The organism is Rhodoferax sp. BAB1 (assembly GCF_013334205.1).
Classification (GTDB): domain Bacteria; phylum Pseudomonadota; class Gammaproteobacteria; order Burkholderiales; family Burkholderiaceae_C; genus Hylemonella.
This window is the reverse complement of the sequence record NZ_CP054424.1, coordinates 3,318,790-3,374,335: the sequence shown is the minus strand read 5'-3', so window position 1 is coordinate 3,374,335 and position 55,546 is coordinate 3,318,790. Positions and strand designations below refer to the sequence as shown.

The window sequence follows — 55,546 nt, the reverse complement described above, 5'->3', positions numbered from 1 at the left end:
TGAGCGTGGCCCACCAGGCCATCGGTACGGGATTGTTCAGCACGGCTTCCCAGCTGGTGATCACGGCCTGCAGCACGCTGATGCGGCGGTCCAGCAGCAAGGGGATGGCAATGGCGCTGGAGGCGAACATGGGCGCGGCCATCAGGCCGCCCAGGGCCAGCCAGACCTCGAACAGCCAGTTGTCGCGTGCCAGCACCACGTGGCGCAGGAAATCCAGGGGTTGCTGGATGGGGACGGGCGACATCAGCGTGATCAGCGCGGCCGAGGTCAGGACCCAGCCGGTACCGGCCAGGCCCAGCAGCAGGCCGAACTGCACCAGACGCCAGTCCTTGCCGTCGCGGCTGCTTCCATGGCGGCGCCAGCTCAGCCAGGTTCGCAGCACCAGGCGCCAGGACGTCGCTTCGCCGCGCTCCACCGCCCGGCTGAGTGCGTACAGGCCGGTGGCCAGCACCGGCCCCACCACCAGCAGGCCCGAGAAGGCACCGGCCAGCCACCAGAACTGGTGATGCGCCAGCGTCAGCAGGCCCAGGCCGACGACGGTCAGTGCCAGGCCATGTGCCAGGCTGACCCAGCCGCAGCGTCCGATGTCACGCCAGCCCAGCACCAGCCAGCGTAGCGGCTGCTGCAGATCAATCGTGCGGATGACAGGTGCGGCGGTGGGTTTCATCAGGCCCCGATGTTAACCGTGACCTCGATGGTGCCCGTGACGGTGCGAGCGGGCCGTGTTCTCGTCGAAGACCTTCTTCTGTTCGGCGCTGAGGGCACCATAAAAGGTCCGCGTGGCCGCGTCACGTTGTGCGAAGGCGGCATCCCGCTGCTTGCGGATCTCGTTCATCTTGTCCAGGCGCTCGGGGGTGCTGAGCTTGGCCATCTCTTCGCGCTGGGGCTTGGCCGCGTGGGCCGGCGGTTTCATGGCGGTGACAAAGGCGTTCCAGCTGTTTTCCTGTTCGGCATTCAGCTTGAGTTTGGCCTTGAGGTCGGCCGTGCGCTTGGCCATGTGGTCCTGCATGCGCTCCTGCTTGCGGGCGTGGCGCTCGCCATCGGGCTGGTGCATGCCGGGGCCGGCGCCAGGACCAGCTGCGGGGCCCGGGCCGGACTGTGCCAGTGCTGCCAGGGCGGAAGTGGCCAGCACGGCGGCCAGCACGACGGGTTTGAAGTTGACTTTCATATCCTCATCCTTTCAGATCAGACCTGTTGTGAAGTAACAGGGTGCATGCAGTCTGCGCGGCTTGTGTATCGCAGGTATGAGGGTGTGCATCGCGCGTGTAAAGTTGCCGGCGCCTTGCGGTTTTCAGGCCAGGCGCCCGTTCTGGAAATCCTCCACCGCCGCCATCAACTCCTCGCGCGTGTTCATGACGAAGGGGCCGTATTGGGCGATGGGTTCCCTGAGCGGCCGGCCGGCGATCAGCAGGGCACGCGCTGGCGTGCTGCCGGCATCGGCCTGCAGGCGCACGCCGTCGCCGCTGTTGTCCAGGATGGCCATGCGGTGCAGCGGCACCGGCGTGGCCTGTTCAACGCCGTCCAGCACCTGCACGGTGCCGCGGTAGGTGTAGAGGAAAGTGTTGTGCTCCGAGACCAGCGGCTGGCTGAAGACGGCACCACCCGCGGGGAAATGCAGGTCCAGATAGAGCACGTCGGTCGGATAGGCGTCGGCCGGGCGCGCCATGGCACCGGTCACGCCATGGCTGCGGCCGGCGATCACACGCACGGTCACGCCTTCGGGCGTGGTGAATTCAGGAATGTCCGCGCTCTGGATATCGCGGTACCAGGGCGCGCACATCTTGTCACGACCCGGCAGGTTCAGCCACAGCTGGAAGCCTTCCATCACACCGGCTTCCTGCTCGGGCATCTCGCTGTGGACCAGGCCGCGGCCGGCCGTCATCCACTGCACGCCGCCGTTTTGCAGCAGGCCCTCGTTGCCGGCGCTGTCGCGGTGGCGCATGCGTCCGGCGATCATGTAGGTGACGGTCTCGAAGCCGCGGTGCGGGTGGTCGGGAAAACCGGCGCCGTAGTCCTTCGGGTCGTCGCTGGCAAAGTTGTCCAGCATGAGGAAGGGGTCCAGGCGGCGCTGCAGGTCGTGCGTGAGCACGCGTGTGAGCTTGACGCCGGCGCCATCCCGGGTGGGCTGGCCGGTGACCAGGCGTTCGACGCGACGGGGGGAGGTGATGGTGCTTGTTTCCATGAGGAAATTAGACCGCAAAGCTGGTAACCGTGTTGTCATCGAGGTCCAGGCCGCGTCCCGCATTTTTGGCCCGGTACAGGGCACGATCGGCCCGTGTCCACAGGGCCTGCACGGTATCGTCGGGCAGCGCGTGGGCCACGCCGCTGGAGAAGGCCGTGCGCAGCTCGGGCAGGGCCGCTGACGGCGGGTGGGCCGCCAGGCTGGCGCGCAGGCGGTGGAGCACCTGCCGCGCGCCCGCGGGTTCGGTGTTGGGCAGCGCCAGCAGGAACTCCTCGCCGCCGATGCGGCCCACCAGGTCCTGCGGGCGCAAGGCCTGTTCCAGATGGCGGGCGAAGTGCACCAGCACCTGGTCACCCGTGCCATGGCCGTGCGTGTCGTTGATCTGCTTGAACAGGTCCAGGTCGATCACGACCAGGCTCAGGGGATAGCGCAGCTGGCGCGCGCTGAGGAAAAGCGCCTCCAGCTGCTCGAAGACGTGGCGGCGATTGTGCAGCCCGGTCAGGGGGTCGGTGATGGACAGGCGCACGGCCTGGTCGCGCGCCTCCCGCAGGGTGGACTCGTTGACCTTGAGCGCCGTCACGTCGGTGGTCATGGCCAGCAGCCAGCCGTCGGCATGCAGGGTCTCGGTCACACGCATCCAGCGCCCGTCGACCAGGTCGGATTCGAAGCTGCGCACAGCAAGCTGTCGCCGCTTCTGGCTTACCCGGGCCAGCCAGGCTTCGATGTCCCCGGATTCGATCAGCAGGCCCACGCGCTCCCGGTGACAGCGTCGCATCATCTCTTGCCAGCTGGGGGCGTCGCTTTCGCCCAGCGCGTAGGCCAGGCGGAAATAGCGGTTGGCGTAACGCAGGCGATCATCGGCATCGAACAGGCCGATACCGGTGCTGCCTTCTTCAAGGCAGCCCAGGAGTTGCTGTCGGAGGTCGGACTTCAAGCGCATGAGCCCAGGCCGGAACCGGGGCTCATGGAAGCACCGCCGGCATGGGCTGCGGGGTTCAGGTCTGGTTGCTGTCCTTCATGCGGCAGGTGCTGATGCCGAGCATGGCGTAGGGCGGGCACCAGCCCATCAGGCCGGTGGCCATCGGGATGGCGCCCAACCAGCCCCACCAGCCCACGGTGCCGGTGGCCGCCAGGCCGACCAGGATTGCACCCACGAGAATGCGGGCGACGCGTTCCATGCCGCCGATATTGGTTTTCATGCTGTACTCCTGTTGTAGATGCGGACCATTATTGGACGCGGACCCGGGGTCGTCAACCGCCCTGTTGCGCCAGGTCGTCCAGGATGGGGCAGTCGGGCCGTTCGTCGCCATGGCAGTGGTGCAGCAGCTGGCGCAAGGTGCGTTGCATGGCCTGCATGGCTTCAATGCGCGTGGCGAGTTCGTCCACGTGTTTCTGGGCGATGCGCTTGACGCTGGCGCTGGTGCGCCGGCGGTTCTGCCACAGCGTCACCAGCTCGCCGATCTCGGCCATGGAAAAACCGAGGTCGCGCGAGCGCTTGATGAATTGCAGCGTGTGCACGTCGGCCTCGCTGTACTGGCGGTAGCCGCTGTCGGTGCGCGCCACGCGCGGCAGCAGGCCGAGCGACTCGTAGTGGCGCACCATCTTGGCCGAGATGCCGGACAAGTCGGCAGCGCGGCCGATGTTGACGGGCCAGCCGGGGTGCGGCATGGTCTCAGGCGGCAACGGCGTAACCTTCTTCGCTGATGGCCTTCGCCAGGGCCTCGCGTGCCTGCTGCGACTGCACTTCCACCAGGTTCTTGCTGCGGTCGATCCTGACCTCGGCTTGCGGGTCCACCTGCTTGATGGCGCGGGTCACGGCTTTTTCGCAATGGCCGCAGGTCATGCCGCTGACGGTGAAGTTCTGGTTCATGGTGTCGTTCCTTTCAGTTCGGGAAAGCATATCCTGAACCTTGCCATGATGGGAAGGTCAAGGCGAGGCGGAACAACCTTGACTGCAGCAAGGTTGATCTGGAACAGGATTTGACCCTGCCATCATGGCAAGGTTCAGAATTCCCCGCATGAACACAGCCACGACCCCCCCTTCCCCCGCCACGCTGGACCTCGGCATCGGCGGCATGACCTGCGCTTCCTGCGTGTCGCGTGTCGAAAAAGCACTGAGCAAGGTGCCGGGGGTGACGCAAGCCGCCGTCAACCTGGCCACCGAATCGGCGCGCGTGAGCTTCGAGCCTTCGGAGCAGATGGAGGCCCGCCTGCGCCGGGCCGTGCGCGATGCCGGTTACGAGCCGCGTGCGGCCGATGCGCTGGAGCAGCAAGAAGACGCCTCGCCCTGGGCCGGTTTTGCGCCCGTGGGCATCGGCCTGGCCCTCTCGCTGCCGCTGGTCGTGCCCATGTTGGGAGACCTGGCGGGTTTCCACTGGATGCTGCCGGCCTGGCTGCAATTTGTGCTCGCCACTCCAGTGCAGTTCATCCTTGGGGCACGTTTCTACAAGGCAGGCTGGCACGCACTCAAGGCCCTGACCGGCAATATGGACCTGCTGGTGGCCATCGGCACCACGGCGGGCTGGGCGCTGTCGGTCTGGCTCTGGCTGTCGGCGGAGCACGGCGAGATGGCGCACCTGTACTTCGAGGCTTCGGCCGTGGTGGTCACGCTGGTGTTGCTGGGGAAATGGCTCGAAGCCCGTGCCAAGCGCCAGACCACGGCGGCCATTCGCGCCCTGCATGCGCTGCGACCGGATGTCGCACACCTGATCGGGCTGGACGGCGAGGTCGACGTGCCGGTGGCCGAGGTGCTGGTGGGCGACCGGCTGGTGGTGCGTCCCGGCGAGCGCTTCCCGGTGGACGGCACCTTGCTCGAGGGGCATACCCAGGTGGATGAATCCATGCTCACCGGCGAGCCGCTGCCGGTGGCCAAGGACGCCGGGGCCAGACTGACAGGCGGCTCCATCAACGGGGAGGGCCGCGTGGTGCTGCAGGTCGGCGCCGTGGGCAGCGAGACCGTGCTCGCGCACATCATCCGCCTGGTCGAGGACGCGCAGGCCGCCAAGGCGCCCATCCAGCGCCTGGTGGACCAGGTCTCGGCGGTTTTCGTGCCGGTGGTGCTGGTCATCGCCCTCCTGACCCTGCTGGGCTGGTTGTGGGCAGGCGCGTCGGGCGAGTCGGCCATCATCCATGCGGTGGCGGTGCTGGTGATTGCCTGCCCCTGTGCGCTGGGCCTGGCCACACCGGCCGCCATCATGGCCGGCACCGGTGTGGCGGCGAAACATGGCATCCTGATCAAGGATGCACAGGCGCTGGAACTGGCGCACAAGGTGGACACGGTGGCCTTTGACAAGACCGGCACGCTGACCGTGGGCCAGCCGCGCCTGACCGCCTTCGAGCTGGCGCCGGGCGGGGATGAGCCGGCCCTGCTGGCCGCCGCCGCCAGTTTGCAAAGCGGCAGCGAACACCCCTTGGCCCGGGCCGTGGTGCAGGCGGCGCAGGTGCGGGGCCTGGCCGTCGAGGCGCCCGACAATGTGCGTGCCGTGCCCGGCCGCGGCAGCGAGGGTGAGGTCGGCGTGACCAGCTACCTGATCGGAAGCCTGCGCTGGATGGACGAACTCGGCGTGGGCCTGGGCGCGCTGGCGGCGCGTGCCACCGCGCTGCAGGCGCAGGGTGCGACCGTCTCGGCCATGGTCGAACGCACCACGCAGGGCCTGACCCTGCGTGCCCTGCTGGCTTTCGGCGACGAGCCCAAGCCTGGCGCGAAGGAGGCGCTGGCCGCCTTGCGCGCACGCGGCATCCGTACCGTGATGATCTCGGGTGACAACCGCGGCGCGGCCGAGGCCATGGCGCGCCGCCTGGGCCTGCGGCCCGAAGAGGGGGAGGTGCTGGCCGAGGTGTTGCCCGGGGACAAGGCAGCGATGGTGACCCGGCTCAAGGAAGGCGGACATACCGTGGCCATGGTGGGGGATGGCGTCAACGACGCACCGGCGCTGGCCGCAGCCGACGTCGGCTTGGCCATGGGCAACGGCACCGATGTGGCCATGCACGCAGCCGGCATCACCCTGATGCGCGGTGACCCGCAGCTGGTGGCGGCCGCCTTCGAGGTCTCGGACCGCACGGTGGCCAAGATCCGGCAGAACCTGTTCTGGGCCTTCATCTACAACGTGGCCGGCATCCCGCTGGCGGCGCTGGGCTTCCTGAACCCGGTGATCGCCGGTGCGGCCATGGCCATGAGCTCGGTGAGCGTGATGAGCAACGCGCTGCTCCTGCGCCGCTGGCGGCCTTAGGGGCCCTCTTCACACCCGGGGGTATCGAGGCGCGGAATTGCCCGTTTTGTACGTGGTATTACCGCCGTGCCATGTAAAACCCGAGGCCTAGAATGCCCTGATCTATAGCCAGTCCAGGGGAGCTCATGATGAGCGGAGTTTATGTACTCATGCGTCGGTTCACGATCCGTTTTCGCATGCTCGGAGCGATCGGTGTCGTATTGGTCTTGCTGGCCCTGGTCGGTGGCGCCGGCATGCACGGCATGTTCCGTATCCATCAGCTCAGCGGCGAGGTGATCGACGAGTCCATGGCCGTGGTGGACCGTGTGGCCCGCCTGCGTCTGGAGATGTCGCAGGTGCGCCGCCATGAGAAGGACATGATCATCCAGTACGAGAAGCCGGAGCTGATCCGCCAGCTGCGTACCCGCTGGGAAACCGAGATGCAGCAGATCGAGCAGACAGCCGCCGGGCTGGAGAGCAGCCTGTCCGAGGCACGTCGCGCTGAACTGCAGAAGGCACTCGTTTTCCTCAAGAACTACCGGACCTTTTTCAGTGGCACCGCGGGTCAGCTCGAGAGCAGCGCCTACGAGACGGCCACGGTCGCCTTCCGCATGAGTGCACGTTCCGTGGCGGAGTTCGAAGAGGCCGACAAACTGCTCACGCAGATCGACCAGGCCGTGCGCGCTGAAGCGCAGGCATCCAACGCGGGCCGCAATGCCGTGCTGCAGCAGACGCTGCTCATTTTTGCCGCCCTGGTCGTGCTGGGCCTGGCGATCGTGGTGCCCCTGACCCTGCTCAATATGCAGGCCATCTGCCGCCCGGTGGAGCAGGCGCGCCAGCTGGCCCAGGCCATCGCCAGCGGCGACCTGTCGCAGCGCATGCTGGTCGAGGGCCACGACGAGGCGGCCGATCTGCAGCGCGCGCTGGAACAGATGCGGGGCGACCTGGCCGGCATGGTGGCGCAGCTGCGCGAGGCCGGCGAGAGCATCTCCACCGCCAGCAGCGAGATCGCCACCGGCAACCAGGACCTGTCCAACCGCACCGAGCAGACCGCCGGCAATGTGCAGCACACGGTGAGCTCCATCGGCGCGCTCAGCGGCAATGTGCAGCAGACGGCCAGCTCGGCGCAGACCGCCAACCAGCTGGTGGCCACGGCTTCCCAGGCCGCGCAGCGGGGCGGTGACGTGGTGACGCAGGCGGTGCAGAGCATGCACAGCATTTCGCAGTCCAGCCGCAAGATCAACGACATCATCGGCGTGATCGATGGCATCGCCTTCCAGACCAACATCCTGGCGCTGAACGCGGCTGTAGAGGCTGCGCGAGCCGGCGAGCAGGGCCGCGGTTTTGCCGTGGTGGCCAGCGAGGTGCGCTCGCTCGCGGGCCGCAGCGCCGAGGCCGCCAAGGAAATCAAGGCCCTGATCGGGGCCAGCGTGACGGCCGTGGACGGCGGGGTGCGCCAGGTCGAGGAAGCCGGCACCGTGATGCAGGAGATCGTCAGCGGCGTGCAGCGCGTGCGCGACATCATCGGCGAGATCACGGTGGCGGCTGGCAGCCAGTCCAGCGGCATCAACGATGTCAACCAGGCGGTGCAGGAGATCGACCGCATGACCCAGCAGAACGCGGCGCTGGTGGAAGAGTCGGCCGCGGCGGCCCAGTCCATGCGCGAACAGGCCGAGCGCCTGGCCGGCATCGTGCGCCAGTTCCGCCTGGAAACCGGGGGCCAGGGCCAGCGCCTGCTGCGTTGACTGCGCAAAGCTTGACGCTCGTCAAGCCGGCACCGGAGCCGCCGTGCCAAGCTGGGAACCGTTACTGATCCGATCCCAGGAGGTTCATCATGACCCACGCCAGCCTACGCATCATTCACGACGAGCATGCCGCCTTGTCGGCCATGCTGCAATCCCTGCGCATGATGGTTCAGCGGGGTCCGGGCGATGGCCCGGAGCAGTTCTTTGATGTGTTGCGCGCCATGCTGTTCTACATCGACGAATTTCCCGAGCGGCTGCACCACACCAAGGAAACCGAGTTGCTGTTTCCGCCGGTGCGTGCCCGTGCACCGCATCTGAAGGAGACGCTGGACAAGCTCGACCGCGACCATGCCCGCGGCGAGGCCGCTGTGCGCGAACTGCAGCACCTGCTGCTGGCCTGGGAACTGCTGGGAGATTCACGCCGCGAGGCCTTCGAGCAGGCCGTCAGGCGTTACCTGGATTTCTACCTCGAACACATGAAGCTGGAGGAGACCGTCATCCTGCCCGAGGCCGAGAAGGTGCTGAGCGCGCAGGACTGGCTGGCCCTGGACGAGGCCTTTGCCAGCAACTGCGACCCGCTGACCGGCAAGTACCCGCGTGATCCGGTCTACGACCGCCTGTTCACACGCATCGTGATGCGCGCGCCGGCACCCATCGGGGTGGGCGCGGGCTGAAGGCGGGCCCGGCGACTCTGCCCGGGTGTGCACGCAGACGGCGACCAGGCCGGTCGATGCCGTATAACCCTGAGGGGCCGGGTATTTTCTGCAACTTTTCCGCCACAAGGAAGTCCACTCCCCGTGGGCGGCGCGCCTGCGCTTTTGTCATGTCACAACTTTGCCTGAGGAATCATCCATGAAAACGACTTCGCGATTTGTCATCCTGTGCGCGGCCCTGGCCCTTCCCTGGGCGGTCCAGGCGCAGACCGTGCCTGCGCTCAAGAGCGGCGAGCAGGTCTACCGCGACACCTGCATGGTCTGTCACGGCACCGGTGTGGCCAATGCGCCGCGGCTGGGCGACAAGCAGGTCTGGGGCAAGCTGATCGCTGAAGGCCAGCATGTGCTGACGGCACACGCCTGGGTGGGCGTGCGAGGCATGCCGGCCAAGGGCGGCCGCAATGACCTGAGCCTGGAGGAGTTTTCGCGCGCTGTCGCCTGGATGGCGCGCGGCTCGGGCGGCAACTGGCAGGACCCGGACGCCCGCATGCTCAAGCTTATCCGTAGCGAGGAGAGCAAGCGCATCGAGCAGCTGAAGAAAGCGCCCGCCAAGGGCTGAGGTCAGTATGCGGCGCGGGCGCAAGGTCCTGCTCGGGGCGCTGGCCGCAGCGCTGCTGGTGCTGGCCGCTGCCTTGCTGGCGCTGCATCGCTGGCTGTCCACCGACGAATTCCGCCAGCGTGTCGAGCGGGAGGCAGCGACCGTGCTGGGTGTGCCGCTCAAGCTCGAACGGGTGGGGCTCACCCTGTGGCCCTTGCCCGGGGTCGTACTCGACGGCGTGGCCTTGCGCACGCGCCAGCCGCTGAAGGTGGAGCGTATCGAACTGCGGCCCGCCTGGCTGCAGTTGATGATCGGCCGCGTCGCGATCTCCACCCTGGTGGTTCAGCGTGCCGTGCTGCCGCAGCAGGGCATCGACGCCCTGCTGGCTTCCTTGCAGAAGATACGCCAGCGCGACCAGTCGGCACCAGGCGACGCTTCGCTACAGCTGCTGCCGCGGCGCACCGTGCTTGAGGAACTGAGCTGGGTCGATGCCCGGGGCAAGGCCATCGTGATCCAGGCCGAGGCCAGGCTTGACAGTGACGCCCTGCCCGAGCGGCTCGAACTGGAAGTCCTGCGCGGGCGTCTGCAGGGCACGCGCCTGGACCTGCGCCGCAGCGATACGCTGGCCTGGGAGCTGAGGCTCCAGGTGGCCGGCGGCACGGTGCAGGGACGGATGGAGGTGCAGCCCCCGGCCGAGGCGGGGGCCGAGTTCCTGCTCAAGGGTCAACTGGAGACGCGCGAGGTCGAGCTGTCGCTGCTCACCGCGCCCGAGCCGACCGAGGCGGTACGTGCCCGCCAGCCCCTGAGCGGCCGGCTGGAAGCCAGCACCACGCTCAACGCGCGGGCCCGCCAGCCCTCGGCCCTGCTCGATCTTTTGCAGACGCAATCGAAATTCACCGTGCGCGGCGGCATGCTCAAGGGCATCGACCTGGCCAAGGCGGTGCAGACCGTGGGTGTGAGCCGTGGTGGCACGACGCCGCTGGACACGCTGTCCGGTCAGGTCAGCACGCGCGGCAAGGCCATCGAACTGCAGAACCTGGCAGCCAGCTCGGGTGCGCTCAGCGCCACCGGCCAGGTCAGTGTGTCCACCACACAGCAGCTCAAGGGCCGCGTGAACGTGGACCTGGGGGGAGCGGTGGGCATGCCGCTGCAGGTGGGCGGCACGGTGGAGGAGCCCGAGGTGTCCTTGACGGTCGGCGCCAAGATCGGCGCCGCCCTGGGGACCGTGCTCATGCCCGGTGTGGGCACGGGCGCCGGTGCGTCCATGGGCGGCAAGCTGGGCGAGCTGTTCGGTAAGTAGCGGGCGCGCACTGAGCGTTCAGGTCTTGTAGCCGGGGTCCAGGCGCTCGGCCTTGCGCAGCAGCGCCGGCCAGGCCAGGTTGGCGCCCTGGCCGGCGGTGGCGGTTTTCATCACCCCGGCCATGCCTTCGAGGATCTTGGGGTTCACGTGCACCAGTTCACCCCCGGCCTGCGCGTCGAGCTGGATGCGGCAGGTGGCCTCGAAGATGTACATATTGAGAAAGGCCTCGGCGATGGTCTTGCCCACGGTCAGCAGGCCATGGTTGCGCAGCATCAGGTAGTTGGCCGTGCCCAGATCCGCCTGCAGGCGCGGTTTCTCCTCGTCGCGCAGGGCCACGCCCTCGTACGCGTGATAAGCCAGCGACCCCAGCACGAAGGTGGACTGCTGGCTGATCGGCAGCACGCCGCACTTCTGCGCGCTGACCGCCACACCGGCGCGCGAGTGCGTGTGCAGCACGCAACCCGCGTCCTCGCGCACGGCGTGGATGGCGCTGTGGATCACGAAACCGGCCGGGTTGACGGGGAAGGGCGAGTCGCTGAGCTTGTGGCAATCCTGGTCCACCCGCACCAGGCTGGAGGCCGTGATCTCGTCGAACATCAGGCCATAGGGGTTGATCAGGAAGTGGTGCTCGGGCCCCGGGATGCGCGCGCTGATGTGGGTGAACACCAGGTCGCTCCAGCCATAGGCGGCCACCAGGCGGTAGGCGGCGGCGAGGTCGCAGCGCAGCGCCCACTCTTCCGCGCTGACGACTTCTTTCAGGGAGGGGATGTGCATGGCGTCTCCTGTTCCAGATGCGTGTGCTGTTGGTTCCGCACTGTCCACCCTGCCGGCACCGGGATCAAGGCCCCGGGGTCACGTGGGCGACGCGGCGCGGAATTCGCTCGGGCTACGTCCCGTGTGTTCGCGGAACACGCGGCTGAAGTGCGAGGCGCTGTTGAAGCCCCAGGACAGGGCGATGTCGGTGATGGGGCGCGACTGCGCCATCGGGTGCTGCAGCTCGCGGATGCAGGCTTCCAGCCGCAGGGTCTGGATGTAGCTGGCCAGGGTCTGCTCTTCCTCGCTGAAGGCGTTGTAGAGATGGCGCTTGCTGCAGTTCAGGGCCACGGCGATCTGGTCGACGTTGAGCTCGGGGTCACGCAGGTGCAGGGCCACATAGCCGCGGATGCGGTCTTTCAGCGCTTCGCGCTGGGTCAGCTGGGTTTCCTGGCCCGAGAGTTCGATCAGGGACAGGCGCACCAGCTGGGCGATCAGCTCGCCGGCACCGCGGGCGGCGTCGGCGCTCATGTGCGGCAGTTCCTGGAAGGTGCTGCGCATGGTCGAGAGTGCCACGCGCGCGATGCCGCTGGCGCCGCCCACCGGGCGCGCCATCAGGGTTTCCAGGCGCAGGCCGCGCTCCACCATCTGGGCCTTCGGGACCATGACGATCAGGTGCTCGACCCGTTCCGGGTTGGCCACCGAGTAGCTGCCGGTGGTGTCGTAGATGGTCCAGGCGCCCGGGGTCACCCAGGCCTGGCGGCCCATCTGTTCAACGCCGGCACGGCCTTTCATGGGCGCCACGATCTTGAGGTAACCCTCGTCGCTGGCGCGCACCATGTCCTGGGTGCGCACCACGCGGTGGCGGTTGGCCTCCAGCTTGGTGAGGATCAGGTCGCCGGCGCGGGCCGAGGCCATGTGGCCGTCGAAGTGGGTATCGCCGTAGAGATCGGATTCCAGGCCGCCGAAATGCTTCCATACCCACTCACGCCAGACCGGCGCGCGGTCAGCGGGTGCGTAATCGTCCGTGGTGACGGCCGTGGCTTGGGACATGGTGGCCGGATTATCGGCGCATCACTGTGCCGGGACAAACCCGCGGACCCGGGTTAACCCTAATGCCCTTGCATGAACCGTCAACTACTTTGTGCACGTTCAGCAAAGCCACGAGCCGCCAGGTTTTTTACTATTGCTGTGCGATCCCCAAAGACTATCCACTGGAGACAACAATGGTTCAACAGACAAAACGTACCCTGCTCAAAGGCACGGCTGCCGCCGTCGGCGCTGCCACCTTTGCCCCGCACCTGTTTGCTGCCGCGCCGGTGCGCGTGGGTTATGCCATGGCCCGTACCGGCCCCTGGACCGGCGGTGCCCAGGTCAGCCAGGAGCCCAACTACCTGCTGTGGGCCGAGCAGCAGAACGCCGCCGGCGGCCTGAACGTCAAGGGCGAGAAGCGCCCGATCGAGCTGATCAGCTCCGACGACCGCAGCGACATCGAGACCTGCGTGCGCTCCTACGAAAAGCTCATGGGCTCCGACAAGGTCGACCTGGTGCTGCCGCCCTGGGGCAGCAACGCCAACTTCGCGGTGGCCCCGCTGGCCAACCGCTTCGGTTATCCCTTCCTGGCGCCTACGGCCTTGTCCAAGCGCCTGATCGAGATGAAGCTGCCCTACTTCTTCCTCCTGCTGCAGCAGCCCAAGCCCATGTGCGAGGCCCTGGTCGACATGCTCAAGGCCAACGGCGTCAAGACCATCGCCGTCATCTACGTGGACGACCTCTTCGGCCTGGAGAACTACGCCGCGCTCAAGGTGGCGCTGCAGGGCACCGGCATCAGCATGGTGGAAGACAAGAGCTACCCGGGCGGCGTCAAGGACCTGTCGCCCGTGCTGCGTTCCATGAAGGACAAGAACCCCGACGCCTTTGTCGGTTTCACCTACCCGCCGGACACCATCCTGGCCAGCAAGCAGGCCAAGGAGATTGGTTTCAATCCGAAGTACTTCTACGCTTCGGTGGGCACGGCTTTCCAGCTCTACCGCAACGTCATGACACCGGCCGGCGCCGAGGGCGTGCTGGGCATGGGTTCCTGGAACGGCAAGACCAGCCCCGGTGCCAAGGCCTACTTCGATGCGCATACCAAGAAGTTCGGCGGCAAGGAGCCGGATCGCTGGGCCAGCGGCGCCACCTGGGCCGGCCTGGAGATCCTGACCAACGCCGTCAAGGCGCACGGCCTGGACCGCAAGGCCATCCGCGACTACGTGGCCAACACCACCCACAAGACCATCATCGGCGACATCAAGTTCGTCGGCAGCGAAAACGTGGGCACCCCGGGCACCGTGGGCCAGTGGCAGAAGGGCGAGTTCGAGGTGGTGTGGCCGGCCAAGGTTGCCACCGCCAAGCTGGCCCCGAAACCGGCGTGGTGATTTCTTTCCCGTGACGGGTCTCTGACCCGTCCTTGTTCCCTTTTTCCGCCCGCTTCTGCTCAGGCAGGGGTGGGCGGAACCTTCTTAATATGTCATTCACTGCCTGGCTAGAACTGATTGCCTCCGGTCTGATCACCGGTGGCATCTACGCGCTGGTCGCCCTGGGGCTCAACCTCCAGTACGGCCTGATGCGCATCCTCAACATCGCCCACGGGGAGTTCCTCATGGTGGGCGCCTACCTGACCTGGCTGGTCCAGACCCAGTTCGGCATCTCGCCGCTGCTCATGGTACCGGTGGCCTTCCTGGTGCTGATGGTGCTCGGTGTGGTGCTGCACTTCCTGTGCTTCCGTCGCCTGACCGCTACCTCGCCCAATCTCGACGTCTTCGAGGCGCGTGGCCTTATGGTCGCCTTTGGCCTCATGTTCCTGGTGCAGAACGCCGTGTCCTGGCTCTGGGGCGGGGACCTGCGCGGTTACGACTACCTGACCGAACCCGTGAAGTTCGGCGAGGTGCAGTTCGCCGCCAACAAGCTGCTGGTCTTTTTCCTGGCCCAGCTGTTCTCCGGTGCGCTCATCGTGCTCTTGCGCATGACGTTGCTGGGCAAGGGCGTGCGCGCCCTGATGCAGTCGCCCATCGGCGCGCAGCTCATGGGCATCGATACCAAACGCCTGCATCCGTTGATGTTCGGAATCGGCCTGGGCCTCTCGGGCATCGCCGGCGCGCTCCTGTCCATGGCCTACACCATCACCCCCTACATGGGCCAGCCCTATACCGTGACGGCGCTGATCGTCATCACTCTGGGCGGCTTCGGCAGCATGAGCGGCGCGCTGCTCGGCGGCCTCTTCCTGGGTGTGATCGAGGCCCTGGGCATGCACTTCACCAACCCCTCGCTCAAGGCCCTGCTGTCCTACGCAGTGTTCATCGCCGTGCTCCTGCTGCGCCCCGAAGGTCTGTTTGCCCGTAAAGGACGCAAGGCATGAATTCCCGTCAATTCCTCATCCGCGACCTGCTGGTGCTGCTGGCCTTTGCCGGCTGGGCCCTGGCCCTGCCGTCCTACGCCAGCGAGTTCGTCGTTTCCATGGCGCTGACCTGCCTGATGTACGTGGCCTTGTCCTCCAGCTGGGGCCTGTTCTGCGGCAGCACGCGTTACCTGTCCCTGGCCACCTCGGCCTTCTTCGGCATCGGCGCCTACAGCACGGCCATCCTGCTGGGGCAGTTCAGCTGGGTCGAGACCATTGCCATTGGCGCGGGCATTGCCGTCCTTGTGGCCATCGTCATGGGCGCGGCCGTGCTGCACCTGCGCGGCACCTACTTCGCCGTGCTGACCTTCGGCATGACCGAGCTCATCCTGCACGCCGTGACCTACTTCGAGAAGTCGGTCACCGGCACCGTGGGCCGGGTGCTGACCGTGGTGCCCGAGCGCGACACCATCTACCTGACCATGCTGGCCCTGGCCCTGCTCTCGGTGGCGGTGTCCATCGTGGTGCGGCGCACGCGTTTCGGCCTGGCCTTGATGGGCATCGGTGCCGACGAGCAGCGGGCCCAGACCCTGGGGGTCAACACGCGTGTGGTCAAGATCGCCGGTTTTTCCATCACGGCTGCCTTTGCCGGCGCCGTGGGGGCGGCCATGGCGGTGCGCTGGACCTATATCGACCCGCACACGGTCTTCAATCCCTTCATCGGTTTCCAGACCGTGCTGATCACCCTGATCGGTGGCGTGCTCACGCTGTGGGGGCCGCTGATCGCCGCCATCATCTTCAGCGTGCTGGCCGAATCGCTGCGCCTGCAGTTTCCGCAGATCTACCTGATGTCGCTGGGCCTGCTGCTCATCCTGTGCGTGCTCTACCTGCCGGGTGGCCTGGCCTCGCTGCGCTGGGCCACTTTCAAGGGCTGGTGGACCGACAGCCGCGACTGGGCCAAGGATCTCAAGCGCGAACTGTCGGGCGAGAAGGAACGTGAGAAGCAGCGCCTCAAGCGCCGCGAGAAGGAGAGCCATTTTGTCTGAGCAAGTTGTACCCTTGCTGGAGGCGCACAACGTGACCGTGCGCTTCGGCGGCCTGGTGGCCGTGGATGCCGTCAGCGCCAACTTTGCACCCGGCGAACTGGTGGGCATCATCGGCCCCAACGGCGCCGGCAAGACCACCTTCTTCAACGCCATCTCGGGTGTGCTGGTCCCGACCTCGGGCCGGCTCGTCTGCAACGGGCGCAATCTGACCGGCCGCGGGCCGCATCGTTTTGCCGCCAACGGCGTGGCGCGCACCTTCCAGACGCCGCGAGTGTTTCCGGACATGCCGGTGGTCGCCAATATCGAGTTCGGTCTCAAGTTCGCCGGCAAGCGCCGCCGCAAGTACGTCTTCTGGGGCGACGAGGTGGGCGTGCCCTGGGCGTTGCGCGACGCCATCAGCATCCTGCAGCTGATCGGCCTGGCCCCACAGGCTGAGCTGCCGGCCGCCGCCATCACGCCCTCGCAGCAGCGCCTGCTGGAGATCGGCATGGCGCTGGCCACGCGGCCCAGGCTCTTGCTGCTCGACGAAGTGGCCGCCGGCCTGACCGAGGCCGAGATCGAGGAGATGGCCCGCCTGATCCGCCGCCTGCGCGACGAGCTGGACCTGACCGTGATCTGGATCGAGCACGCTGTGACCACATTGCTGCGCCATGTGGAGCGCGTCATCGTGCTGCACCAGGGCCGCAAGATTGCCGACGACACCCCGCGCAACGTGGTGCGCAACCCCGAGGTCATCGAAGCCTATCTGGGCGACGAGATGGCCGAGCCTTCGACCGAAGACGAGGAGGTGGCCGCATGATGTGGTACCGCGATACCCCCTTCGTGCTGGGAGACGAAAAGCACGCCCACCTGCAGGTGCGCGGCCTGAGCGCCGGTTACGGTGCCTTTCTCGTGCTGCGGGACCTGCGCTTTGAAGTGAAGCCCGGCCTGACCGTGATCCTCGGCCCCAACGGCGCTGGCAAGACCACGCTGCTGAAAGCCTTGATGGGCCTGATCCCGCGCAGCGGCATGGTGCTGCTCGACGGCGATGACCTGGCGGAGAAAACGCATGAGATCGTCAAAAGCGGCGTGACCCTGGTGGCCGAGGGCCGCCAGCTGTTTCCGCAGATGAGCGTGCTGGAAAACCTGGAACTGGGCGGCTGGTTGTGCCCGAAGGCCGAGCGCGCGCGCCGCATGGAGCAGGTGCTGGGCGACTTCCCCAAGCTGCGCGAACGCATCCACCAGCTGGCCGGCACCATGAGCGGTGGCGAGCAGCAGATGGTTGCGGTGGCGCGCGCCATGATGAGCGCGCCGCGCCTGCTCATGCTGGACGAACCCTCGCTGGGCCTGGCGCCGCGCATGGTCGACGAGCTGCTGGCCATCGCCCGCCGCATCGCCGACGGCGGTACCACCGTGCTCATGGTGGAGCAGAACGTCAAGAAGGCACTGGCCGTGGCCGACCGCGGTTACGTGCTGGAGCGCGGCACGCTGGTGGCCAGTGGCCCGGCGCGCCTGCTGGAGCGTTCCAACGTCGTGCGCGAAGCCTATCTGGGTGCCGATGCCGCCGATCAGACCAGTGCGGCCGATGCCGTGTCGCGTCGCCGCAAGACCATCACCACCGTTTAACGAACCGATCTAGTCAAGGAGAAAACCATGTCCGACATGTCCATGCTCATCAACGGCCTGAAAGTCACGGCCGAGCGCGGCGCCACTTTCGAGCGCCGCAACCCGCTCGATGGCAGCGTGGCTTCGCGTGCCCCCGCTGCGTCCCCGGCCGATGCCGTGATGGCCGTCGAGGCCGCGGCCGAAGCCTTCAAGACCTGGAGCCAGACCGGCCCCAGCGAGCGCCGCATGCTGCTGCTGAAAGCCGCCGACGCGCTGGAAGCGAAAACGCCGCAGTTCATCGAGGCCGTGGCCGCCGAGACCGGCGCCGCAGGCAGCTGGGCCGGCTTCAACGTTTTCCTGGCCGCCGGCATGATCCGCGAGGCCGCCGCGCTGACCACCCAGGTGGCCGGCGAGGTGATTCCCTCGGATATCCCGGGTTCGCTGGCCATGGCCGTGCGCCAGCCCGCCGGCGTGGTGCTGGGCATCGCCCCGTGGAATGCACCCGTCATCCTGGGCACGCGCGCCATCTGCGTGCCGCTGGCCTGCGGCAACACCGTGGTGATGAAGGGCTCGGAGAACTGCCCGCGCACCCACCAGCTCATCATCGAGGCCTTCCAGGACGCCGGCTTTCCGCCCGGCGTGGTGAACTACATCACCAATGCCCCGGCCGACGCCGGTGCCGTGGTGGAGGCCATGGTGGCCCACCCGGCTGTGCGCCGTGTGAACTTCACCGGCTCCACCAAGGTGGGCAAGATCATCGCCATGACCTGCGCCAAATACCTCAAGCCCGTGGTGCTGGAGCTGGGCGGCAAGGCCCCCATGGTCATCCTCGATGACGCCGACATCGACGACGCCGTCAACGGCGCGGCCTTTGGCTGTTTCGCCAACAGCGGCCAGATCTGCATGAGCACCGAGCGCATCATCGTGGACAACAAGATCGCCGACGCCTTCGTCAAGAAGTTCGTCGAGAAGGCCAAGGCCCTGCCGCTGGGCGACCCGCGCAAGCCCGAGCCGGTGGTGCTGGGCTCGGTGATCGGCATGAACACGGTCGAGCATTGCAATGCCTTGATCGACGACGCGCTGGCCAAGGGCGCCAAGCTCTTGTGCGGCGGCAAGGCCACCAGCACGCTGATGCCGGCCACCGTGCTGGACCACGTCACCCCGGCCATGAAGATCTACCACGAGGAGAGCTTCGGCCCCGTCAAGCCCATCGTGCGCGTCAACGGCGTGGAAGAAGCCGTGGCCTGCGCCAACGACAACGAGTATGGCCTGTCGGCCGCGGTCTTCGGTGGTGACATCGCCCGTGCCTTCAACGTGGCGCGTCGCATCGATTCCGGCATCTGCCACGTCAACGGCCCCACCGTGCACGACGAAGCCCAGATGCCCTTCGGCGGTGTCAAGGGTTCGGGCATCGGCCGTTTCGGCGGCAAGGCCGGCATCAACGAGTTCACCGAGCTGCGCTGGATCACCATGCAGACCACGCCGCGCCACTACCCCTTCTGAGATCCAAGAAGAACAAGACCGAAGAACAACAAGAAGTTTCTTCGCCTCGACCGCGCCCGCCTGTCTCAGGTCGGCGCGGTTTCTTTTTCCAGCTTCTGCAGATAGAGCAGGGCCTGCTCGGCCGAGTCGCCGCACATGCCGGGTGAGGGCGCCAGGCTGGCGCAGACCGCCGGCCGTTCGGGCCGGCCGAAGATCAGGCAGCGGCCCGCCGCATCCAGCTGCACGCAACGCACACCGGCCGGTTTGCCCCGGGGCATGCCGGGGATGGGGCTGGAAATCGAGGGGGCGATGCAGCAGGCAGCGCAGCCGGGGCGGCAATCCATGCGGTAGTGCTATTGAATCTGTAGCTGAAGAGGGCCGCTGGATGCGGACAATAGCCCTTATTGTCGCCAAAATCGGCGGGAGCGGCTAAAATCAGGGCTTCGGTGCCCCGCTGGGGGCTGGCCGCCGGCGCAGGACGCGCTCACTTTCCCGGATTTTCCATGCTTTACCCACAAGAATTCGATGTCATCGTCGTTGGCGGCGGCCATGCAGGCACGGAAGCCGCGCTGGCGTCTGCGCGCATGGGCGCGCGCACCCTGCTGCTGACGCACAACATCGAGACCCTGGGCCAGATGAGCTGCAACCCCTCCATCGGTGGCATCGGCAAGGGCCACCTCGTGAAAGAGGTGGACGCACTGGGCGGCGCCATGGCCATCGCCACCGATGAGGGCGGCATCCAGTTCCGCATCCTCAACAGCTCCAAGGGTCCGGCCGTGCGCGCCACCCGCGCCCAGGCCGACCGCATTCTTTATAAGGCCGCCATCCGCCGCCGCCTGGAAAACCAGCCCAACCTCTGGCTCTTCCAGCAGGCCGTGGACGACCTGATGGTGGAGGGCGACCGGGTGGTCGGCGCCGTCACCCAGGTGGGCATCAAGTTCCGCAGCCGCACCGTGGTACTGACCGCCGGTACTTTCCTGGACGGCAAGATCCATGTCGGCCTGAACAATTACGCCGCCGGCCGCGCCGGCGACCCGCCGGCCGTCAGCCTGTCGGCACGGCTGAAAGAACTCAAGCTGCCGCAGGGTCGCCTGAAGACCGGCACCCCGCCGCGCATCGACGGCCGTAGCATCGACTTTTCGCAATGCACCGAACAACCGGGTGACGGTGTGCCCGGTGGTTTGAACGAAGGGCAGGGCGTGCCGGTGTTCAGCTTCATGGGCAAGGCGTCCATGCATCCGGCGCAGATGCCCTGCTGGATCACCCACACCAACGAGCGCACCCACGAGATCATCCGCTCCGGTTTCGACCGCAGCCCCATGTTCACCGGCAAGATCGAGGGCGTGGGTCCGCGCTACTGCCCCAGCGTCGAAGACAAGATCAACCGCTTTGCCGACAAGGACAGCCACCAGATCTTCCTGGAGCCCGAAGGCCTGACGACCAACGAGTACTACCCCAACGGCATCTCCACCAGCCTGCCCTTCGACATTCAGTACGACCTTGTGCGCAGCATGAAGGGTCTGGAGAACGCCCACATCCTGCGCCCGGGTTACGCCATCGAGTACGACTATTTCGATCCGCGCTCGCTCAAGGGCAGCTTCGAAACCAAACAAATCAACGGCCTGTTCTTCGCCGGCCAGATCAACGGCACCACCGGCTACGAAGAGGCCGCGGCCCAGGGCCTGTTCGCCGGCATCAACGCCGCGCTGCAGTGCCGGGGCACGGAAGCCTGGCAACCGGGCCGCGACGAAGCCTACCTGGGCGTGCTGGTCGACGACCTGACCACCCAGGGCGTGACCGAGCCCTACCGCATGTTCACCAGCCGGGCCGAGTTCCGCCTGCAGCTGCGCGAAGACAACGCAGACCTGCGCCTGACCGAAACCGGTCGCCAGCTGGGCCTGGTGGATGACGCCCGCTGGGACGCTTTCTGCCGCAAGCGCGATGCTGTTTCACGTGAAACAGAGCGCCTGAAAGCCACCTGGGTCAACCCCCGCATCCTGTCCGCGGCCGAAGCCGAGCGGGTGCTGGGCACCACCATCGAGCGCGAGTACCACCTGTTCGACCTGCTGCGCCGGCCCGATGTGAGTTACGCCGGGCTGATGTCCCTGGACGGCGGCAAGTACGCCAACCCCGATGTTTCACGTGAAACCCTGGGTGAGCTGGCCGAGCCCGTGGTCGAGCAGCTGGAAATCGCCGCCAAGTATTCCGGCTACATCGACCGCCAGAAGGACGAAGTGGAGCGCGCCGCCCATTACGAAAACCTCAAACTCCCGGCCGACCTGGACTACATGGCGGTTTCCGCCCTGTCCATCGAGGCCCGACAGAAGCTGCAAAAGCACCGCCCGGAAACCCTGGGCCAGGCCAGTCGCATCTCCGGCATCACGCCCGCCAGCATTTCCCTGCTGATGATCCACCTGAAAAAGGGCGGCTTCCGCGGCTTCGCCAAGACCGAAGTGGCCGAGGCGGCATGAGCCTCGATCTCCTGACAACCCTGAAACAGGGCGTGGCCGAACTCGGCCTCGACCTGTCCGAGACCCAGATCACCCAGCTGCTGGACTACCTGGCCCTGATCCAGAAGTGGACCAAGGTCTACAACCTGACGGCCGTGCGTGACCCGGCCGAGATGCTGACCCACCACCTGCTGGACAGCCTGGCTGTCATCCGCCCGCTGCGGCAGCAACTGGCCGGCCGCCAGCCGGCGGACGGGCAGGGCTTCCGCCTGCTGGACGTGGGTTCCGGCGCCGGCCTGCCTGGCGTGGTCATCGCCATCTGCTGCCCGGACATCGCGGTGAGCTGTGTGGACACCGTGGCCAAAAAAGCCACCTTCATCCAGCAGGCCGCCTTGACCCTGAAACTTTCCAACCTCAAGGGCCTGCACGCCCGGGTGGAAAACCTGGACGACCATTACGACGTGGTGAGTTCCCGGGCGTTTGCTTCCCTGGTGGACTTCACGTCCTGGTCCCGTTCGGCCCTGGCGCCGGCGGGGGTCTGGATGGCGATGAAGGGGAAGGATCCGGTGGAGGAGCTGGCGGCGCTCCCGGCCGGGGTGCAGGTGTTTCACGTGGAACAGCTGGCGGTTCCGGGGCTGGATGCTGAGCGGTGCATTGTTTGGATGCGGCTTTCTGGCTCCTGAGGTTCTGGCTGCGCCAGCGCTTCTTCTTCCCCCCCTATCCCCCCAGCCCCCTTCCCACCCCCGCCGGGGCGGGAAGGGGGAGCCCGATTTTGGAATTGCGCGCCGGCTACGCTTCTACGGGGTGAGGCCGCCGCCGTGGTTTGGGCGCCCACATTTCTCGGAGCTGGTCGTAGTAAACGGTGCTGGGTCAGTGCGGCTCTGGCTGGCGGCTGCGCGCCAGCGACGAGAAAAGAGCGGTGCGCGCGGCCCGCCTTCTGGACTCGAAAACGGCAGGTTGGCGCAGCCAACCACCGTTAGTGGCTAGCTACTTCCGAACCGTTTACTACGACTGCAGCCCAGAAATCCAGGCGAACCAAAGGCAGCGGCGGCGCCCCGCTCCATAGAAGCGTAACCAGAAAACCAACCATCAAATCCAGGCTCCCTTCTCTACCCCGGCGGGGGTAGAGAAGGGCGGGGGGATGAGTGGGGGGCTACAAAAGCGCCGCAGGCAAAGCGCTCCTTGCCAGGAAACGTTTCACGTGAAACAAAAGCAGGGCAAACCAGCACTCCCCCAAGCCAGAACCCCCAAAAAGCTGCCGTACACTCAACCCTTCCCCAAGCCTCCCCATTCAAGACCCCATCCCCCCATGTTTGGCGTAGCCGACTACGGCGCTTTTGTCGTCACCGTCATCATTTTTCTGCTGATCCCGGGCCCCGGCAATCTGGCGCTGATCACCTCTACCAGCAAGGGCGGGGTGCGCGGCGGGCTGGCCGCGACCCTGGGGGTCATCCTCGGTGACCAGGTGTTGATGTGGGCGGCGGTGGCCGGCGTCGCCGCCTTGCTGATCGCCTACCCGACGGCCTTCAATCTGCTGCAGTGGGGCGGGGCGGCCTACCTCGCTTTCCTCGGTGTGCAGATGCTGCTGGCCAAACCCGGCGCGGCGCCGGTGCTCAACATCAAGGCCGGCCATTACCTGCGCCAGGCCATGGTCATCACCCTGCTCAACCCCAAGGCCATCATGTTCTACTTGGCCTTCTTCCCGCTTTTCGTCGACCCGGCCACGCACCAGGGCCTGTTCACCTTTGGCTTCATGGCCGTGACGATCGCCTTTCTCACTTTTCTCTACGGTCTGGGCATGACCCTGCTCACGCACTATCTCGCCGACCGTCTGCGCGCCAACCCGCTGTTCGGCCGCGTGCTGGAGAAAATTGCCGGCCTCTGCCTGATCGGCTTCGGCTTGCGTCTTGCTTTCACCCGCTGATCTCACATATATAAAAGGGACGACCTGATGGCGAAAATTTTCTGCGTGGCCAACCAGAAGGGTGGCGTGGGCAAGACGACAACGACCGTCAACCTCGCGGCAGGTCTGGCCAAGGTGGGGCAGCGTGTGCTCATGGTGGATCTGGACCCCCAGGGCAACGCCACCATGGGTTCGGGGGTGGACAAACGCCAGCTCAAACTCACCCTCTACGACGTGCTGCTCGAATCGGCCACCATCGCCGAAGCTCGCGTGAAAAGCGACAAGCTCATCGAAGGCGGCTGCAGCTACGACATCCTGGGCGCCAACCGCGAACTCGCCGGTGCCGAGGTGGAACTGGTCGATGTGGAGCGCCGCGAACGGCGCCTCAAGGAAGCCCTGGCCAAGGTCAGCGACGAGTACGACTTCGTGCTCATCGACTGCCCGCCCTCGCTCTCCATGCTCACCCTCAACGGCCTGTGCAGCGCGCACGGCGTCATCGTGCCCATGCAGTGTGAGTACTTCGCGCTCGAAGGCCTGACCGATCTGGTCAACACCATCAAGCAGGTGCATGCCAACCTCAATCCCGACCTGCAGATCATCGGCCTGCTGCGTGTCATGTTCGATCCGCGCATCACCCTGCAAGCCCAGGTGAGCGACCAGCTCAAGGCCCACTTCGGCGACAAGGTGTTCGACGCCGTCATCCCGCGCAATGTGCGCCTGGCCGAAGCGCCCAGCTACGGTGTGCCCGGCGTGGTGTTCGACCCGGCCTCCAAGGGCGCGCAGTCCTTCGTGAGCTTCGCGCAGGAGATGGTCGACCGCATCCAGAAGATGTGATCGACCGGCCTCGTCAGCTACAAAAACAATAGCATGCAAGCCTCCAGCGTTCTCATCCTGCCGGGCTGGCACAACTCCGGCCCGGGCCACTGGCAGAGCCGCTGGGAGGCCGCGTACGGCTACACGCGTGTGCAGCAGCACGACTGGGAGCGTCCCATGCGCGGCGACTGGCAGATGCAGCTCGAAGAGGCCGTGCTCTTGTGCCCCGAGCCGGCCGTGCTGGTGGCGCACAGCCTGGGTGTCATCCTGGTCGCGGCCTGGGCTGCGCACTCGCGCAACGTGCACCGCGTCAAGGGCGCGCTGCTGGTGGCGCCCGGCGACGTGGCGCGCGAAGAGACCCGCGCCATGCTGCCCAGCTGGTGGCCCATAGCCCGCAAGGTCCTGCCTTTCAAGAGCATCCTGGTCGCCAGCCGCAACGACGACCGCTGCCCTTTCGACATGGCCCAGGGTCTGGCGCAAGACTGGGGTTCCGAATTCGTGGACGCCGGTGATGCCGGCCACCTCAATGCCGATTCGAAGCTGGGCGACTGGCCCCGGGGCCACGCCCTGCTGGAGCGCCTGATGGCCATCCAGGAATTGAACACAGCGAACTGATAACAGAGAGTAGAACGATATGGTCACCAAGAAACCCAAGGGCCTCGGCCGCGGACTCGAAGCCCTGCTGGGCCCCAAGGTCGATGACACCCGCGCCGAAGTGGCCGCCATGAACGAGGCGCGCGAAGGCCAGAGCACCGGCAGCCTCAAGCTCGACGAGATGGTGGCCGGCATGTACCAGCCGCGCACGCGCATGGACGAAGGCGCCTTGTATGAACTCGCCGAGTCCATCAAGGCCCAGGGCATCATGCAGCCCATCCTGGTGCGCAAGCTCACCGACGGCCCCAACGCCGGCAAGCACGAAATCATTGCCGGCGAGCGCCGCTTCCGCGCCGCCAAACTCGCGGGCCTGGACAGCGTGCCCGTGCTGGTGCGCGACGTGCCCAACGAGTCCGCCGCCGCCATGGCCCTCATCGAGAACATCCAGCGTGAAGACCTCAACCCGTTGGAAGAAGCGCATGGCCTGCAGCGCCTGATCCGCGAATTCGGCCTCACGCACGAACAGGCCGCACAGGCCGTGGGCCGCTCGCGCAGTGCTGCCAGCAACCTGCTGCGCCTCTTGAACCTGGCCGAGCCGGTGCAGACCCTGCTGATGGCCGGCGACATCGACATGGGCCACGCGCGTGCCCTGCTCTCGCTGGACCGCGCCACGCAGATCACCGCCGCCAACCAGATCACCGCGAAGAAGATGTCAGTGCGCGAGGCCGAGAACCTGGTCAAGAAACTCAGCGCCGAGTTCTCGCTCACGCCGCAGAAACCCGGCAAGGAAAAATCACGCGACCTCAAGCGCGTGGAAGAAGAGCTGTCGGACCTGCTCACCGCCGAGGTGGAAGTGCGTGTGAAAAAACGCGTCAAGCGCCACGGCCGCGTGGAAGAGATGGGCGAGCTCAGCATCCAGTTCGGCTCGCTGGATGAGCTCAACGGCCTGATCGACCGGCTGCGCCGCAGCGGTGGCAACGGCAATTAATGCAAAGGCGAGCGAATGACTTTGCTCGCCAAATTACCCTGGCCGCTGCCGGCCCTGTTGAGCTGGGGCCTGTGCTGGTTGGTGCTCTCCCTGCTGCTGCGTGCCGGCCTCGGCACCACGGATGCACTCGCTGCCTCCACGCTGCTCAGTGTGTTCCTCAGCCTGCTGGGGAGCAGCTGGTGGCGCCGCCTCTTCATCGGTTTCGGTTACCCGCTTTCGCTCCTGCTGGCCGGCGGCCTGAGCCTGCCGGCCTGGGGCTGGCTGCTGCCGCTGGCCCTGCTCGCACTGATCTACCCGCTCAACGCCTGGCGTGACGCGCCGCTGTTCCCCACGCCGGTTGATGCCTTGAACGAACTGCCCGGTGTCGCGCCGCTGGAGCCGGGTGCCAAGGTGCTCGACGCCGGTTGCGGCCTGGGCCACGGCCTCGATGCTTTGAGACAGGCCTATCCTTTGGCCGAACTGCACGGTATTGAATGGAGCCGGCCGCTGGCCTGGCTCTGCGCGCGTCGTTGCCCCTGGGCGCAGGTGGAGCGGGGCGATATCTGGCGGGCCGACTGGTCCAGCTACGACTTGGTCTATCTCTTCCAGCGGCCCGAGAGCATGCCGCGGGCCATAGCGAAGGCGAGGGCGGAACTCAAGCCCGGGGCCTGGCTGGTGAGTCTGGAGTTCGAGGCGGTGGGGCAAACGCCGGTGGCCAGGCTGGAGGGGGCGCAGGGGAAGCCGGTATGGGTGTACAAAGTACCTCTTTGAATAGCGCAGGTCAGAACCACAAAATGGATAGGCCTCTCAACCAAGCAAAGCAGCATCATTACGTGCCCCGCTCGTATTTAGAGCGGTTTGCCGATGCCAAGGGTTTTCTCCATGTTTTTGACCGAACCACGAATACTTTTCGCCGGCAGCGCCCAAAGGAGGTAATGAAAATTAATGCCTACTATCGACAGCAGTGGGCACCGGTAGGAATAGATCCCAACATACTGGAGGCAAAGCTCGGCGAATGGTTGGAACCAGAAGCCAAAGGGGTCATTGGAAAACTCATTGAAGCTCCAGAGCTGCTGACAGAAGGCGACCTAGCCAACCTCCTGACGTTCTTGGAGTTGCAGAGGGTCCGCGTGCCAAGACAAGCAGAGGTGGCAAAGACACTGATGCGCGCAGCACTCCTGAACTCGCTACCTGACTCGGCAGTTGAGGCAATCACATCGGGAACGGTGAAATTGACGATCAAAGACGCGGCTCGCTTTGATTACATGCGGATGATGATTGGCAACCTCACTCCCTGGTTTGCACGGATGGAGTGGGAGATTTTTACCGCTGAGGATGGTGCGGCCTTTATTGCAACAGATAGTCCCGTGTCGTTCTATAACGCGTCGATACCTCCGCCAGCAGAGGCTGGGATAGGTTTGATTGGAACAATGGTGTTCTATCCAATCAGTTCTCAACACGTACTTTTAATGCGACATCCGGAACACAGGCAGGCCGCAACTGAATCGCGACTAACGGAGCTACCAGATGCAAAGCACGTAGATGGTCATATACCGATCACACGCGGAGAAGTCTGGAGCCACGAGGTCGTGAACAACTTCAACTGGAAAATGATGCAGCTTTCGTCGCGGCTAATAGTGGCAAACAGCCAAGCTGTCTTAGAACGTTGCATCAACAAATGACCGCTATCTCTGCTCGATACCCGGTCTGGGTTGCCTTAGCCCTGCTCGCCTTCGCCGGCAACTCCCTGCTGTGCCGCGCCGCCCTGCAGCACACCCCCATTGACGCCGCCAGCTTCACCACCATCCGCATGATCTCGGGCGCGTTGACGCTCTGGCTGCTGGTGCAGTTCACCCGCCGTGGCGTCACCGGCCGCGGCAGCTGGCCTTCCGCGTTAGCGCTGTTCGCCTACGCGGCGGCCTTCTCCTTTGCCTACGTCAGCCTGCCCGCCGGCACCGGCGCCTTGCTGCTCTTCGGCGCGGTGCAGACCGGCATGATCGGCTGGGGGCTGGTGAAGGGCGAGCGTTTCAAGCCCGTGCAGTGGATCGGCCTGGCCCTGGCGCTTGCGGGGCTGGGGGGTCTGCTGCTGCCGGGCTTGTCGGCGCCACCGCTCGGCGCGGCTTTGCTGATGATTACTGCCGGCCTGGCCTGGGCCGTCTATTCCTTGCGCGGCAAGGGCGCGGGCGATGCGCTACGCGTGACGGCGGGCAACTTCGTGCGCACGGTGCCGGTGGCATTGCTCATGAGTTTCGCTTTTCTCCAGAGCGCGCAGATGGACACGGCGGGCGCACTCTATGCCGTTGCCTCCGGCGCGCTGACCTCCGGCATCGGCTACGCCATCTGGTACACCGCGCTGCCGCACCTCAAGGCCACGAGTGCGGCCACGCTGCAGCTCAGCGTGCCGGTGATCGCGGCGGTAGGCGGCATCCTCTGGCTGGGCGAGCCGCTCACGCTGCGGCTGCTGCTGGCGTCCCTCGCCATCCTGGGTGGCATTGCGCTGGTGATCCGCCGCCCCAGCTGAAGACACCCGTAGGGGCATAGACAAGGCGGCCGGACAGCCGGGCGCCTTGTCTCTACCATGCGTGCCCATGCAACTGAATACCGATTACACCCAACGCGTGGTGCTGCACAGCGCTGACTTGCCCTGGGTCGACGCGCCCGCGGCCGGCGTGCAACGCAAGCTGCTGGAGCGCCAGGGCGAAGAGGTGGCGCGCGCCACCTCCATCGTGCGTTACGCGCCCGGCTCACAATTCCCCCGCCACACCCACGAGCTGGGCGAAGAGATCCTGGTGCTGGAGGGCGTGTTCAGCGACGAGACCGGCGACTACGGCCCCGGCACCTACCTGAAGAACCCGCCCGGCTCGGCCCATGCCCCGGCCTCGGCCACGGGCTGCACGCTGTTCGTCAAATTGCGTTACCAGCACCCCGCGGACCAGGCGCGGGTGGTGGTGGACGCAACACGCGCGGCCTGGTACCAGGGGCTGGTGGAGGGTCTCACGGTGCTGCCGCTGGCCGAGTTCGGCACCACCCACACGGCGCTGGTGCGCTGGGCGCCGGGCACGCAGTTCAACCCGCACCGGCATTACGGCGGCGAGGAGATCTTTGTCGTTGACGGCGTGTTCGAAGACGAGCACGGGCGCTACCCGGCCGGCAGCTGGCTGCGCAGCCCCCACCTGAGCGCGCACCGGCCCTTCAGCGTCGAGGGCTGCACCATCATGGTCAAGACCGGGCATCTGCTGGAGCCGGTGCCCGAGATGGCGCAGCCGTCGCCGTAAAGCCGGTGCGGTGGTGGCTGTGCGGCCAATGCGCTGATTGACAGGGCGGCGCCGCTCCGCGATAAAGCAGGCTCACGCACCGGGAGCCTTAGTGATGCGCAAGACACCGTACATGTTGGTCGCCCTGGCCGCGCTGCTGGTGGGCTGCGCCGGCCCGGGCACCCGTCTGCCGCCACCGCCGCCGGCCACGGAGGCGCAGATCGAGAAGGAAATGCAGGTTCTGCAGCAGTCCTTTTTCACCGACCCCTGCATGGACCGCCTGCGCCAGCGGGCCTCCGAGTTGAAACCGGGCGACCGGCAGCTGGGCATCCGGGCGCTGTATGCCGTGGAGTACGCGCCGAACACCCAGCGCCGCGACGGCCTGGCGTATCGCCTGCATGTGCAGGAGCGCGGGCGGGTGGCGTATCTTTACGTGAGCGACGGCACGGCGGGTTCCTACCGCATCTATGGCCCCCTGCCGCTCTGGGCCTGCCTGCGCGAGCAACTGCCCTGAGCGCTGTTTCATTCTGAGAATATCTGGGGACAGGCCCCACGAACACTGTTTTGCATCAAGGCGGCGGCGCCTATCCTGACTAGACTGAAAGAGTCGTCGCCTGTCGCGGCCACCATCACCGAAAGGACTCACCATGAACACACGCAAGAAGACCACCCTGATCGTCGCCGCCATCGCCCTGCTGGGGGCCAGCGCTTCCCTGCAGGCGCAGAACGTGCGCGCCAACCCCGGCTACTGGGGGGACAGCAATGGCATCGTCGTGCGCAGCGGTTTCGGCCTGTGCTGGCGCAGCGGCTCCTGGACGCCGGAACTGGCCATCCCCGAGTGCGAAGGCGGCGTGACGGCCAAGGCAGTCGCTCCCGCTCCTGCGCCGGCCCCCGCGCCTGTGGCGGTTGCAGCCGCGCCCGCCCCGGCTCCCGTGGTGGCGCCGGCCCCGGCCCCGGCACCTGTTGCCGCTCCGGCCCCCGTATTCCGCACGCAAATGGTCGACAAGGCCGTGCGCCTGGAAGGCGCCAGCTTTGCCACCGGCTCCAGCCGCCTGCTGCCGGGCGCCGGCCCCAAGCTGGACGAGGTGGTCAACGCCGCCAGGCAGTACCCGGAGGCCGGCCTGACCGTCACCGGTTACACCGACAGCCAGGGCAATGCGCAGTCCAACGTGCGGCTTTCGCAGGCCCGCGCCGATGCCGTCAAGGCCTATCTGGTGGGCAAGGGTGTGGCGGCCAGCCGCATCACCACCGATGGCAAGGGGGCCGCCGATCCGGTGGCCGACAACACCACGGCCGAGGGTCGCGCCAAGAACCGTCGCGTGGAAGTGCGTTACACGGTGAAGGAAGAGACCCGGGTGCGCGTGACGCAGTAAGCGCTGTACGCAAGTCAAAAAAGGCGGGCTGCGGCCCGCCTTTTTTTGTCCGCTTCAGGCCTTGCCCTGCTGGCTCTGGCGCCAGCGCGCCAGCACCTCGTCGGCAGGTGCCGGGCGGCCGTGCAGATAACCCTGCTGGATGACCTGGCCGCGCGCATTGAGGAAGTCGGACTGCTCGACGGTTTCCACCCCTTCGGCCACCACCTTCAGGCGCATGTGGCGTGCCACCGAGAGGATGGCTTCCACCAGGGCGGCGTCGCTGGGGTCGGTGGGGGCGTCCTGCACGAAGCTGCGGTCGATCTTGAGTTCGTGGATGGGCAGGCGCTTGAGGTAGGCCAGCGACGAGTAGCCGGTGCCGAAATCATCCAGCGAGAACTTCACGCCCAGGCTGGTCAGGTGCGACATCTTCTGCACCACGACTTCCATCTGGTCCATCACGATGTTCTCGGTGATCTCGATCACCAGGTCGTCGGGGGAGGCGCCGCTGGCCTGCAGGATGTCCTGCACCACCTGCACGAAACCGGGCTGGTGGAACTGGCGCGGGCTGATGTTGACGGCGATGGGCAGGCGCAGGCCATCGCGGCGCAGTGCGCCCAGGTGGGCGCAGACGGTCTGCAGCACCCAGCGGCCCAGCTCGGTGATGAGTTCGCTTTCCTCGGCGATGGGGATGAAGTTGCCCGGCGCCATCAGGCCCTGCTCGGGGTGCAGCCAGCGCACCAGCGCCTCGGCCCCGATCACGCGGCCCTGGGCGTCGACCTGGGGCTGCAGGTACAGGCGCAGTTCGTTGGCCGCCAGTCCGCGGCGCAGGTCGCGCTCGATCAGGAAACGGCGGCTGATGAGCTGCTCCATGGACACGTCGAAGAAGGCGGTCTGGCCGGTGCCGCCGTCCTTGGCGCGGTGCAGGGCGGTGTCGGCGCGGCGCAGCGCGTCGCCCGGGCTGTCGCCCTCGCCCTGGGGCAGCAGGGTGATGCCCACGCAGCAGCTGATGTTGAGGGCTTCGCCCTGCTCCAGCTCGAAGGGCGCGTCCAGCCGCTCCTGCAGGGCCTGGGCCAGGCGCAGGGCCAGGGCGCTGGCGCCTTCGTTGTCGGCATCGCCGGCGTGCAGCAGGATGGCGAACTCGTCGGCGCTCAGGTGGGCCAGCCGGTCGTCGGCATGCAGCAGGCTGGCCAGGCGCTCGCCCACTTTTTTCAGCAGCTGGTCGCCGGCGGCATGGCCCAGTGCGTCGTTCACGGTCTGGAAGCGGTCCAGGTTGAGCAGCAGCAGGGCGCAGTGCTCGCCGGTGCGCACGTGGGCCTGCAGCACGTCCTGGATGTCCAGCAGCAGGCGGTGGCGGTTGGGCAGGCCGGTGAGGGGGTTGAACCAGGCCAGCTGGTGCGCCTTGTTCTCGGCGTCCTTCTGTGCCGTCACGTCCAGCTGCACGGCCAGGTAGTGGCTGACCTGGCCCTGTGCGTCGCGCACCGGCGCCACGTTCATGCTCTGCACGTAGTCGCGCCCGCTCTTGTGGCGGTTGATCATCTCGCCGTGCCAGGTCTGGCCGGCATTGAGCGTGAACCACATGGAGGCATAGACCTCGGGTGGCGTGTGCCCGGAACGCAGCAGGCGCGGGCTGTGGCCCATCACCTCGTGGCGCTGGTAGCCGCTGGTTGCCACGAAGGCCTGGTTGACGTATTCGATGTTGCCGTCCAGCCCGGTGATGATGACGCTGGCCGGGCTCTGCTCGATGGCCTGCGAGAGCTGCAGCAGCTGGGCCTGGTCTTTCTTGCGCTGCGTGATGTCGCGCGTGACACCCAGCATGCGCGTGGCCTGGCCGTGTTCGTCCGACAGCAGGGTGCTGACGGCCTCCACCTGCACGTGGCGGCCGTCCTTGTGCACGTTGATGTTCTCGCGGGTCACGGTGCGCTGGCTTTCGTCGCCGCCCTCGACGGCCAGGCGCCGCAGGCGCAGGCGCTCGCGGGCCGCCTCGTGCGCCTCGGGCGGGATCAGGTCGTTGAAGCCGAGCCCGATGACTTCGGCCGGGGTGTAGCCGAAGAGTCGTTCGACCGAGGGGCTGGCGTAGAGGAAGCGGTCCTCGTCCATGTCGTAGAGCCAGACCACGTCGCTGCTGTTCTCTGCCAGCAGGCGGTACTGGGCCTCGCTCTCGCTCAGGGTCTGCTCGATGCGCCGCAGCTCCTCCAGGTCGTGCTGGGAGCGCAGGCGGCGCTGGCGTTCGTTGTGCAGGTACAGCGCACCGCCCAGGGCCAGCAGGGCCAGGGCACCGGCCAGCATCATCCAGGCGCTGCGCACCAGGGCGTTTTGCAGCAGTTCGGCGCGGTCCTGCTTGGCCATGAGCCACCAGCCGGTGTCGCCGATGCGCTGCGTCACGGCATAGGCGTGGACGTTGCGGTAATCCACGCCTTCGATCAGCTCGCCCGGGGGCACCTCGCCGCGCAGCACGCGCGCGACCAGTTGCGGCGCGTCCATGGGCAGGGTCTTGCGCAGCGCGGCGTCGCGTTCGTGGCGCAGGTCGCTCAGGAACAGCACCTGGTCGTTGTCCTGGCGGAACAGGAAGGTCTCGGCGCTTTTCTGCGGCAGCGGCCAGTCGGTCAGCGCCGGGTGCAGGTAGTCCGGCGGGTCGATGTGCAGCACCAGCGCGGCTGGATACGGGCTGTCGCCGGCGAGGGGTCCGACGAAGGCCAGCCGCAGACGGCCCTGGGTGTCGCGCCAGGGCCCGGCGCGGCGCTGTTCGCCCACGGTGAGTGCGCGCAGGATCTCCAGGTGCAGGGTCGGATCGGCGAAGGGCGTGTTTTCGACCCGGTCGGGGGTGCGGTCCATGCGCTGGCTGTCGAAGACCCGGTGGCCCTGGGCGTCGACGATTTCCATGCGGGGGAACACCGAGTCGGAAACGAAGTTGTTCAGGAAGTTGAACAGCCGTTGGCCGGCGGCCGAATCACCCTCTCCGCGCCAGGCCAGCCATTGCTGTCGCAAGAAGATGGACTTGTGGGCCCAGGCCGCGTCGCTGAGGCGCTCCGTGTGCCAGGTGGAGATTTCGCGCGCCTTGGATTCCGAGATGGCCAGCAGCTGGGCATAGGCCCGCTCCTTTTCCTCGCGCAGGCTGTTCCATGCGGCCAGTACTACCAGCGCCGTCACGGCCGCGGCCAGCAGGGCGAAGACGGCATAAGGCAGGCGGCGGCGTTCCGGCGGGTTTTGCGGCAGGGCCGTCGTGTCGGGCTGATGACGGCGCAGCATGAGATAGAGCAGGGCCGAGGTCACCGCCACGAAGAACCAGCCTTTGAAGGTGCTGGCCAGCAGGATCAGGCGGGGATCCCTGAACAGCCAGTCTACCGCCTGGTCCGACAGCAGGATCCACAGCGCCGCGAAGCAGGCGTAGACCAGCACCACGGTGACCGCCCGGCGCGAGGAGGCGGGCAGCGGACGGGGTGCGGGGGCTTCGGGGGGGCTCATGCGGGCATGTCAGAGCGCGAAGATCTTGCCCGGGTTCATGATGTTCTTGGGGTCCAGCGCGCGCTTGATGGTGCGCATCATGTCCACCGCGCCGGCGCCGGTCTCGTCGACCAGGAAGCCCATCTTGTGCAGGCCCACGCCGTGCTCGCCGGTGCAGGTGCCGCCCAGGCGCAGGGCGCGCTGCACCAGCTGGTGGTTGAGCTGTTCGGCCGTGGCCCGTTCGCTGGCGCTGTCGGGGTCGATCAGGTAGCCCATGTGGAAGTTGCCGTCGCCCACGTGGCCGACCATGAAGTAGGGGATGCCACTGGCCTCGACCTCGGCCACGCTCTCGAGCACGGCCGTGGCCAGTTGCGAGATCGGCACGCAGGCGTCGGTGGTGATGGCGCGGCAGCCCGGACGCGACTGCAGGCCCGCGAAATAGGCCATGTGGCGTGCGCTCCACAGCCGGGTGCGCTCCTCGGGTGTGCTGGCCCACTCGAAGGCATTGCCGCCGAATTCCCCGGCGATCTCCTGCACGGTCTCGGCCTGCTCCTTGACGCCGGCGGGTGAGCCGTGGAACTCCATGAGCAGCATGGCTTCCTCGCGCAGGCTCAGCTTGGAATGGGCGTTGACGGCGCGCACGGTGTTGGCGTCGATCAGCTCCACACGCGCGATCGGGATGCCCATCTGGATGATCTGGATGGTGCAGCGCACCGCGGCCTCGATGCTGGGGAAGGAGCAGACGGCGGCCGAGATGGCCTCGGGCAGGGGGTAGAGCTTGAGCGTGATTTCGGTGATCACACCCAGCGTGCCTTCGCTGCCCACCATCAGGCGGGTGAGGTCGTAACCGGCGCTGCTTTTTTTGGCGCGGGTGCCGGTGCGGATCACGTCGCCGCTGGCGGTGACCACCTCCAGCGCCAGCACGTTCTCGCGCATGGTGCCGTAGCGCACGGCATTGGTGCCGGAGGCGCGGGTGGCCGACATGCCGCCGATGGTGGCGTCGGCACCCGGGTCGATGGGGAAAAACAGGCCGGTGCTCTTGATCTCGTCATTGAGCTGCTTGCGTGTCACGCCGGGCTGCACGGTGACGGTCAGGTCCTCGGCATTGACGGCCAGGATCCTGTTCATGCGGCCGAGGTCGATGCTGATGCCGCCCTGGATGGCCAGCAGGTGGCCTTCGAGCGAGGAGCCCACGCCAAAGGGGATGACGGGCACCTCGTACTGGCTGGCCAGCTGCACGGCGGCGGCCACATCGGCCGTGTTGTCGGCAAAGACCACGGCCGAGGGAGGGGGAACGCTGGTGTAGGCCGATTCGTCGCGGCCGTGCTGCTCGCGTACCACCAGGGCGGTGGAGCAGGACTCACCGAAGCGGGCCTTGAGGGCGTCGATCAGGGCGGGCGGGACGGCGCGCAGGTGGATGTCGGGCTGGAACTGCTGGGCGTGGGCGGGTGCGTTCATGAGGGTCTCCGCGCGGCGGGGCTGGGGAATAATGTGACGATTGTGATGCCGGGGCAAGCCCGGCCTTACCCTGACATTCTGATGCAAGGTTGCTGCCATGGGAAATCGCCTGACACAAATCGCCACCCGCACCGGCGACAACGGTACGACCGGCCTGGGGGACAACCAGCGCGTCTCCAAGAACAGCCTGCGTGTGCACGCCATGGGCGAGGTGGACGAGCTCAATTCCCACATCGGCGTGCTGCTGTGCGAGGAACTGCCCGCCGAGGTGCGTGCGCTGCTGGTGGAGATCCAGCACCAGCTCTTCAACCTGGGCGGCGAGCTGTCCATCCCCGGCTTCGAACTGCTCAAGGGCGAGGCCGTGCTGGCGTTGGACGAGGCCCTGGCGAAGCACAACGAACAGCTGCCGCGCCTGCAGGAGTTCATCCTGCCGGCCGGCTCGCGTGCCGCCGCGCTGGCGCACGTCTGCCGCACGGTGGCCCGGCGTGCCGAGCGCGCCGTGGTGGCGCTGGGCAACGAGGAAGCCATCAAGGAGGCGCCGCGCCAGTACCTCAACCGCCTGAGCGACCTGATGTTTGTGCTGGCCCGTGTGCTCAACCGCATGAACGGTGGTGACGATGTCTACTGGAAGAGCGAGCGGCTCAAGGACGCGGCCGCGGATTGAGCGGCTCGTCCTGCTGGCCTGCCTGCTGCTGGGGGCGGGCCCGTTGCCGGCTGCCAGCGTGCAATACCGTTGCGAGGCGGTTTACCTGCCGGCGCGCAGCACCTGGGTGCGCAGTGTGGAGATCGAGCATGACGATCGCCGGGTCCGTGGCTTGCGCATCGATGGGGTGGCGGTCTACAGCTTTGCCGTCGACGGCACCGTGATCCGCACTGCGCTGGACAACGAACGCATCACCCTGGACACCGCGAGCATGTCCTGGAACAGCGATTTCCGCGGACTGGCCCAGGGACGAGGCCGTTGCGAGCAGGAATAGAAAAAGCCCGCCGGGCGGCGGGCTTGTCGAGGGTGCGGGCGCTCAGCGCTTGCGATTCAGCAGCGCGTACAGCAGGATGGCGCCGAAGGTGGCGGTGCCGATGCCGCCCAGCGCGAACTGGCCGAACTTGAGCGTGAAGTCGCCCGTGCCCAGCACCAGGGTGACGGCGGCGACGATGAGGTTCTTGTTGTCGCTGAAGTCCACCTTGTTGTCGACCCAGATCTTGGCGCCGGCCACGGCGATCAGGCCGAAGACCACGATGGAGACGCCGCCCATGACCGGCAGCGGGATGGCCTGGATCACCGCGCCGAACTTCGGCGAGAAACCCAGCAGCACGGCGATCAGCGCGGCCACGAAGAAGATGGCGGTGGAGTAGATCTTGGTGGCGGCCATGACGCCGATGTTCTCGGCGTAGGTGGTGACACCGGTGCCGCCGGCACCGCCGCTGACCATGGTGGCCACGCCGTCGCCGATGAAGGCCCGGCCCATATATTGGTCCAGGTTGCGGCCGGTCATGGCGGTGACGGCCTTGATGTGGCCCAGGTTCTCGGCCACCAGGATGATGGCCACCGGGGCGATCAGCAGCATGGCATTGGCTTCGAACACCGGAGCGGCGAAGTTGGGCAGGCCGAACCAGTTGGCGTTCAGCACCCCCGACAGGTCCATGGGCTTGCCCATGCCGAGGCCATTGGTGAGCACCGCGTAGATGATGCTGGCCACGATCAGGCCGACCAGGATCAGCAGGCGCTGCACCATGCCCCGGGTCAGCACGGCCACCAGACCCACGCAAACGAAGGTGACCAGCTGCATCCAGGCGTCGAAGTTGCCGGCGGCCATGTTCTTGACCGGGATGCCGGCCAGGTTCAGGCCGATCACCGCGACCACCGCGCCGGTGACCACCGGCGGCATGAAGCGTTCGATCCAGCCGGTGCCGACAGCCTGCACGATGACACCGATGAGGGTGTAGAGCGCGCCGCAGGCGATGATGCCGCCCAGGGCCAGGCCGATGTTGGCGTTCGGCCCCTTGCCGGCGTAGGCCGTGGCCGCGATCACCACGCCGATGAAGGCGAAGCTGGAGCCCAGGTAGCTGGGCACCTTGCCGCCGGTGATGAAAAAGAAGATCAGCGTGCCGATGCCGCTCATCAGGATGGCGATGTTGGGATCGAAGCCCATGAGGATGGGGGCCAGCACGGTGGCGCCGAACATGGCGATCACGTGCTGCACACCCATCACGGCGGTCTGCGGCCAGGGCAGGCGTTCATCGGGGGCGATCACGCCGCCCTGCTGCAGCACGTCGGCGCTTTTCTCGGTCCATTGAAACAGACTCATCGTGGTGACTCCTGGGGTTGAGGTGCTGCGATGCTAGGCCATTTGCTCAAAAACGCCCAGTGCCCCGCGCCTTCGACGCAAAATGCGGCAATATCCGCGTTGTTTTTCAATCTCTTGCAGGAATGACAGGACCATGATTGCCATCGACCCGGCCGCGCGCGCCAACGTCCACCTCATCGACCACCCCCTGGTGCAGCACAAGCTGACCCTGATGCGCAAGAAGGAGGCCAGTACCAGCAGCTTCCGACGCCTGCTCAATGAGCTGGCCAGCCTGATGATCTACGAGGTCTGCCGCGACATGCCGCTGCAGGACGTGCAGATCGAGACGCCGCTGGAGACCATGACGGGCCGGGTCATCGATGGCAAGAAGCTGGTGTTTGCCAGCATCCTGCGCGCGGGCAACGGCATCCTGGACGGTGTGCTCTCGGTGGTGCCCGGCGCGCGCGTGGGCCATGTGGGTCTGTACCGCGACCCCAAGACCCTGCAGGCCGTGGAGTACTACTTCAAGATGCCCAAGCACATGGAGGAACGCGACGTGGTCGTGGTCGACCCCATGCTGGCCACCGGCAACTCGGCCGCTGCCGCGGTGGCACGCCTCAAGCAGTGCAAGCCGAAGTCCATCAAGTTCCTGTGCCTGCTGACCTGCCCCGAGGGCATCAACACCTTCTACAAGGAACACCCGGACGTGCCGGTCTATACCGCGGCCATCGACCGCGAGCTCAGCGACCACGGCTACATCCTGCCCGGCCTGGGTGACGCGGGCGACCGCATCTTCGGCACGCAGTAAGGGCGACTGGCCTTTTTCACGGAACCCCCGCATTTGCCCCGCCCATGCAGCGAGGCGGCCCGAATTCGGGTAATCTGGCCACAAGCCGAAGGGAGCGGGGTGAAAACGGCGCCACTCGTTGTTGCACCCCTCGCCCAGGCGGTCAGCCTGGGCATCGTCGTGCGCCTGGATTGGCGCTGTTTTCACCCCGTTCGCACTTGAGAAATTGGTGTGAACAGGCTCTAGCGAGGTGTAGTCATGGAAAAGCGCAGGCGATTTCTGGCCTCTGCCGGTTCGCTGGCCGTGACGGGAGGCCTGTTCGGACCGGTCGCCGCCGCGACGCCCAGCCGTGCCGTCGTTTCCGTGCCCGGCCCCGGCAACCTGCTCTACCTGCCGCTCCCGCTGGCCAGCCGGATAGGCGCCGATCTGGCCGAGGGCCTGGAGCTGGACATCCGTTTCACCGGCGGCGGCCCGCAGGCCATCCGCGCCATGCTGGAGCGCAACAGCGATTTTGCGGCAGCCGGCCTGTCGGCCCTGGCCCTGCAGAAGCTCAATGGCAAACCCGTGGTCTGCATCGCCCCCATGACGCGGGTGCCGGCCTACACCCTGCTGGTGCGTGCTGGCCTGCGCGGCAAGGTCCGGCAGATGGCCGACCTCCAGGGCCTGGTGGTGGGTGTGAAGGGCCATGTGCCGGGCGGGCGCTCCACCTCGCAGCTGTTCGCCGAGTACCTGCTGGCCCGGGCGGGGTTGCGGCCCGACCAGGTCAACTACGTATCGGCCGGTCAGTCCTATGACAGCCAGCATGCGGCCCTGGTGTCCGGCGCGGTGGATGCCCTCGTGGGTGACGAGCCCTTCGTCACGCGTCTGGTGCGCCAGAAGGTGGCCTTTGCGCTGGCCGACTTCCATGATCCGGAAACCACCCGCAAGCAGATGGGCGGCCTTTTTCTCAACGGCATGATCGGCACGCGCGAGGACATGGTCGCCGGCAAGCCTGCGCTGGTGGAGAAACTGGTGCGCACCATCAAGCGCACGCTGGTCTGGGTCGACACCCACAGCGCCGACGAGATGGTGGAGGCGCTGAACCCGGGCCAGCCCGAGGAACGCCGTGCCCTGCGTGACGTGCTGCGCCTGCGCAAGAACATCTATTCGCCCGACGGCCGCATCTCCGACGAGCAACTGCGCACGGTGGACCGCTTCCTGCGCGCCACCGAGCCGGCCATCGCGGCCCAGGGCCTGAGCGTGCGCAGCCTGGTGGACGCCCGCTGGGCCGGGAGCGCGCCTTGAGCGCATCGGCCCGTCGCGCTCTGCTGGCGCAGGCGGCCCGCCAGGCGCTGGCCTGGCCACTGCTGTTCCATGGCCTGGGTGCCCGGGCGCAGTCTGCCCGGCTCGAGACGGTCACGCTGTCGGCAGTCGGCCCCGGGCACCTGCTGTTGCTGCCCATCACGCTGGCGGTGAAGATAGGTGCGGACCAGGCCGAAGGCCTGAAGCTCCAGATCAACTATGTGGGCGGCGGCCCCATGGCCTACCGCGACATGCTGATCGGCAACGCCGACTTCGGTGCCGCCGGCATGCCGGCGCTGGCCGTGCAGCGGCTGGCGGGCAAGCCGGTGGTGGCGATCATGCCCATCACCCACGTGCCGGCCTACACCCTGGTGGTGAGCAGCCGGCTGCGCGGCCAGGTGAAAACCGTGGCCGATCTGGCGGGCAAGGTGATTGGCGTCAAGGGTTATGTACCGGGGGGGCGGGCCAGTTCGCAGCTGATGGCCGAATACATCCTGCGCCAGGCGGGCGTGGATCCGGCGCGCGCGAACTTCGTGGCCGTCAACCTGGCCTACGAGAACCAGCGTGCGGCGCTGGCCAGCGGCACCGTGGATGCGCTGATGAGCGACGAGCCCTTTGCCAGCCGCATGGTGCAGGCCCGCGTGGCCTACGTGCTGGAGGACTACCACGACCTGGCCGACACGCGCCGGCGCCTGGGCGGGCTGTTCCTCAACGGAGTGGTGGCTTGCAGCGAGGAACTGATCGCCCGCCGTCCGGATCTCGTGGAGAAGCTGGTGAAATCGCTGCGGCGCACGCTGCAGTGGATCGACACGCACCCGGCACATGACATCGTGGCGCAGATGGCACCGGCTTCGGAGATCGAGCGGGCCTCGCTGCTGCAGGTGCTCAGGATACGCAAGAACATCTACTCGCGCGAGGGCCGTTTTTCGGACGAGCAGCTCGATGCGGTGGACCGTTTCATGCGGGCCACCGAGGACACGCCGCAGGGCCGGGCCTTCCGCGTGCGCGACATGATCAACACCACCTGGGCCGGGCGCATGCCCTGAACCGCGAACCAAGCCACACGCAACCATGCGGTCCAACCCTTTCGAGTCGACCCTGAGCAGCCCATCGACCTGGCAGGAAGCGGCGCGGCACAGCCTGCGGCGCCAGCTGATCCTGCGTTTTGCCCTGGTCTTCCTGCTGGTGACCTTCAGCGGCAGCCTGCTGGCCCTGCTGGGTTACCAGATGCTGGTCCAGCAGAGCCAGCGCCGCAGCGCCGACGAGGCACTGCGGCATCTGGAACGCAGCTTCGAGACGCAGCAGGAAAACTGGCTGCGCAATGCCGACGAGGTGAAGTCGCAGATCGACTTCATGCGCCTGTTTGCGCAGGGTGACCCGGCGAGCGGCTGGCTGCGGCTGCGCGCCTATTTCGCTGCGCTGGAAGGCAAGCTCGACCGCTTTCCTTCGGGTGTGGTGCTGGACGGCAAGGGGCGCGCCGTATTCCAGTACGGCCCCGAGGGCGCGGTGCTGGGCCGGCACTTCTCGATCGGCCAGCTCCAGCCGCGCTGGTTCTACAGCGCGGAGCACCGCACCGCCTTCAAGGTCCTGAGCGTGCCCTTGTGGCTGGGCCAGCAGGGCACCGGGCGGCTGGTGCTGCTGCAGCCGCTGGACCATGGCGTGATGCGCCAGCTCAGCGCCGCCGGCATCAGCCTCTACCTGGTGCACGAGGGCCGGGTGCTGGCCAGCTCCGGTGGGTCGCAGGATTTTGGCCGCCAGCTCCCGGCCGACTACAGCGGCCCGATCGCTGACGGCACGCGCGAGCAGGAACAGCGTGTCCTGCCGATCCTGGCCGATGACGAGGGGGCGCCGCGCCTGGTGCTGCGGCAGGACGTGCAGCAGGTGCTGCCGCCGGCGCTGGTGCTGCTGGGCAGCTTCGTGCTCATGGCCCTGCTGGGGGCGGTGCTGTGGCTGGTGCTGGGCCGCTGGGCCAGTGCCGGGGCCCTGCGCATCGCCAGCCTGTCGCGCGCCACCACCCTGTTCGCCCGTGAGCATGCGCTGAGCGCGACCGTGGAGCAGGCGCTGGAGCAGGCGCGTGCCGAGCCCGACGAGATCGGCGAGATGGCCGAGGCCAGCCGCACGCTGATGCAAAGCGTGTTGCAGCATGACGAGGAGCACTTTGCCCACCTGCAGACGCTGGACATGCTGGAGGAGGGGGTGGTCGAGCTGGCCGCCGATGGCCGTTACCTGCGTGCCAGCCCGGGCTGGGTGCACCTGGCCGGCATCGAGATGCAGCCCGGCGCGCGCATCTTCGACCACATCCACCTGGAGGACGTGGAGAACCTGCAGCTGCAGTTCCAGCAGCTGGGCGAGGGCGAGAAGAGCAGCCTGAGCGGGCGCCTGCGCCTGCGCCGCCCCGACGCCAAGGAACTGTGGATCGAGTACCGCTTCATCAGCGGCACGCGCCGCGGCGGCAGCCTGCGCGGCGTGCTGCGTGACATCACGCAGAGTTACCAGCTGGAAAAGCATGTGACCCACATGGCCCTGCATGATGCGTTGACCGGCCTGCCCAACCGCGTGCTGCTGGAGGACCGCTGCAAGATGGCGCTGCGCAGTGCCGAGCGCAACGGCCTGATGGTGGCGCTGGGTTTCCTGGACCTGGACCATTTCAAGCACGTCAACGACCAGTTCGGCCACAAGACCGGCGACGAGCTGCTGGTGGCCCTGTCGACAGCCATGCGCAAGTGCCTGCGCGCCGGCGACACGCTGGCGCGCTGGGGTGGTGACGAGTTCGTGGTGCTGCTCACCGACCTGGGCAGCCAGCTCGATGCGCAGGAGGCCATCGCCAAGCTGGCCGGGGTCTGCCAGTCGCCGATCCAGCTGGGGGGAGGGGAGTTCAACGCCACTTTCAGCATGGGCGTGGCCCTCTACCCCGGGGATGCCAAGACGGTCGAGACCCTGCTCTCGCAGGGCGACCGGGCCATGTTCGCGGCCAAGCAGCAGGGCCGCAACGCGGTGCGTTTCTTCTCGGAGATCGCGCAGCGCGAGGAGGACCGCAAGGCGCTCTACATCCAGAACCGGCTGGCCACGGCGATCCGCGAAGGAAAGATCCGCACCTGGTTCCAGCCCATCGTGGACGCGCGCACCCGCCGTGTGGTGAGTTGCGAGGCGCTGGCGCGCTGGCAGGACGAAACCTACGGCTGGGTCTCGCCGGCCACCTTCGTGCCCATGGCCGAGAACCTGGGCCTGATCCGCGAGATGGGCCAGCAGGTCTGGAAGCAGGCCATCGACGACCTGCACCGCTGGCGCCAGCGCGGCCTGGACATGCGCATCTCGGTCAACGTCTCGCGCCGCCAGCTCTTCACACCCACCTTCACGGCCGACCTGCTGGAAGACCTGGACCGGCTGGCCATTCCCGTCTCGGTGGTGGATCTGGAGATCACCGAGAGCGTGGCCATGGAAGACGCCGAACACACCGAGCGGCGCCTGGCCGAACTGACCGAGGCGGGTTTCGGCATCGCCATCGACGATTTCGGCACCGGCTTTTCCTCGCTCTCGCAGCTGCACGACATGCCGGCCTCGAAGATCAAGATCGACATCTCCTTCGTGCGCCGCGCCAGGACCGAGCAGGGCAGCCAGCTGATCCAGGCCGTGGTGAAGATCGCCTCGGCCTTCGGCCTGCAGACCGTGGCCGAGGGCGTGGAGACCGAAGACATCGCGGGGGTGCTGACCCTGCAGGGCGTCAACCTGCTGCAGGGTTACCACTTCGGCAAGCCCATGAGCGCCGAGGACTTCGAGCGCTACCTGGCCGACAACTTCAGCGCAAGCTGAGCCCCGTGCCGGCAAAGTCGGCGACACGGGCGAGCACCGCCGGGTCCTTGAGGATCTTCATGTGGCCCAGCCCTTCGGTGGCGTGCAAGGTGGCGCCGCCGATGGCGCGGCCATAGGCCTCCCCGTCGGCAAAACGGTTGATGCGGTCGCCGCGGTCGTGCACCACCAGGGTGGGCACGCGGATGCGCGGGCCGACCGCCGCCGGTTCGAACTGCGGCATCAGGATGCCCTCGCGCGCCTCGATGCGCCGTTGCATGGCGCCGCGCGTGCGCTCGCTGAGCCCGAACATGCGGGCGAACAGCTGCGTGTAGGCGTGCGGCGAAGCCGGTGGCGCCAGCATCACCAGGCCCTGCACGGCCAGGCCGCGGCTGAGGGCGTGGGCCGCCGCGTTGGCGCCCAGGGAATGCGCCACCACCGCGTGCAGTACCAGGCCGCTGGCCTGCAGCCGCGCTGCTGCGTATTCCAGGGCGCGCGCGAACTGCGGCAGGTTGCTGGTGGCGCCGGCGCTGCGCCCGTGCGCCGGCATCTCCAGGATGACGGGCTGCAGGCCCCGCGCGGCCAGGGCCGCCGCCAGCGGCAGCATCTGGCCGGCGTGGCCGCCCCAGCCGTGCACCAGCAGTACGGCGGGCGCATCGCCGGCCACCGTGCTGTCCCGGTACAGCGTGAGGCCGGCACGTTCGAAGGGCCAGCGTTCGATCAGCCAGTGTGCCGGCCAGGCGCGGGACCGGCGCAGCCAGCGCGGCGGCAGCGGCGTGCCGAACAGGCGCTGGGCGGCGCGCACCGCCAGGCCGGGCCAGAGCTGCTGCGAGAGAGACAGGCCCAGGCGGGCCAGGCGGAGGAGGGCGCTGTTGCCGTAGTAGCTGGCGCCGGCGGTCTGGGGGCTGGTCGACATGGCGGGGGTCCTCAGAAAAAGATCCAGTCGCGATTGCTGCGCGGGATGCTGCGCAGCGACTGCAGGGCGGCGATGGTGCCGCGCAGCAGCAGGTACAGGCCCAGGCCGGAGAAGATGATCCACATGGTGATTTCCTTTCTTCGCACAATCGTGCGAAATTGGGGCGGACAAAAAGATGAAAGGGGTCGCTTGCGGCCCTTCAGGCCAGGTAGCTGCGTCGCAGGCGTGCCCAGCTGGCGGCAGCGCGGGCGGGGGCGGCGGGGTCCCGCAGGAAACGCGTGTCGTGCAGCAGGCCGATGGCCAGGGCATAGATCTCGCCGACCAGCTGTTCCGCGTCGGTGTCGGCCTGCAGATGCCCGGCTTCCACGGCCTGCAGGACCGTGCGGCGCAAGGCGGCGCGCCAGCGGGTGACCTCATGCAGCAGCAGCTCGCGCAGTTCGCCATCGCGATCGTCGAGCTCGAAGGCGCCGGGCACGTAGATGCAGCTGTTGTGGGCGCCGGGCCGGCTCATGCGGGCCAGCCAGAGGCGCACGATCTCGTCTAGCCGCGGCAGGCCCTTGGCTTGCTGCATGGCTGGCGCGAAGACGTCGGCCAGGAAGCGCCGGCCGAATTCCTCGACCACGGCCTTCTGCAGGGCCTCGCGCGAGCCGATGCGCGAGAACACCCCGCTCTTGGACAGGCCTGCCCGGTCGGCCACGGCCTGCAGGGTCAGGGCCTCCAGGCCCTCGGCCGCGGCCAGGTCCATGCCGGCGCCGACGATGGCGGCACGGGTCACTTCACTCTTGGCGGTTTTGGCGTCCAGGTTCATGGATGTAAATTTAGCACAAATGTGCGAAATTGCAAATCGGCAGGCTGGGCAGGGACAGGAGCAAGCACCTGGCGGCAGGGCCCGGTTCGGGCCGATGCTAGAGTGCGTCGGCAGAAAAGAACAAGGCAGGAGACCATGCAAGCGCCCTACATTCCCCAAATCCGTCTGTACCAGGACTGGCTGCGTGCGCAGCGCGGCCTGAGCTTCGAAAATTACGACGCGCTCTGGCGCTGGTCCGTCACGGAGCTGGACGCGTACTGGCAAAGCATCTGGGATTGCTACGGCGTCCATTCACCCACGCCCCACACGGCCGCCCTGGCCGAGAACCGCATGCCCGGCGCGCGCTGGTTTCCCGGGGCCCGGGTGAACTACGCCCAGCAGGTGCTGCGCCATGTGCAGCCTGCGCACGCGGCAGGCTTTCCGGCCATCGTCAGCCACGACGAACGGAGCCTGGCCGCGGGCGAGCCGGCGCGCGAGATCAGCTGGCCCGAACTGCAGCGCCAGGTGGCCTCGCTGGCCCTGCACCTGCAGGCCCAGGGGGTGAAAAAAGGCGACCGGGTGGTGGCCTACCTGCCCAACATTCCCGAGGCCATGGTGGCTTTCCTGGCCACCGCCAGCATCGGCGCGGTCTGGAGCATCTGCGCGCCCGACATGGGCGAGGCGGCCGTGCTCGACCGTTTCCGGCAGATCGAGCCCACGGTGCTGATCGCCTGCGACGGCGTGCGCTACGGCGGGCGCGATACCGACCGGCGTGAGGTGGTGACCGGGATTTGCGCCGCGCTGCCCACGGTGCGACAGCTGATCGTCCTGCCCACGCTGGCTCTGCCCGCCTTCAAAGTGCGTGCCGGGGTGAACCTGGTGGCCTGGGCGCAGACGGTGGCGCGCAACGACGCGCAGACGGCGGCCTTCAAGCCCCTGAGCGTGCCCTTCGATCATCCGCTGTGGGTGGTCTATTCCAGCGGCACCACCGGCCTGCCCAAACCCATCGTGCACGGGCATGGCGGCATCCTGATCGTGGCCCTGGCCTTCACGCTGAACACCGACATCGGTTGCAGCTATGCGCCAAACAGCTGGGGCGAACGTTTCCACTGGTACAGCTCGACCGGCTGGGTCATGTGGAACTGCCAGTTGGGCGGCCTGCTGACCGGCACCACGGTCTGCATCTTCGACGGCAGCCCGGGTGGCGCCACGGTGGACGGGGCCGGTAACAAGCAGGCTCCTGACTGGACCACGCTCTGGCGTTTCGTCGCGAACACCGGGGCTACCTTCTTCGGTGCCGGTGCCGCCTTCTTTGCCAATGGCATGAAGGCCGGGGTCGACCTTGCCAGTTGCGGGCCCTTGACGCGTGTGCGCGCACTGGGTTCCACGGGTTCGCCGCTCTCCGAGGACGTGCAGCGCTGGACCAACACGCAGATGCGGCGCGTGAACCCGAAAGCCGGTGGCACGCTGAAACGGGCCGGTGACATCTGGTGGTCCAACATTTCCGGCGGCACCGACTTTGCCGGCGCCTTCATCGCCGGCCACCGAGAACTGCCCCAGGTGCCCGGCGAGATGCAGTGCCGCGTGCTGGGCTGCGCAGTCGAGGCCTGGAACGAGCAGGGCGAGCCGGTGCTGGATGCCGTGGGTGAACTGGTCTGCAGCCAGCCCATCCCCAGCATGCCCTTGTACTTTTGGAATGACAACGGCAATGAGCGTTATCTTTCCAGTTACTTCGACATGTACCCGGCCGGGCACGGACGGCGTCCCGGTGGCGGTGACGCGCCGGCGACGGCCGGCCCGGTCTGGCGCCACGGCGACTGGCTGAAGATCACGACACGTGGCAGCTGCATCATCTACGGCCGCAGCGATGCCACCATCAACCGCCACGGCCTGCGCATGGGCACCAGCGAGCTCTACAGTGCGGTGGAAGCACTGTCCGAGGTGCTGGATTCCATGGTGGTGGATCTGGAGTACCTGGGGCGTGAGAGTTACATGCCGTTGTTTGTGGTGCTGCGGCCGGGGCATGCGCTGGACGGCGCCATGAAGGCCAGGATCAACGAGGCCATCAAGATTGCACTGTCGCCACGCTTCGTGCCCAACGAGATCCTGCAGGTGGCCGAGATCCCGCGCACACTCAGCGGCAAGAAGCAGGAGCTGCCGATCAAGAAGCTGTTGCTGGGGCAGGCGCTGGAGAAGGTCGTCAACAGGGACGCCATGGCCAACCCGGCCTGCCTGGGCTGGTACGTGGACTTTGCCCGGCAACATCTGCGCACCTGATCCGTCGCGCTCGGCCGGGCGAGCGAGGCCGGCCATAGCGCCGAGGAGAGACTTTCGCAATAATGGGGCGATGCAGATGCATACGCCCACCTTGCTGCTGGTCAACATCCTCGTCACGGCGGTCCTGGGCATAGGCATGGGGATCGTGGCGCGTCGCTCGCGCCGCGACGGCATGGTCTGGTGGGCCTGGGCCATGGGGGCGCAGACGCTGACCTACCTGCTGTTCGCCTTGCGCGGCCAGATCAGCGACTGGCTCTCCGTGGTACTGGCCAACACCCTGCTGGTGGCCACCTTTGCCCTGTTTGCCGAGGGTCTGTGCGAGTTCCAGCAGCGGCCTGCGCGGCGCTGGCTGATCTGGGGCCCGGTGCTGGCGATGCCGCTGCTCGTGACGCTGCTGATGAGCCATCCGCAGGCCCGCCCCCAGCTGGCCACCCTGCTGCTGAGTTTCCAGTCCCTGGTGCTGCTGCAGCTGATCATCGCGCGGCGCCATGCGACACCGGGGGGCGGACAGTATTTCGTGGTGGCCGGCCTGGTGATGATCATCCTCGCCTTGTTGCTGCGGTTCGTGGCCGCCCTGTCCGGACAGGTGGATCTGAACCAGGTCACCGCTTCCCATCCGGCCCATGCCTTCAGCGTCCTGATGTCCACCCTGATCATCGTGCTCATTGCCATGGGCCTGGTGCTGATGACCAAGGAGCAGGCGGATGTGCGCAACCACAACCTGGCCATGCAGGACGACCTGACCGGCCTGAGCAACCGGCGGTCCATCCAGCAGGTCCTGACCCAGCAGATCGCGCTGGCGCGGCGCGGCCATCGACCGTTGGCCCTGCTGCTGATCGACATAGACTATTTCAAGCAGATCAACGATACCCACGGCCATCTTTCAGGCGACCAGGCGCTGCGGGACGTGGCCGGGTGCCTGCGGGAACGTCTGCGTGCGCAGGACCTCGTGGGCCGCTGGGGCGGCGAGGAGTTCATTGCCATCCTGCCCGATACCGATGCGGTCGGGGCCCAGGCCCTGGCTGAAGATCTGCGCGCGGCGGTGGCGCAGGCGCGTTTTTCTGGTGTCGACGGGCAGTCCCTCAAGATGACCATCAGCATCGGGCTGCACGCGCTGGAGCTGTCCTCTGGCAATGAGCGCGACGACATGATCGGCGCAGCCGACCGCGCCTTGTACCTGGCCAAGCAGAACGGTCGCAACCGCGTCGAGGAACTCTGAGGGTCTTCAGCTTCTTGCTGCCAGCTGCAGCCAGGCGGCAAAGGCCGCCAGCGCCGGGCGTGGCTCGCCGCGCTCCGGCAGCACCAGCCAGTAGGCGCGACCGCTCTTGAGGGCGCGCGGGCAGGGCACCACCAGCTCGCCGCGCGCCAGCTCCGGCTCGATCAGCAGGCGCGGCACCAGGGCCAGGCCCAGGCCTTGCGCGGCAGCCGCGGCCGTCATCGAATACAGCTCGTAACGCGGGCCAGACAGCGCGGTGGGCGCCTCCACGCCTATGGCTTCGAACCACTGGCGCCAGGCTTCGGGTCGTGTGCTCTGCTGCAGCAGGGGCAGCCTGGCGAGCTCGGCCGGCTGCAGCCGCTTGCGAGCGCCCAGCAGGGATGGTGCGCAGACCGGCACTACCTCTTCCTCGATCAGCATCGTGGCCTGCGTACCCGCCCAGTTGCTCACCTGCTCGCGTGTGCCGGAATAAAGCGCGGCATCGAAACCGGTGTCGGCGAAGAGGAAGGGGCGGGTGCGTGTCTCGATGTGCACGATCAGTTCGGGGTGCGAGCCCATCAGTTGCGGCAGGCGCGGCACGAGCCAGCGTGTGGCGAAGGTCGGCACCGCGGCCAGCGAGATGCTGCCGGCCGTGCCCTGGCGCGACATGGCGTCCAGGGTGTCGCGCTCCAGCGCCTGCAGGCGCGGCGCGATCTGGCGCGCGTAGTCGGCGCCGCCGGGCGTGAGCGCCACGCCGTGGCGGGTGCGGCGAAAGAGCGCGATGCCCAGGTAAGCCTCCAGCGCGCCGATCTGGCGCGAGACCGCGCCCTGGGTCAGGGCCAGCTCCTGCGCGGCGCGTGTGTAGCTCTCGTGGCGGGCCGCGGCGTCAAAACAGGCCAGGGCTTGCAGGGAGGGGATCTTGCGGCGCATGGTGTGAGCAATATACACAACTGATGTCCAGTCTGGGTAGAAACACCTCAGTCGTTTGGACTAATCTATGCGTTTGGCTCATATCTGCGTGCGGTATTTTCGTTTGCCCGGGTGCCGGTCACGGTCGTACCATGGAGGCAGATTTCTGGAGCACACCCATGGCCAATGCCACCTTTCACTGGAACGACCCCTTCCTGCTCGACCAGCAGCTGAGCGACGACGAGCGCATGGTGCGCGATGCCGCCGCCGCCTATTGCCAGGACAAGCTGGCGCCCCGCGTGCTGGAGGCCTTCCGCCACGAGAAGACCGACCCCACCATCTTCCGCGAGATGGGCGAGCTGGGCCTGCTGGGCCCCACCATCCCCGAGCAGTACGGCGGCCCCGGCCTGAACTACGTGGCCTATGGCCTGATCGCGCGCGAAGTCGAGCGCGTCGATTCCGGCTACCGCTCCATGATGAGCGTGCAGTCTTCGCTGGTGATGGTGCCGATCTTCGAATTCGGCAGTGAAGCCCAGAAACAGAAGTACCTGCCGAAATTGGCAAGCGGTGAGTGGATCGGCTGCTTCGGCCTGACCGAACCCGACCATGGTTCCGACCCCAACTCCATGATCACGCGCGCGCAGAAGACGGCCGGCGGCTACAAGCTCAGCGGCGGCAAGATGTGGATCTCCAACAGCCCCATCGCCGATGTCTTCGTGGTCTGGGCCAAGGAGGTGAGCGAGAGCGGCGCCGTCGGCCCGATCCGCGGTTTCATCCTGGAGAAGGGCCTGAAGGGCCTCTCCGCGCCTGCGGTGCACGGCAAGGTGGGCCTGCGCGCCTCCATCACCGGCGAGATCGTGATGGACAACGTCTTCGTGCCCGAAGAGAACGCCTTCCCCGACGTACAGGGCCTCAAGGGCCCTTTCACCTGCCTGAACTCGGCGCGTTACGGCATCGCCTGGGGCGCTTTGGGCGCGGCCGAGGACTGCTGGTTCCGTTCGCGCCAGTACGTGCTGGACCGCAAGCAGTTCGGTCGCCCGCTGGCGGCCAACCAGCTGATCCAGAAGAAGCTGGCCGACATGCAGACCGAAATCTCGCTGGGCCTGCAGGGCTGCCTGCGACTGGGCCGCATGAAGGACGAGGGCACGGCCGCGGTGGAGATCACCTCCATCCTCAAGCGCAATTCCTGCGGCAAGGCGCTGGACATCGCCCGCCTGGCGCGCGACATGATGGGCGGCAACGGCATCTCCGACGAGTTCGGCGTGGCGCGCCACCTGGTGAACCTGGAGGTGGTCAACACCTACGAGGGCACGCACGACATCCATGCCCTGATCCTGGGTCGTGCGCAGACCGGCATTGCAGCGTTTGCGAACTGACACAATTGCCTGCGCAAAATAGGGGGCAACCGCTGCCGCGGAGCCCGACTTCGAGGATGAGACGACGCCATGAGTGACAAGCCCGCTGCCCTGCCGCACCTCAAGGTGCTCGACCTGTCCCGTGTGCTCGCGGGGCCCTGGTGCACGCAGATCCTCGCGGATCTCGGCGCCGACGTGGTCAAGATCGAGCGTCCTGGTGCGGGTGACGACACGCGTCACTGGGGCCCGCCCTTCCTGAAGGACGCGCAGGGCAAGGACACCGGACACGCGGCCTACTACACCTGCGCCAACCGCAACAAGCGCTCGATCACGGTGGACATCGCCAAGCCGGAAGGGCAGGCGTTGATCCGTCAGCTGGCGCTGCAGAGCGACGTGCTGGTGGAGAACTTCAAGGTCGGTGGCCTGGCGCACTATGGCCTGGACTACGCAAGCCTCAAGCAGGTCAACCCCAAACTCATCTACTGCTCGATCACCGGCTTCGGCCAGGACGGGCCCTACGCCGAGCGCGCAGGCTACGACCTGATGGTGCAGGCCATGAGCGGCATGATGAGCATCACCGGCCGGCCCGACGAGGTGCCCGGCGGCGGCCCGCAGCGGGTGGGCGTGGCGCTGACCGATATCTTCACCGGGGTCTACGCCTCGACCGCCATCCTGGCGGCGCTGGAAGTGCGGCACCGCACGGGCGAGGGCCAGCACATCGACATGTCCCTGCTGGACGTGGGCATGGCCATCCTGGCCAACCAGGCCGGCGGTTTTCTCAACACCGGACGGGTGCCGCAGCGCCAGGGCAACAGCCACCCCAGCCTGGTGCCTTACCAGGACATGCCGACGAAAGACGGCGCCATGCTGCTGGCCATCGGCAACGACGGGCAGTTCACGCGCTTCTGCGAGGTGGCGGGCCGGCCAGAACTGGCGCAGGACGCACGTTACGCCAGCAACACGCAGCGCGTGTTGCACCGCGCCGATCTGGTGCCGCAGCTGGAGGCCATCACGCGCACGCGCAGCACGGCCGAGTGGATCAGCGCGCTGGAGCACAAGGCCGTGCCCTGCGGCCCGATCAACGACATCGGCCAGGCCTTTGCGGATGCACAGGTCCAGGCCCGCGGCCTGGCCATCGAGCAGCCCCGCTCGCCGCAGGCCGTGGCCGCCGAAGGCGTGTCGACGATTCGCAGCGTGGCCAGCCCGCTGCGCCTGAGTGCCACGCCGCCGGTGTTGCACCGCGCCCCGCCCACGCTGGGTGAACACACCGACGAGGTGCTGGCCGGGCTGGGACTGGACGCGGCGCGCATAACGGCGCTGCGCCAGGCCGGCATCGTCTAATGGGGTTTGCGTCGTGCGGGCTGGCGCGCCCGCACGGCGGCCGCCAGCGCCAGCTGGCCCCAGTCGAGCATGGCCTGGGTGTCCTCGTAGACCTCGGGCGGGGCTTCGTAGTAGAGCAACTGCACGGTCTTGCCGCGCGCCTGGTACTGGAAACGCGGCAGGCCGCGGGTCTCGAAGCGGGGCTGGCTTTTGGCGTCGGCCTTGAAGTAGAGCTTGTCGCCGGTGACGATGGCGATGAACAGGCCGTTGCAGTACAGGCCGTGACCGCCGAACATGGCGCGCGCCGAGATGGCGCCCAGCGCGGCCATCTGGTCCAGGACCAGTGCCAGAAACTCATGGCGGCGTGACATGCCTTGCACTATAAAGGCGGTGAACTTAGGTGACAGTCCGCCCATGACGGGCGGATCACAATGTCATGGCAGATCTACAACAGGAGACCCTCATGACCGTATCCTCCAAACCTACCCTGAGCCGCCGCCAGCTCATCACGCGCAGCGCCGCGCTGGCCGCCGCACCGGCCCTGGTCAGTCCCTGGGCGCTGGCGCAGGACAAGTTTCCCAATCGCCCCATCACCCTGATCACGCCCTGGCCCACCGGCGGCAGCAGTGACGCCGTGATGCGCGCCTTTGGCGAGAGCGCCGCGCGCGCGCTGGGCGGCACCGTCATCATCGAGAACAAGCCGGGCGCCGGCGGCACCCTGGGTGCGGCCGCCATGGTGAACGCCAAGCCGGATGGTTACACGCTCACGCAGCTGCCGCTGGGCATCTACCGCATTCCGCACATGCAGAAGACCAGCTTCGACCCGGTCAAGGACATCACGCACATCGTCTGCCTCACCGGCTACACCTTCGGTCTGGCCGCGCGCCCCGACGCGCCCTACAAGACGCTCAAGGAGATGGTGGCCTATGCCAAGGCCAATCCCGGCAAGGTCAACTACGGCCACACCGGTACCGGTACCACGCCGCACCTGGCCATCGAGGAGTTCGCGTCCAAGGCCGGCATCGTGCTGCAGGACATCCCCTACAAGGGTTCGGCCGAGATCCTGCAGGCCATCCTGGGGGGCCACATTCCGCTCATGAGCGGCACCACCGAGTTCGCGCCGCACGTCGTGGCCGGCAAACTCAACCTGCTGGCCACGCTGGGCAGCAAGCGCAACAAGGCCTTCCCCGACGTGCCCACGGTCAAGGAAAGCGGCTGGGACACGGTGACCGAGTCGCCCTTCGGCATCGGCGGCCCGAAAAACATGGACCCGGCCCTGGTCAAGGTCCTGCACGATGCTTTCCGCAGAACACTGGAGGACCAGCGCGTGATCGACACGCTGGACAAGTTCTACATGCCGGCGATCTACATGAGCACGGCCGAGTACACGGCCTACGCCGATCGCACCTTCGCGGCCGAGAAGGCCACGATCGACCGCCTCAAGGCGGCCGGCAAGATCTGAGGGGTGTGGCTGGGCGCGAGACCGCTCAGCCGGCGCGCCGGTTCACCAGCACGATGCCCACGGCCACCAGGGCCAGGGCGGCCAGCAGGCTGGGCGTGAGCGGCTCCTGCAGCCAGAGCGCGCCGAAGAGCAGCGCGAACAGGGGTGTGAGAAAAGCGAAGGCCGAGATTTTCGTCGCCGGGTAGCGCCCCAGCATCCACATCCAGACCAGGTAGCTGGCGAAGGCGCCGACCACGGTCTGCAGCAGCAGCGAGCCGAGGGCAAAGGGGCTGAACTGCCAGGTCCAGTTCTCACCGAGCGTCAGCGAGAGCAGCGGCAGCACGGCCGCGCTCACGGCCACTTGGTAGAACAGCAGTTTCTCGGCCGAGGCCCGGGCCAGCCGGCTGGCCCGGATCGTCACGGTGGTCAGGCCCCAGGCCAGGCCGCCCGCCAGTGCCAGCGCATCGCCCAGCAGCTGGTTTTCGGACTGCGGGGCCACAAAGCTTTCGCGCAGGGCAAACACCATGGCCAGGAAAGCCAGCAGCAGCCCGGCCCACTGCAGGGCGCGCAGGCGTTCGGCGTGTACCAGCAGCGGCAGCAGCAGCGCCACCCAGAAGGGGGAGGTGTAGAGGAAGACCGTCAGCCGCGAGGCGCTGGTGTATTGCAGGCCGATGTAGAGGCAGGCGAACTCGGCGGCAAACAGGGCGCCGGCCAGCAGGCCGGGCCACAGCGTCTGGTCATGCGTGAAGAGGGGCACACGGCGCCAGCGACACCAGAGCATGAGCAAGGCCGTGGCCCCGACGAAACGCAGGGCCGCCTGGAAGATGGGGGGCAACTCTGGCAGCGTGGCCTTTACCAGCACCTGCTGGAAGCCCCAGAACATGCAGCAGGCCAGCAGGATGCCGGCGGCCAGGCCGTCGAGATGGTCCTTGCGTTGGCTCATCAGAAATCAGAGGGGATGCTCGGCGTAAAAACGGCCACCGTGGAAGAGCAGGGGCGAGGCATCGGCACGGTGGGTGCAGCGCTCGACTTCGCCGACGAAGATCACATGGTCGCCTTCTTCATAACGGCTGCGGTTGAAGCATTCGAAGCTGGCCGCCGCGCCGGCCAGCAGCGGGGCACCAGCCAGGCCTTCGGCGTGGTCCACGCCCGCCCAGCGGTCCACGCCTTTGGCGGCGAAGCGCTGGGCCAGGGCCTGCTGGTCGGCGGCCAGGACGTTGATGGCGTAATGCGAACCGGTGCTGAACACGGCCATCGATGCGGCTGCACGCGCCAGGCTCCAGAGCACCAGCGGCGGGTTCAGGGAAACCGAGTTGAAGGAGTTGGCGGTCAGTCCCACCAGCTTGCCGTTGGCCGCACGCGCGGTGACGATGGTGACGCCGGTGGCGAACATGCCCAGGGCTGCGCGGAACTCGGCCTGGGTGAAGCTCGGCGGGCGGGCGTGCGGTCCCGGGGAAGAAACGGACATGCGTGCAATTTACCTGAATTTGGGGGCGCCCTAGAATGCCGGCATGGGTTTCTGTAAACGGATGGCGGCAGCCGCAGTGCCGCTGCTGCTGGCCATGGGCGCGCAGGCCAACGAACGTGCCTGTGACGAGTTCTATGCGCGCCTGCCGAACGTGAGTTGGGCCCTGTGCCAGTCGGCGCAGCTGCAACCCGGCGAGGGCCGCAGCGTCAGGGGCCGGATGATCTACACGCGTGACGTGTTACCGGCCACGACGCGTCTGCGCGTGCTGGTGATCGGCGGCATGCATGGTGACGAGTTGTCATCGGCCTCGGTGGCGCTGCACTGGATCCGGCTGGCGCAAGGCTCGCCCGAGCAGATCCACTGGCGCTTCATCCCGGCGCTCAACCCCGACGGCCTGTTCGACAAGCCGGCGCGCCGGATGAATGCCAACGGGGTGGACCTCAACCGCAATTTCCCCACGCCCAACTGGGAGCGCGACGCGGCTTTCTATTGGGAAAAACGCACCCGCAAGGACCCGCGCCGCTGGCCCGGCAAGACCCCGCTGAGCGAGCCCGAGAGCCGCTACCTGCACGACGAGATG

The 55,546-nt window shown here is 67.1% G+C and carries 54 protein-coding genes (2 of these 54 running past the window's edge); 35 read left to right on the top strand and 19 right to left on the bottom strand.

Annotated elements, in window-relative coordinates; all coding sequences use genetic code 11:
- From HTY51_RS16360 to HTY51_RS16330, 7 genes are all read right to left on the bottom strand, one after another.
- Positions 1-667, bottom strand: partial view of a DUF2189 domain-containing protein gene (locus HTY51_RS16360; protein WP_174253722.1) — the 5' portion only. The gene continues 155 nt to the left of window position 1, outside the view; 667 of the gene's 822 nt are visible here — the first part of the coding sequence; the start codon lies at positions 665-667; its stop codon lies off the left edge, out of view.
- A 12-nt stretch (positions 668-679) separates the two neighbouring features.
- Entirely contained in the window at positions 680-1,168 is a 489-nt protein-coding gene (locus HTY51_RS16355) for a Spy/CpxP family protein refolding chaperone (RefSeq protein WP_174253721.1), read from the bottom strand.
- A gap of 123 nt (positions 1,169-1,291) precedes the next feature.
- A complete protein-coding gene (locus tag HTY51_RS16350; RefSeq protein ID WP_174253720.1) occupies positions 1,292-2,182 on the bottom strand; it encodes a pirin family protein in 891 nt (296 codons plus the stop codon).
- 7 nt (positions 2,183-2,189) lie between these two features.
- Positions 2,190-3,116, bottom strand: a complete 927-nt coding sequence (locus HTY51_RS16345; RefSeq protein WP_174253719.1) for a sensor domain-containing diguanylate cyclase — start codon at positions 3,114-3,116, stop codon at positions 2,190-2,192.
- A 61-nt stretch (positions 3,117-3,177) separates the two neighbouring features.
- Positions 3,178-3,381 carry a DUF2892 domain-containing protein gene (locus HTY51_RS16340; protein WP_174253718.1) on the bottom strand — a complete coding sequence of 68 codons (204 nt, stop codon included), beginning with the start codon at positions 3,379-3,381 and terminating at the stop codon, positions 3,178-3,180.
- A 52-nt stretch (positions 3,382-3,433) separates the two neighbouring features.
- On the bottom strand, positions 3,434-3,850 hold the full coding sequence (gene cueR, locus HTY51_RS16335) for a Cu(I)-responsive transcriptional regulator (RefSeq protein WP_174253717.1): 417 nt from the start codon (positions 3,848-3,850) through the stop codon (positions 3,434-3,436).
- Between the two features lie 4 nt (positions 3,851-3,854).
- Positions 3,855-4,052: a heavy-metal-associated domain-containing protein gene (locus tag HTY51_RS16330; protein WP_174253716.1), complete on the bottom strand. Its 198-nt coding sequence runs from the start codon at positions 4,050-4,052 to the stop codon at positions 3,855-3,857.
- A 148-nt stretch (positions 4,053-4,200) separates the two neighbouring features.
- On the opposite strand from HTY51_RS16330, the gene HTY51_RS16325 reads away from it, so the two are divergent.
- The 5 genes from HTY51_RS16325 (at position 4,201) to HTY51_RS16305 (ending at position 10,686) form a co-directional block, all read left to right on the top strand.
- Positions 4,201-6,411: a cation-translocating P-type ATPase gene (locus HTY51_RS16325; protein WP_174253715.1), complete on the top strand. Its 2,211-nt coding sequence runs from the start codon at positions 4,201-4,203 to the stop codon at positions 6,409-6,411.
- A 176-nt stretch (positions 6,412-6,587) separates the two neighbouring features.
- Positions 6,588-8,135, top strand: coding sequence for a methyl-accepting chemotaxis protein (locus HTY51_RS16320; protein WP_254606911.1), 1,548 nt, complete (start codon positions 6,588-6,590; stop codon positions 8,133-8,135).
- A gap of 89 nt (positions 8,136-8,224) precedes the next feature.
- Positions 8,225-8,809: a hemerythrin domain-containing protein gene (locus HTY51_RS16315; protein ID WP_174253713.1), complete on the top strand. Its 585-nt coding sequence runs from the start codon at positions 8,225-8,227 to the stop codon at positions 8,807-8,809.
- Positions 8,810-8,987: 178 nt separating this feature from the next.
- Complete coding sequence (locus tag HTY51_RS16310) at positions 8,988-9,407, top strand: cytochrome c5 family protein (protein ID WP_174253712.1); 420 nt, start codon at positions 8,988-8,990, stop codon at positions 9,405-9,407.
- Between the two features lie 7 nt (positions 9,408-9,414).
- On the top strand, positions 9,415-10,686 hold the full coding sequence (locus tag HTY51_RS16305; RefSeq protein ID WP_174253711.1) for an AsmA family protein: 1,272 nt from the start codon (positions 9,415-9,417) through the stop codon (positions 10,684-10,686).
- An 18-nt stretch (positions 10,687-10,704) separates the two neighbouring features.
- Here the strand turns inward: HTY51_RS16305 and HTY51_RS16300 are convergent, their stop codons facing one another.
- Together HTY51_RS16300 and HTY51_RS16295 are read right to left on the bottom strand one after the other, a co-directional pair.
- Positions 10,705-11,460, bottom strand: coding sequence for a class II aldolase/adducin family protein (locus HTY51_RS16300; RefSeq protein ID WP_174253710.1), 756 nt, complete (start codon positions 11,458-11,460; stop codon positions 10,705-10,707).
- Positions 11,461-11,538: 78 nt separating this feature from the next.
- Complete coding sequence (locus HTY51_RS16295; protein WP_174253709.1) at positions 11,539-12,492, bottom strand: helix-turn-helix domain-containing protein; 954 nt, start codon at positions 12,490-12,492, stop codon at positions 11,539-11,541.
- 173 nt (positions 12,493-12,665) lie between these two features.
- On the opposite strand from HTY51_RS16295, the gene HTY51_RS16290 reads away from it, so the two are divergent.
- The 6 genes from HTY51_RS16290 to HTY51_RS16265 all read left to right on the top strand — a co-directional run bounded on the left by HTY51_RS16290 (position 12,666) and on the right by HTY51_RS16265 (position 18,948).
- Complete coding sequence (locus tag HTY51_RS16290) at positions 12,666-13,856, top strand: amino acid ABC transporter substrate-binding protein (protein ID WP_174253708.1); 1,191 nt, start codon at positions 12,666-12,668, stop codon at positions 13,854-13,856.
- 89 nt (positions 13,857-13,945) lie between these two features.
- A complete protein-coding gene (locus HTY51_RS16285) occupies positions 13,946-14,836 on the top strand; it encodes a branched-chain amino acid ABC transporter permease (protein WP_174253707.1) in 891 nt (296 codons plus the stop codon).
- A complete protein-coding gene (locus HTY51_RS16280) occupies positions 14,833-15,861 on the top strand; it encodes a branched-chain amino acid ABC transporter permease (RefSeq protein ID WP_174253706.1) in 1,029 nt (342 codons plus the stop codon). The genes HTY51_RS16285 and HTY51_RS16280 overlap by 4 nt, the downstream gene beginning before the upstream one ends.
- The gene (locus HTY51_RS16275) at positions 15,854-16,660 is read left to right on the top strand and encodes an ABC transporter ATP-binding protein (protein ID WP_254606910.1); all 807 of its coding nucleotides are present in this window, start codon (positions 15,854-15,856) and stop codon (positions 16,658-16,660) included. Before HTY51_RS16280 ends, HTY51_RS16275 begins: the two co-directional genes overlap by 8 nt.
- Positions 16,657-17,466: an ABC transporter ATP-binding protein gene (locus HTY51_RS16270; protein ID WP_174253705.1), complete on the top strand. Its 810-nt coding sequence runs from the start codon at positions 16,657-16,659 to the stop codon at positions 17,464-17,466. Before HTY51_RS16275 ends, HTY51_RS16270 begins: the two co-directional genes overlap by 4 nt.
- Before the next feature lie 27 nt (positions 17,467-17,493).
- Positions 17,494-18,948, top strand: a complete 1,455-nt coding sequence (locus HTY51_RS16265) for an aldehyde dehydrogenase (RefSeq protein ID WP_174253704.1) — start codon at positions 17,494-17,496, stop codon at positions 18,946-18,948.
- Between the two features lie 65 nt (positions 18,949-19,013).
- On the opposite strand, the gene HTY51_RS16260 is transcribed toward HTY51_RS16265, so the two are convergent.
- Complete coding sequence (locus HTY51_RS16260) at positions 19,014-19,271, bottom strand: YkgJ family cysteine cluster protein (protein ID WP_174253703.1); 258 nt, start codon at positions 19,269-19,271, stop codon at positions 19,014-19,016.
- 159 nt (positions 19,272-19,430) lie between these two features.
- Between HTY51_RS16260 and mnmG the strand changes: the two genes are divergently transcribed.
- From mnmG to HTY51_RS16200, 12 genes are all read left to right on the top strand, one after another.
- Positions 19,431-21,398, top strand: a complete 1,968-nt coding sequence (mnmG, locus tag HTY51_RS16255) for a tRNA uridine-5-carboxymethylaminomethyl(34) synthesis enzyme MnmG (protein WP_174253702.1) — start codon at positions 19,431-19,433, stop codon at positions 21,396-21,398.
- Positions 21,395-22,060 (top strand): 16S rRNA (guanine(527)-N(7))-methyltransferase RsmG, encoded by a 666-nt coding sequence (rsmG, locus tag HTY51_RS16250; protein ID WP_174253701.1) that lies wholly within the window; start codon positions 21,395-21,397, stop codon positions 22,058-22,060. Before mnmG ends, rsmG begins: the two co-directional genes overlap by 4 nt.
- Before the next feature lie 626 nt (positions 22,061-22,686).
- The gene (locus HTY51_RS16245; RefSeq protein ID WP_174253700.1) at positions 22,687-23,301 is read left to right on the top strand and encodes a LysE family translocator; all 615 of its coding nucleotides are present in this window, start codon (positions 22,687-22,689) and stop codon (positions 23,299-23,301) included.
- Between the two features lie 27 nt (positions 23,302-23,328).
- Positions 23,329-24,114, top strand: a complete 786-nt coding sequence (locus HTY51_RS16240) for a ParA family protein (RefSeq protein ID WP_174253699.1) — start codon at positions 23,329-23,331, stop codon at positions 24,112-24,114.
- 33 nt (positions 24,115-24,147) lie between these two features.
- Positions 24,148-24,708 carry an alpha/beta hydrolase gene (locus HTY51_RS16235; protein ID WP_174253698.1) on the top strand — a complete coding sequence of 187 codons (561 nt, stop codon included), beginning with the start codon at positions 24,148-24,150 and terminating at the stop codon, positions 24,706-24,708.
- A 19-nt stretch (positions 24,709-24,727) separates the two neighbouring features.
- Positions 24,728-25,675 (top strand): ParB/RepB/Spo0J family partition protein, encoded by a 948-nt coding sequence (locus HTY51_RS16230; protein ID WP_057674275.1) that lies wholly within the window; start codon positions 24,728-24,730, stop codon positions 25,673-25,675.
- 15 nt (positions 25,676-25,690) lie between these two features.
- Positions 25,691-26,425: a trans-aconitate 2-methyltransferase gene (locus HTY51_RS16225; protein WP_174253697.1), complete on the top strand. Its 735-nt coding sequence runs from the start codon at positions 25,691-25,693 to the stop codon at positions 26,423-26,425.
- Positions 26,426-26,448: 23 nt separating this feature from the next.
- Positions 26,449-27,336 carry a DUF4238 domain-containing protein gene (locus tag HTY51_RS16220; protein WP_174253696.1) on the top strand — a complete coding sequence of 296 codons (888 nt, stop codon included), beginning with the start codon at positions 26,449-26,451 and terminating at the stop codon, positions 27,334-27,336.
- Positions 27,333-28,175, top strand: a complete 843-nt coding sequence (locus HTY51_RS16215; protein WP_174253695.1) for a DMT family transporter — start codon at positions 27,333-27,335, stop codon at positions 28,173-28,175. The genes HTY51_RS16220 and HTY51_RS16215 overlap by 4 nt, the downstream gene beginning before the upstream one ends.
- A 67-nt stretch (positions 28,176-28,242) precedes the next feature.
- Positions 28,243-28,929 (top strand): cupin domain-containing protein, encoded by a 687-nt coding sequence (locus HTY51_RS16210; RefSeq protein WP_174253694.1) that lies wholly within the window; start codon positions 28,243-28,245, stop codon positions 28,927-28,929.
- A 94-nt stretch (positions 28,930-29,023) separates the two neighbouring features.
- Positions 29,024-29,422, top strand: coding sequence for a hypothetical protein (locus HTY51_RS16205; RefSeq protein ID WP_174253693.1), 399 nt, complete (start codon positions 29,024-29,026; stop codon positions 29,420-29,422).
- A gap of 133 nt (positions 29,423-29,555) precedes the next feature.
- The gene (locus tag HTY51_RS16200; RefSeq protein WP_174253692.1) at positions 29,556-30,281 is read left to right on the top strand and encodes an OmpA family protein; all 726 of its coding nucleotides are present in this window, start codon (positions 29,556-29,558) and stop codon (positions 30,279-30,281) included.
- A 54-nt stretch (positions 30,282-30,335) separates the two neighbouring features.
- Here HTY51_RS16200 and HTY51_RS16195 read toward each other — a convergent pair whose 3' ends face one another.
- Positions 30,336-33,722 carry an EAL domain-containing protein gene (locus HTY51_RS16195; protein WP_174253691.1) on the bottom strand — a complete coding sequence of 1,129 codons (3,387 nt, stop codon included), beginning with the start codon at positions 33,720-33,722 and terminating at the stop codon, positions 30,336-30,338.
- Positions 33,723-33,731: 9 nt separating this feature from the next.
- Positions 33,732-35,159 (bottom strand): FAD-binding oxidoreductase, encoded by a 1,428-nt coding sequence (locus HTY51_RS16190; protein ID WP_174253690.1) that lies wholly within the window; start codon positions 35,157-35,159, stop codon positions 33,732-33,734.
- Between the two features lie 97 nt (positions 35,160-35,256).
- Here HTY51_RS16190 and HTY51_RS16185 point away from each other — a divergent pair, with 97 nt between their 5' ends.
- Together HTY51_RS16185 and HTY51_RS16180 are read left to right on the top strand one after the other, a co-directional pair.
- Positions 35,257-35,823 carry a cob(I)yrinic acid a,c-diamide adenosyltransferase gene (locus HTY51_RS16185; RefSeq protein WP_174253689.1) on the top strand — a complete coding sequence of 189 codons (567 nt, stop codon included), beginning with the start codon at positions 35,257-35,259 and terminating at the stop codon, positions 35,821-35,823.
- A gap of 58 nt (positions 35,824-35,881) precedes the next feature.
- On the top strand, positions 35,882-36,136 hold the full coding sequence (locus tag HTY51_RS16180) for a hypothetical protein (protein ID WP_174253688.1): 255 nt from the start codon (positions 35,882-35,884) through the stop codon (positions 36,134-36,136).
- A gap of 42 nt (positions 36,137-36,178) precedes the next feature.
- Here the strand turns inward: HTY51_RS16180 and HTY51_RS16175 are convergent, their stop codons facing one another.
- Positions 36,179-37,465: a solute carrier family 23 protein gene (locus HTY51_RS16175; RefSeq protein ID WP_174253687.1), complete on the bottom strand. Its 1,287-nt coding sequence runs from the start codon at positions 37,463-37,465 to the stop codon at positions 36,179-36,181.
- A 133-nt stretch (positions 37,466-37,598) separates the two neighbouring features.
- On the opposite strand from HTY51_RS16175, the gene upp reads away from it, so the two are divergent.
- The 4 genes from upp to HTY51_RS16155 all read left to right on the top strand — a co-directional run bounded on the left by upp (position 37,599) and on the right by HTY51_RS16155 (position 43,322).
- Positions 37,599-38,252 (top strand): uracil phosphoribosyltransferase, encoded by a 654-nt coding sequence (gene upp, locus HTY51_RS16170; RefSeq protein WP_174253686.1) that lies wholly within the window; start codon positions 37,599-37,601, stop codon positions 38,250-38,252.
- Positions 38,253-38,489: 237 nt separating this feature from the next.
- Positions 38,490-39,515: an ABC transporter substrate-binding protein gene (locus HTY51_RS16165; protein WP_174253685.1), complete on the top strand. Its 1,026-nt coding sequence runs from the start codon at positions 38,490-38,492 to the stop codon at positions 39,513-39,515.
- Positions 39,512-40,558, top strand: a complete 1,047-nt coding sequence (locus HTY51_RS16160; RefSeq protein ID WP_174253684.1) for an ABC transporter substrate-binding protein — start codon at positions 39,512-39,514, stop codon at positions 40,556-40,558. Before HTY51_RS16165 ends, HTY51_RS16160 begins: the two co-directional genes overlap by 4 nt.
- 25 nt (positions 40,559-40,583) lie before the next feature.
- The gene (locus tag HTY51_RS16155; protein ID WP_174253683.1) at positions 40,584-43,322 is read left to right on the top strand and encodes a bifunctional diguanylate cyclase/phosphodiesterase; all 2,739 of its coding nucleotides are present in this window, start codon (positions 40,584-40,586) and stop codon (positions 43,320-43,322) included.
- Here HTY51_RS16155 and HTY51_RS16150 read toward each other — a convergent pair.
- On the bottom strand, positions 43,309-44,214 hold the full coding sequence (locus HTY51_RS16150) for an alpha/beta fold hydrolase (RefSeq protein ID WP_174253682.1): 906 nt from the start codon (positions 44,212-44,214) through the stop codon (positions 43,309-43,311). The two genes, HTY51_RS16155 and HTY51_RS16150, sit on opposite strands and share 14 nt — an antisense overlap.
- 199 nt (positions 44,215-44,413) lie before the next feature.
- A complete protein-coding gene (locus tag HTY51_RS16145) occupies positions 44,414-45,016 on the bottom strand; it encodes a TetR/AcrR family transcriptional regulator (RefSeq protein WP_174254317.1) in 603 nt (200 codons plus the stop codon).
- A 141-nt stretch (positions 45,017-45,157) separates the two neighbouring features.
- On the opposite strand from HTY51_RS16145, the gene HTY51_RS16140 reads away from it, so the two are divergent.
- Both HTY51_RS16140 and HTY51_RS16135 read left to right on the top strand, forming a co-directional pair.
- Positions 45,158-47,278, top strand: coding sequence for an acetoacetate--CoA ligase (locus tag HTY51_RS16140; protein ID WP_174253681.1), 2,121 nt, complete (start codon positions 45,158-45,160; stop codon positions 47,276-47,278).
- Positions 47,279-47,348: 70 nt separating this feature from the next.
- Positions 47,349-48,497, top strand: a complete 1,149-nt coding sequence (locus HTY51_RS16135) for a diguanylate cyclase (RefSeq protein ID WP_174253680.1) — start codon at positions 47,349-47,351, stop codon at positions 48,495-48,497.
- Between the two features lie 6 nt (positions 48,498-48,503).
- Here HTY51_RS16135 and HTY51_RS16130 read toward each other — a convergent pair whose 3' ends face one another.
- Positions 48,504-49,403 carry a LysR substrate-binding domain-containing protein gene (locus HTY51_RS16130; RefSeq protein WP_174253679.1) on the bottom strand — a complete coding sequence of 300 codons (900 nt, stop codon included), beginning with the start codon at positions 49,401-49,403 and terminating at the stop codon, positions 48,504-48,506.
- A gap of 158 nt (positions 49,404-49,561) precedes the next feature.
- Between HTY51_RS16130 and HTY51_RS16125 the strand changes: the two genes are divergently transcribed.
- Together HTY51_RS16125 and HTY51_RS16120 are read left to right on the top strand one after the other, a co-directional pair.
- Positions 49,562-50,758: an acyl-CoA dehydrogenase gene (locus tag HTY51_RS16125; protein ID WP_174253678.1), complete on the top strand. Its 1,197-nt coding sequence runs from the start codon at positions 49,562-49,564 to the stop codon at positions 50,756-50,758.
- A 69-nt stretch (positions 50,759-50,827) separates the two neighbouring features.
- Positions 50,828-52,078, top strand: coding sequence for a CaiB/BaiF CoA-transferase family protein (locus HTY51_RS16120; RefSeq protein ID WP_174253677.1), 1,251 nt, complete (start codon positions 50,828-50,830; stop codon positions 52,076-52,078).
- Here HTY51_RS16120 and HTY51_RS16115 read toward each other — a convergent pair.
- The gene (locus tag HTY51_RS16115) at positions 52,075-52,428 is read right to left on the bottom strand and encodes a TfoX/Sxy family protein (RefSeq protein ID WP_174253676.1); all 354 of its coding nucleotides are present in this window, start codon (positions 52,426-52,428) and stop codon (positions 52,075-52,077) included. The two genes, HTY51_RS16120 and HTY51_RS16115, sit on opposite strands and share 4 nt — an antisense overlap.
- Before the next feature lie 92 nt (positions 52,429-52,520).
- On the opposite strand from HTY51_RS16115, the gene HTY51_RS16110 reads away from it, so the two are divergent.
- Positions 52,521-53,519 carry a tripartite tricarboxylate transporter substrate binding protein gene (locus HTY51_RS16110; protein WP_174253675.1) on the top strand — a complete coding sequence of 333 codons (999 nt, stop codon included), beginning with the start codon at positions 52,521-52,523 and terminating at the stop codon, positions 53,517-53,519.
- Positions 53,520-53,544: 25 nt separating this feature from the next.
- Here the strand turns inward: HTY51_RS16110 and HTY51_RS16105 are convergent, their stop codons facing one another.
- Positions 53,545-54,441, bottom strand: coding sequence for a DMT family transporter (locus HTY51_RS16105; RefSeq protein ID WP_174253674.1), 897 nt, complete (start codon positions 54,439-54,441; stop codon positions 53,545-53,547).
- 6 nt (positions 54,442-54,447) lie between these two features.
- Positions 54,448-54,966 (bottom strand): flavin reductase family protein, encoded by a 519-nt coding sequence (locus tag HTY51_RS16100; protein ID WP_174253673.1) that lies wholly within the window; start codon positions 54,964-54,966, stop codon positions 54,448-54,450.
- A 43-nt stretch (positions 54,967-55,009) separates the two neighbouring features.
- On the opposite strand from HTY51_RS16100, the gene HTY51_RS16095 reads away from it, so the two are divergent.
- Positions 55,010-55,546, top strand: partial view of a M14 family murein peptide amidase A gene (locus HTY51_RS16095; protein ID WP_174253672.1) — the 5' portion only. The gene runs 312 nt beyond the window's last position; only the first 537 of its 849 coding nucleotides appear in the window; it begins with the start codon at positions 55,010-55,012; the stop codon falls past the right edge of the window.

Coding starts and splice junctions, on each gene's coding strand:
- HTY51_RS16355 (WP_174253721.1), bottom strand. CDS start 1,168: ATGAAAGTCAACTTCAAACCCGTCGTGCTGGCCGCCGTGCTGGCCACT.
- HTY51_RS16350 (WP_174253720.1), bottom strand. CDS start 2,182: ATGGAAACAAGCACCATCACCTCCCCCCGTCGCGTCGAACGCCTGGTC.
- HTY51_RS16340 (WP_174253718.1), bottom strand. CDS start 3,381: ATGAAAACCAATATCGGCGGCATGGAACGCGTCGCCCGCATTCTCGTG.
- cueR (WP_174253717.1), bottom strand. CDS start 3,850: ATGCCGCACCCCGGCTGGCCCGTCAACATCGGCCGCGCTGCCGACTTG.
- HTY51_RS16330 (WP_174253716.1), bottom strand. CDS start 4,052: ATGAACCAGAACTTCACCGTCAGCGGCATGACCTGCGGCCATTGCGAA.
- HTY51_RS16325 (WP_174253715.1), top strand. CDS start 4,201: ATGAACACAGCCACGACCCCCCCTTCCCCCGCCACGCTGGACCTCGGC.
- HTY51_RS16320 (WP_254606911.1), top strand. CDS start 6,588: ATGCTCGGAGCGATCGGTGTCGTATTGGTCTTGCTGGCCCTGGTCGGT.
- HTY51_RS16315 (WP_174253713.1), top strand. CDS start 8,225: ATGACCCACGCCAGCCTACGCATCATTCACGACGAGCATGCCGCCTTG.
- HTY51_RS16310 (WP_174253712.1), top strand. CDS start 8,988: ATGAAAACGACTTCGCGATTTGTCATCCTGTGCGCGGCCCTGGCCCTT.
- HTY51_RS16305 (WP_174253711.1), top strand. CDS start 9,415: ATGCGGCGCGGGCGCAAGGTCCTGCTCGGGGCGCTGGCCGCAGCGCTG.
- HTY51_RS16300 (WP_174253710.1), bottom strand. CDS start 11,460: ATGCACATCCCCTCCCTGAAAGAAGTCGTCAGCGCGGAAGAGTGGGCG.
- HTY51_RS16295 (WP_174253709.1), bottom strand. CDS start 12,492: ATGTCCCAAGCCACGGCCGTCACCACGGACGATTACGCACCCGCTGAC.
- HTY51_RS16290 (WP_174253708.1), top strand. CDS start 12,666: ATGGTTCAACAGACAAAACGTACCCTGCTCAAAGGCACGGCTGCCGCC.
- HTY51_RS16285 (WP_174253707.1), top strand. CDS start 13,946: ATGTCATTCACTGCCTGGCTAGAACTGATTGCCTCCGGTCTGATCACC.
- HTY51_RS16280 (WP_174253706.1), top strand. CDS start 14,833: ATGAATTCCCGTCAATTCCTCATCCGCGACCTGCTGGTGCTGCTGGCC.
- HTY51_RS16270 (WP_174253705.1), top strand. CDS start 16,657: ATGATGTGGTACCGCGATACCCCCTTCGTGCTGGGAGACGAAAAGCAC.
- HTY51_RS16265 (WP_174253704.1), top strand. CDS start 17,494: ATGTCCGACATGTCCATGCTCATCAACGGCCTGAAAGTCACGGCCGAG.
- HTY51_RS16260 (WP_174253703.1), bottom strand. CDS start 19,271: ATGGATTGCCGCCCCGGCTGCGCTGCCTGCTGCATCGCCCCCTCGATT.
- mnmG (WP_174253702.1), top strand. CDS start 19,431: ATGCTTTACCCACAAGAATTCGATGTCATCGTCGTTGGCGGCGGCCAT.
- rsmG (WP_174253701.1), top strand. CDS start 21,395: ATGAGCCTCGATCTCCTGACAACCCTGAAACAGGGCGTGGCCGAACTC.
- HTY51_RS16245 (WP_174253700.1), top strand. CDS start 22,687: ATGTTTGGCGTAGCCGACTACGGCGCTTTTGTCGTCACCGTCATCATT.
- HTY51_RS16240 (WP_174253699.1), top strand. CDS start 23,329: ATGGCGAAAATTTTCTGCGTGGCCAACCAGAAGGGTGGCGTGGGCAAG.
- HTY51_RS16235 (WP_174253698.1), top strand. CDS start 24,148: ATGCAAGCCTCCAGCGTTCTCATCCTGCCGGGCTGGCACAACTCCGGC.
- HTY51_RS16230 (WP_057674275.1), top strand. CDS start 24,728: ATGGTCACCAAGAAACCCAAGGGCCTCGGCCGCGGACTCGAAGCCCTG.
- HTY51_RS16225 (WP_174253697.1), top strand. CDS start 25,691: ATGACTTTGCTCGCCAAATTACCCTGGCCGCTGCCGGCCCTGTTGAGC.
- HTY51_RS16220 (WP_174253696.1), top strand. CDS start 26,449: ATGGATAGGCCTCTCAACCAAGCAAAGCAGCATCATTACGTGCCCCGC.
- HTY51_RS16215 (WP_174253695.1), top strand. CDS start 27,333: ATGACCGCTATCTCTGCTCGATACCCGGTCTGGGTTGCCTTAGCCCTG.
- HTY51_RS16210 (WP_174253694.1), top strand. CDS start 28,243: ATGCAACTGAATACCGATTACACCCAACGCGTGGTGCTGCACAGCGCT.
- HTY51_RS16205 (WP_174253693.1), top strand. CDS start 29,024: ATGCGCAAGACACCGTACATGTTGGTCGCCCTGGCCGCGCTGCTGGTG.
- HTY51_RS16200 (WP_174253692.1), top strand. CDS start 29,556: ATGAACACACGCAAGAAGACCACCCTGATCGTCGCCGCCATCGCCCTG.
- HTY51_RS16195 (WP_174253691.1), bottom strand. CDS start 33,722: ATGAGCCCCCCCGAAGCCCCCGCACCCCGTCCGCTGCCCGCCTCCTCG.
- HTY51_RS16190 (WP_174253690.1), bottom strand. CDS start 35,159: ATGAACGCACCCGCCCACGCCCAGCAGTTCCAGCCCGACATCCACCTG.
- HTY51_RS16185 (WP_174253689.1), top strand. CDS start 35,257: ATGGGAAATCGCCTGACACAAATCGCCACCCGCACCGGCGACAACGGT.
- HTY51_RS16175 (WP_174253687.1), bottom strand. CDS start 37,465: ATGAGTCTGTTTCAATGGACCGAGAAAAGCGCCGACGTGCTGCAGCAG.
- upp (WP_174253686.1), top strand. CDS start 37,599: ATGATTGCCATCGACCCGGCCGCGCGCGCCAACGTCCACCTCATCGAC.
- HTY51_RS16165 (WP_174253685.1), top strand. CDS start 38,490: ATGGAAAAGCGCAGGCGATTTCTGGCCTCTGCCGGTTCGCTGGCCGTG.
- HTY51_RS16155 (WP_174253683.1), top strand. CDS start 40,584: ATGCGGTCCAACCCTTTCGAGTCGACCCTGAGCAGCCCATCGACCTGG.
- HTY51_RS16150 (WP_174253682.1), bottom strand. CDS start 44,214: ATGTCGACCAGCCCCCAGACCGCCGGCGCCAGCTACTACGGCAACAGC.
- HTY51_RS16140 (WP_174253681.1), top strand. CDS start 45,158: ATGCAAGCGCCCTACATTCCCCAAATCCGTCTGTACCAGGACTGGCTG.
- HTY51_RS16135 (WP_174253680.1), top strand. CDS start 47,349: ATGCAGATGCATACGCCCACCTTGCTGCTGGTCAACATCCTCGTCACG.
- HTY51_RS16130 (WP_174253679.1), bottom strand. CDS start 49,403: ATGCGCCGCAAGATCCCCTCCCTGCAAGCCCTGGCCTGTTTTGACGCC.
- HTY51_RS16125 (WP_174253678.1), top strand. CDS start 49,562: ATGGCCAATGCCACCTTTCACTGGAACGACCCCTTCCTGCTCGACCAG.
- HTY51_RS16120 (WP_174253677.1), top strand. CDS start 50,828: ATGAGTGACAAGCCCGCTGCCCTGCCGCACCTCAAGGTGCTCGACCTG.
- HTY51_RS16115 (WP_174253676.1), bottom strand. CDS start 52,428: ATGTCACGCCGCCATGAGTTTCTGGCACTGGTCCTGGACCAGATGGCC.
- HTY51_RS16110 (WP_174253675.1), top strand. CDS start 52,521: ATGACCGTATCCTCCAAACCTACCCTGAGCCGCCGCCAGCTCATCACG.
- HTY51_RS16105 (WP_174253674.1), bottom strand. CDS start 54,441: ATGAGCCAACGCAAGGACCATCTCGACGGCCTGGCCGCCGGCATCCTG.
- HTY51_RS16100 (WP_174253673.1), bottom strand. CDS start 54,966: ATGTCCGTTTCTTCCCCGGGACCGCACGCCCGCCCGCCGAGCTTCACC.